The organism is Rubrobacter sp. M3-4, from assembly GCF_059772285.1.
Genome location: NZ_JCBAJP010000006.1, coordinates 112,019 through 166,433 on the forward strand (window position 1 = coordinate 112,019; position 54,415 = coordinate 166,433).

Sequence of the window (54,415 nt, forward strand, 5' to 3'; positions counted from 1 at the left end):
CGACTTTATCCCGAAGCTCCCCCCGATGTCCTGCGGCACGACGAACCTCACCCGGTTCTCCGGGATGCCCAAAGCCGCCGAGACGACCCGGTGCATGATGAACGGCCCGTGGAAGTTCGCCCAGATCGTCATCGCATCCTCCGCCGGGTCGTAGTCGGCTATGACCCCGTAGGTCTCTATGGGCGTCGAGCTGTAACGCGGGAAGCGGAAACTCTCCTCCACCACGAGATCCGCCTCTGAAAACGCCCGCTCTGGATCCCCGAACTCGAAGCTGCGGTGGTTGCCCACGTTCGAGCCGACCCGCTCGTGCAGCAGCGGCGCCCCTTCCTCCATCGCCTCCTCCACGTCCACGACCGCGGGCAGCTCCTCGTACTCGACCTCGACGAGCTCCGCCGCATCCTCGGCCAGGTAGCGGTCCTCCGCCACCACCACCGCCACCGGCTCTCCCACGTAACGCACCTTGTCCACCGCCGCCGGGTAGTACTCGACCGGTACGTCCACCGCCAGCGGGAAAGGACGCGAGAGCCTCCTCACGTCCTCCCCCGTGATCACGCCCACCACCCCCGGCGCCCGCCGCGCCTCCCCCGCATCCACCGAGACTATCCGCGCGTGCGCCTGCGTGCTGCGTACCACCGCAGCATGCGCCACGTTCCCGACCGGCTCTATGTCGTCGATGAAACGCCCCCTGCCCGTGAGCAGCCGACGGTCCTCGACCCGTCCGTGGCTCCGCCCGACGAGTCCACCGGCCCGCTCTTCTCTTCTTACGGTCTCCACTCCCCACCTCTTTTCTTTATACGAAACACCTTTACTGTTTTTCAGCATAGCGCCGCACCGAGGTCTGTTCAACCCGCTTGACGCGTATGTAACGCGCCTTCTATACTGGTTTTTCAGAAACTTCGTTTTCTTGGGAGGAGAGTGACGAGAGCGCGCGGGCACGAGAGGGCTCAGATCCTGAAGTCGCTTGAGACGGGGCTTAGGGTTCTGGGGTGCTTTGAGGGAGCGAAGTCTGAGTGGGGCGTCACCGAGCTCGCGGGAGAGCTCGGGGTGAGCAAAGCCAGCGTCTACCGGGTGCTCGCGACGCTGGAGCGGCACGGGTACGTGCTACAGGACGAAGGGAGCGGACGTTACCGGCTCGGCAGCCGCCTCATCCGGCTCGGGCGGCTGGCGGCGAACCACTTCAGCCTACCCGAGCGTGCGCTGCCGTTGATGCGAGAGCTGCGGGACGAGACCGGCGAGGAGGTTCATCTGGCCGTCCTCGACGGGAGGGAGGCGGTCTACATCGCGAAGGTGAACGGGCTGAGGCCGGTGCAGGTCGTCTCGGAGATAGGTGATCGCTGTCCGGCGCACTGCGTCTCGACGGGCAAGGTTTTGCTGGCACACGCCGACCCGGCGCTGGTGGAGGGCATGATCTCCGAGGGGCTCGTCTGCTACACCGACAGGACGCACGCCACGGCCGGCTCCCTGCTCGAGGAGCTGGAGAAGATACGCGGGCAGGGTTACGCGGTCAACTGGGGCGAGTGGAGGGAAGACGTGAGGGGGGTGGCGGCGCCCGTCGTGAACGCGGACGGGAGCGTCGTCGCCTCGATCGGCATCTGCGGGCCGGCCTTTCGTCTCGACGAAGGTTTCATACAGAAGAGCATCCCCGCCGTCGTGGGCGCTGCATCCCGGCTCTCCGGTCAGCTGGGAGCGCCGGAAGAACGCTAACGCTCCGGGTGACGCAGGACGAGGTTGACCGCCCTCATGCTCATCACCGCCTCGCCCCGCCGGTCGAGAACCTCGATCAGCGAGCGAACGATCCCCCGATCAGGTTTAGAGCGCGAACGTCGGGTCTCGAGCACGCTCACCCGCACCGAGAGCTCGTCTCCGGGGCGTACCGGCTTGATCCAGCGCAATTCGTCCACGCCGGGAGAACCCAGGCTGGAGACGCTGGAGAGGTAGCGCTCGGCGTAGAGGCGCATCATCAGTGAGACGGTGTACCAGCCGCTCACGATCAGACCACCGAAAACCGTCTCCTTCGCGGCCTCGAGGTCGGTGTGGAAGGGTTGCGGGTCGAACCGCCGGGCGAAGTCGATGGCCTCGTCCTCCTCCACCCTGACCGTTCCGAGCTCGTGCACGGAGCCCGCGACGTAGTCCTCGAAGTACCGCTCTCCTCCAGGCTCGGTGAAAGCAGAGTTCCCCATGATCCCCCTCGTATAGCGCCTCCCTCCGAAGGAGGCAAGAGAGAAGGCCCGGGACGTCCCGGGCCTTCACGACCATTCCGCTGCGGCTCTAGCCTAGCAGGTGAAGGACCCTCCGCACCCGCAGGAGCCCTGGACGTTGGGGTTGTTCACGGTGAAGCCCGCGCCCATCAGCCCGTCGACGTAGTCGAACTCGCTGCCCATGATGTAGGGGACGCTCATCGCGTCGACGAGAACCCGGACGCCCTTGGTCTCGAAGACCTCGTCGTCCTCCTGGACCTCGTCGTCGAAGTAGATGTTGTACTGGAAGCCGCTGCAGCCGCCGGGACGCACGCCGATACGGAGCGCAAGGTCCTCCTCGCCCTCCTGGGCCATGAGGGCTTTGACCTTCTCGGCCGCCGCGTCGGTGATCGTAAGGATGGTTTCCTGCTTCTGCTCCATCGGCACCTCCAGGGGAATGTGCTGTAGCGGGCTCTGGTTTTACCTGCGCACGCTGATTATTACACCGCTTGCGGGACATATCAACGTCCGAGGGCGCGCCGCAGCGCCTCCTTCGCCCGTCGCAGCCGGGCCGGGAGCGTCTTCTTCAAGAGGCCGCCGAGACGCCGTCTCGCGCTCCCCCCCGCCCCGTAAACGAGCGAGGTGGGGTTGAAGAACCCCACCACCCGCCTCCAGCGGGGCATCTCTTCGAAGGCCCGCAGGGCCCGGCGGTAGGCCCGGGCGATCTCGTGCCGGTCCGCCCCGGCTCCCCCTCCGTAGAGGTACCCGGAGTAGAGGGCAGCGAACTCCTCGAACGGCTCCTCGTCGAGGGAGGCCTCGGCGGCGAGCAGCCGCAACCGCTCGGTGGGCGTGAGAGAGGGCGAGGTCGCGCCCCGGGCCCTCCCCGGCGGGAGCACGTCCTCGAGCCTGCCGACGAGATCCCTGTAGAGGGCCTCCGGGGTCCCTCCGCGCACCAGCGCCCGCTTGGAGAGGGGCGAAGCGGCGAGCAGAGCCACCAGGATGGCCGGGAGGATCTCCCAGGGCAGAGAACCGGCCTCCTGCCCTCCGGAGCGGCGCTGGCTGCGCCGACGGTGGGGTGTACTGCTACGGGCCTGCGGCTTCTTGCCCTTCGAGCTTTCCTGCGAGGGACCGTTGTAGGCCTCGTGCAGCTGCCGCCGGTAGCCCGGGGAGTTGGGGATCTGATCCTGCACCGAAGAGAGGCTGGGATGAGGAGCGGGAGCGTTCTTGTCCATCGTGGTGGTCACGGTAAAGCCCGGCGTCGGATCGAAGGGGTACCAGCCGACGCCCGGGAAGTAGACCTCTACCCAGGTGTGCATGTTCTCCCCCCTGACGAGGTACTCGCCCGGACGGATCATCTGTCCGGTCGTCGCCCCGTAGACGTTGCGCGTGGGCACGCCGAGCTTGCGGCAGATCAGCGCCATCGTGCTCGAGAACTGGGTGCAGAATCCCTCTCTGCGGGAGAGGAACTCCTGCAGCTCCTCTCCGGCTTTGTAGTTGACGTCCAGGTTGTACGTGAAGCCGCCATCGTACTTGAGGTAGCTGTAGACCGCGCGCGCCTTGTCGTAAGGGGTACGCGGGCCATAGCGGCGCAGGATCTCCTTCTCCACCCTGACGAGGTTTCCAGGCAGGCCGTCCGGAAGCTGGAGATACTTCTCCCGCACGAGGCGGGGATAATCCGTCCCGGCCAGCCGGAGCTGCGAGGCCGTCGGCTGGGGCACCTTCGAGAGCACCCTGTAGTACGTGCCCTTCTGCAGGGTGTTCTCCACGTACCACGAGCCGTCGGCGCGCCGCCTGGCCCCGGGAACCGAGGTCTCGACTATTTCGTACCCCCCGAAGACCAGGTTCGTCTGGGCGTCGAGGATCTCGAAGCCCTGATAGACGTCCTCTGTCTGAACCCCCGGGGCGACGTCCGGACCGGTCCTCTCGCCGGAACCGATCGTGTTCGTCCACCTGAACCCGTCGAAGTGGTCCAGCGTCCCACCGCGCCAGAACAGCGGCCGGGTGCTGCGGACCTTCATCAACCGCGCCTCACGTCCGGCGGAGAGATAGTTCCCGACGTCGGCCTGGGCGGAGAGCCGCGAGGTCTGCCGGAGGCTCGTGCCGAGCTTGGTCCAGTCGACGAGCCCCGGACGTATCAGGCGGCCGAGGAGCGGAAGACGCGGGATCGCCAGCACGAGCCCCGCGACGGCCAGCGCCGCAACGAACTCCCCCCGTCCCAGCTCGTCCCCGCCGGAGTCTCCGCGCGCACGTCCGGGGCTCCCTGCGGTGACCAGCAGCACCGCGCACACCAGGAACGCCGCGAAGTAGGGACCGATGCCGTCTTCGAAGCTCACCGTGCTCACGACGCCTATGGAGAGCCCGAGCAGCACCATGGAGAGGACCGGGCTCCCGCCCCGGAGGGTGGTGGCGGTGGCCGTGGCGCCGAGCAGTACCACCAGCGGCAGGAAGATCACGAAAAGCCCCGGAGCGAGATCATAGGGAACCTTCTCCAGGTACATCGTCCCCGCCGCCGCGTACAGGTCACGGGCGACCTCGATCCCGAGCGCCTTCCACCCCGAAGGGGTGACCGGCGGGAAGCCGTAGACGGAGACCAGAGTGTAGAACGTACCGGCCACGACCGTCAGCGGAATCCACCTGCGGCGCACCGAGGCCGCCAGCGCCCCGGTGAGCGCCGCGCCGACCAGGAGCAAGAACGCGCTGCCGGTCAGCCCGAGCAGACCGCCCCCGGCCTCCCGGATCCGGCCGGTGAACAGCACGCTGAAGGAGGCTCCGGTGGCCGCACAGGCCGCGTAGAGCGGCACGATGAGCCTCGGGCTCCTAACCACCGACGCGCCTCCTCCCCACCCTGTAGAACCCGGGCGCCCCCTCCTCCCGGCGCAACACGAACACCACGGCCCCCGCGGCCTCGAGCGAGGCCAGCCAGGCTTCGAACTCCTCCACCCGATCTAGAGCCCTGACACCGCCGGAACGCGGGTAGGCATGAGGGTTGAGGGCGACGACCGCGACGTAGGTACCCGACGCCCTCAGACGGCTCACGCAGGACGCGAGCCCTTCGTCCCGGGTGCGCGAGACGACGACGATCCCGTCACCCGCGTCCCGACGCCCGGCGGCGAGGACGTCCGAGATGGGCTCCGAGCCGTCGGCCTCCACGGTCGCCAGCAGCCTCATGTGTTGTTCGTAGGAGGCATCGAAACTCGTAGAAGCAACCCCGCCGTCGTTGCACACGAGCCTGAAGGGAGAGCCCGCCTCGCGCAGAGCGGCCGCCACCGAGGCCGCCGCGGAGACAGCATCCTCCACCTCACGCCCCGTAACCCGCAACCCCCTCCGCCGCAGGTCCAGAGCCACCGTGTAGCGGGCCGGGGCGAGATCCGAGAACTCCCTCACGTAGAGCTCCCCGGTTCTGGCCAGGCTCTTCCACGAGACGTGACGCAGCTCGTCGCCGGGCCGGTACTCTCTGAGCCCGGCGAACTCCTCCCCCCGGCTCGTCCTGCGTTCCGGGCCCCCGCCCTCGTCACCCTCGAGGAGCTCGGCCGGCACCGGCCAGACCCTCGGGTAGACCACGACCTCCCCGCGCGCCGCGAACCTCCAGTCGAACCGGAACATCCCGTAAGGGTCCTCCGAGACAACCTCCGCCGGTCCCAGCGAGTACACCCCGCGGCGCGCGAAGGTCACCTCCACGTCCAGCGCCCCACCCTCCCATCCGAGGCTCCTCCTCTCCGGCAGCCGGTCTCTCACCTCAACCACCGCCCCCCCGTGACGCCGCATCCCCAGGACCACGATCCCGAAACGCACCGGACGTTCGGCTACGATCCCCCCCTCGGGCGGTATCTCGCGCCGGTAGCGAAGGCCGCTGCCCCCCACGAGCCCGGCGACCAGCCCCACGAGCAGCAGGGCGAAGAGGACGTAGGCGAGCTGGAAGAGCTGGGTGGTCCCGAAGGCGATGGCGAGCCCCAGTACGACCCCGCCGGCGAGGATCGCCTGCCAGCCCCGGGACGTCGGGCGTACGGAGGGTCTCGCCCGCTCCCTCGGCACCCGGCTATACCGCCTCCGTCACCGGCACAGAGCGGAGCACGTCCTCGATTATGGACCGGGTGACGCTCTCCGGCCCACCGTGTCCGTTCATCCGGGAAGAGGCGGGGATGATCCTGTGGCCCAGCACGCTCTGGGCCATCTCCTTCACGTCGTCCGGGATGCAATAGGAGCGCCCGAGGCAGGCGGCCCGGGCCCGGGCCGCCGCGAGCAGCATCCTGCTCGCCCTCGGGGAAGCGCCGAGATAGGCAGCCTCGTGCTCGCGGGTCGCCGAGGTCACGGAGACCACGTAGCGCAGCACGGCCTCGCTCGCGTGCACCGCCTCGACCATGCGCCGCATCTGCAAGACCTCCTCCGGCCCCACCACCGCCTCCACCTCCATCACCGGATCTCCGGAGAGCCGGAGCATCCTGCGTTCGGCCTCCTCGTCGGGGTAGCCGAGCTCCATCTTCACCATGAAGCGGTCGAGCTCCGCGTGCGGCAGGGGGTAGGTACCCTCGTGCTCGATCGGGTTCTGGGTCGCAAGGACACCGAACGGTTCCGGTAGCCTCCGGGTCTCCCCGTCCACGGTCACCGCCCCCTCCTCCATCGCCTCCAAAAGAGCGCTCTGGGTCTTGGGTGAGGCCCGGTTTATCTCGTCGGCGAGCAGGATGTTGGAGAACACCGGACCGGCGAGGAAATCGAAGTTCCCCGTACCCTGGTTGTAGACGTTGAGACCCGTCACGTCGGTGGGAAGGAGATCCGGTGTGAACTGTATCCGCCTGAAGGTGCCCCGGATCGCCCGGGCCAGCGATTTGGCCAGAAGCGTCTTGCCTACGCCCGGCACGTCCTCGATCAGGACGTGCCCTCCGGCCAGGAGCGCCGCGACGGCGAGCTCTATGCTTGATCGCTTGCCGCTGACGGCGCGTTCGACGCTATCTACTATCCGTTCTACCCTCCCGGCAAGCCCCTCGTAGTCCAAGAAAACCCCGCCACGATATCTAGGGACGACACGGGAGTGATTATACAGCACCCACCGGTCACACCCGGTGCGAACGAACCTCTCAGACGGCGCTCTCTTCGGAGAGACGCTCCCCGTAGAACTGCTCCACGTAGCGACGCTGCACGCTGTTGAGCTCCCGGGAATACCACACCATGACCACGTAACGCGGCTCCTTGGGGGTGCTCTTGGGGTACATCCCGCACTCCATCGGGAGCTTGTTGCCTTTCCTGGCGTTGCATTTGGTGCAGGCGGTGACCACGTTGTCCCAGGTGTTGCCCCCGCCGCGCGAGAGGGGCTTGACGTGGTCTCTGGTCAGCCGCTCCCCGCGGCCCAGCTCCTTCCTGTGCCGGCCGCAGTACTGGCACCGGTAGCCGTCACGCGCGAAGAGGACGGCGTTGGTGACGTGCTTGCGCAGGCGGCGCGGGATCTCGACGAACTTCACGAGGCGTATCACCAGCGGGTAGGGATACTCGCTCTTCTCCGAACGGAACTTGCGCTCCAGCGACGCCTCGACTATCTCGGCCTTCTCCGAGACCACGAGGATGATGGCCCTCTTGACGGGCACGAGGGCCAGCGGCTCGTAGCTCGCGTTCAGGGTCAGGCACCGCGCCACGAATAGAATTCTAGCATAACGGGGTACGCCGGGATATCGGCGACTTCAGCGCCCGATAGGCTTCGTCTCAGGCGCGGCGAGCACAGCCTCGAGGATCGGTGCGGCGGACCACCTCAACGGATCGGTGACCGGAAGGCCGGTCTCGTCCGAGAGAGCACCGATCGCTTCTTTCGCCTCTCTCTCGGAGAGAGCGGAGGTATTGGCGCTTATGGCGACGACGGGGGCGGGCTTGACCAGCGCGGCGACCTCCTCGTAGAGCCGCGCCGCGCGCGAGACCTCCGGCCGCGGGACGCCGGGCACGATATCCTCCCCCGAGAAGTCGGCGCAGAGGATCAGGCAATCCGGGCACGAGCCGTGCAGAAGCCCTAAAGTGACCCCCGAGTAGGCCGGGTGCGCGAGCGAACCCTGTCCTTCGACCAGGATCAGGTCGGGCCCGCTCCTCGCGGCCTCGAGCACGAGCTGCTCGGCGGCGCCGGCGATGAAGTCCGCGACGACCGCGTCGACGCAGATCCCCCACCCGGAGACGACGATCCCCGTCTGCCCCGTCGCGGCGAACTCGGCCTTCACCCCGGCCTCCTTCGCGGCCCGCTCGACCTCGAGCGTCGCGGTCATCTTGCCGACCGCGGCATCGGTGCCCACGGTGAGCGCGACCTTCGGCTCGACCGAGAAGCCCTCACCGGAGAAGAGCGGGATGTCTTTCGGGGGCTCGCGCACGTCCCAGACCTTTGCCCCGGGGAGCTCCGGTCCGAGGCGCTGGTGCAGCCCGCTGACGATCTCCACCCCGGCGGCAGCGGCCTCCTTCAGGCTCTCCATCCACTCCTCAGGCAGCCTCCCCCCCGCCGGGGCGAGCCCGACGAGGACCGAGGTCGGAGAGAGCTCGAGCGCCTCGCGGATCGAAGCGACTATCGGGGCGTCGCGCCGGGCGTCGGGCAGCACCTCGAGCACCCGCCTCCCGGCCAGAGCGGAGTCGACGACGCAGACGACCTCGTCCGAACCGTAGCGCAAGAGACCGTGGGCGGTCTTCGCGTGTCGGTCGGTGAAGCAGCCCTCGGCGAAGAGGGCGTAGCGGCGCTCTCTGCGTCCCCGCCGCAGCCTCATCGGAACTCCACCCCGAGCCCCGGGGCATCCGGAACGAGCAGACGCCCCCGCTCGAATACGAGCCCCTCGAAGGGGTCGTCGGCGAGGAGCATCGGCCCGTCGAGGTCCACGTAGTCCACGAGCCCCGAGAACTGGGCCGCCGCGGATATGCCGAGCGAGGTCTCGACCATGCAACCGACCATCACCCGCATGCCGCAGGCGCGGGCGGTGTGGATCATCTCCAGCGCCCTGCGGATGCCGCCGCACTTGGCGAGCTTGACGTTGACCCCCGAGACACACCCGACGAGAGGCGGGACGTCGGCGGCGACGAGAGCGCTCTCGTCCGCGATCACGGGGACCGGAGAGGCCGCCCGGGTCACCTCTTCGAGGGCCTCCCTGCCCTCCGAGGCGGCGACCGGCTGCTCGATCATGGCCACCCCGATCTCCCTTAGCTCCCGCACGGCTTCAACGGCCTCCTCCGGCGCGAACGCCTCGTTGGCGTCCGCCCAGATCTCCGCCTCCGTCTCCCCGGAGAGGGCCCGCAGCGTCTCGATGTCCCGCCAGCCGCCGAGCTTCACCTTGAAGATCGGGTACCCCGCCCGGGAGCGGGCCCTGGAGAGCGTGGTCTCCCGGTCAGCTATCGCGAGGGTGTAGGCGCTCGCCGGACGCGGCCGGGAGAGCCCCAGGAGTTTCCAGACCGGGATCCCCAGACGCTTCGCCGCCAGGTCGTGCAGCGCGGCGTCCAGGGCGGCGAGCGCGCTCGCGGAGAGGTCTTCGTTGAGCCGGAGCGTTCCCTCTATGTCCCAGGGATCCTCTATACGCACGGACTCCAGGGCGGCGCGGTCCGTATCAGGGTCCTGGCCGTAGTAGCCGGTCGAGGCAGCCTCGCCGAGGCCCATCAACCCGTCCTCCTCTACCTGCACCACGGCCCGCCGGAAGGTGTCCGAGGAGCCGCGGGCGATCGCGAAGGTCTCGCTGGTGTGGACGGTCAGTATTCGAGCGGATATCTTCAGCGGGCTCGTACCAGATCTCCTCTCCGGATGCTCCCGAACACCTCGCCATTTTAGCCCCTGCGAAGCGGTCTATTCCAGGGGAAGGAGCGATGAAGCACGCCCCGGCACGGTTTATACTCTTGTTTGCAACGATCGTATTAGCGCGGAGCCATCCGGACAGGAGAAGGGTGCGTTTGGTTGAGAAGAAGGCAGAGATCCTCGTGGTGGAGGACGATCGGGTCATCCTCGACACCCTCGCTTACAACCTATCGCGGGCCGGCTACTCCGTAAACAAGGCGACGACCGGGGCCGAGGCGCTCAAGCTGGCCAGAAGCCGCCGGCCGGATCTGATCCTGCTCGACATCATGCTGCCCGGAGAGTCGGGGACGAACGTCTGCCGCCGGATCCGGGAGGAGGACGAAGAGGTGGTCATCGTGATGGTCACCGCCAAGGACGCCGAGCGGGACAAGGTCAAGGGCTTCGAGGTCGGAGCCGACGACTACGTCACCAAGCCCTTCGGCATGAAAGAGCTCCTGGCGCGGATAAACGCGCACCTCAAGCGCAGCGGCGTCATCGGCAACCGGGGAAAGGTCATCGAAGCCGGCGACCTCCGCCTCGACACCAAGAACTTCGTGGCCACGGTCGCCGGCGAGCCGGTCTCGCTCAGGCTCAAGGAATTCGAGCTCCTCGCGGCCCTCGCGGCGCACCCCGGTGAGCTCAAGAGCCGGGAGGAGCTGGCCAAGGAGGTCTGGGGACACGCCGGGGTGGGCTCCTCGCGCACGATAGACGTACACATCCGGCGGGTGCGGGCAGCTCTCGCCGCACGATCTTCCTACGAGTACATACACACCGCAAGGGGGCTCGGTTACCGCTTCGAGGCCCGGCCCCGGCAGGAGAGCGCGCAGGAGGCGAACGGGAAGAGCTAGGAGCGAATGCTCAAAGACGACCCGAGAGAAGAAGACCTCGAGGTAAGCGCGAGAGAGCTCAGGCGGATCAACAAGATCCGGCGTGACTTCGTCGCGAACGTCTCCCACGAGCTCAAGACCCCCGCGACGAGCCTCAAGCTCCTCGCCGAAAGCCTGGTGGAGATAATAGACGAAGATCCGGAGCAGGCCCGCTACTTCGCCCTGCAGCTCAAGAGCGAGACCGATCGCCTCAGCCGCCTCATAAACGATCTCCTCGACCTGACGCGCCTGGAGAGCGAGGAGAAGGTCACGGACCCGGAGCCGGTCGACCTCCGCGGGGTTTTGATGAGCGTGCTCTCGCGGATGCGTCCGGCGGCACGCCGGAAGAACATCACGCTGCGCTGGCGCAGGGCGGGGGGCACCGACTACACCGTCATGGGAGACGAGACCCAGCTCGGCTCGATGTTCGCCAACCTGGTGGACAACGCCATAAAGTACACCCCGGAGGGCGGTAGCGTGGAGGTCTCGGCCGAGGCGGACGAGGACTCGGTATGGGTGCGGGTCTCGGATACGGGCATCGGCATCCCGGAGAAGAAGCTCCCGCGCATCTTCGAGCGGTTCTACCGGGTGGACAAGGCACGCTCCAAGGAGACGGGCGGCACGGGGCTCGGGCTCTCCATCGTGCGGCACGTGGCCGAGAACCACGGCGGGAAAGTCACCGTCGAGAGCACCGAGGGTGAGGGCACGACGTTCACCGTCCACCTGCCGCGCGGCAACCGCTCCCACTAAAGGGTTCCACCACCAGATCCGATAACCAACCAGGATGGTCCTCGACGACCGGTGAGGTGAGTTGACGAGAACAGAGGAGAGCTTCCGCAACCTGAGCGATGCCTCCTTCGAGGGGCTGGTCATCACGCACGGCGACACCATCGTCGAGACGAACCGCGCCTTCGACGAGATGCTCGGCTACGCCCCCGGTGAGGTCGTGGGCATGTCGGCCTCAGATTTCGTCGCCCCGGAGTCGCGCTCCACCGTGCTCGAGCACCGCTCGAAAGCCTCCACCGAACCTTACGAAGCCAGGCTCAGACGCAAGGACGGTACGACGTTTACGGCCGAGATAAGAGGGAAAACAGCCCTCTACCGGGGACGGAAGGTGCGGGTGACCGCAGTCCGGGACATCACCGAGCGGATCCGGGCGGAGGAGGAACTCGGGCGGCAGGCCAGGCTTCTGGACCTCGCGCGGGACGCCATATTCATAATAAGCCTGGAGGGCAGGATCTCCTACTGGAACCACGGAGCCGAGGAGACCTACGGCTACGACCGCAGGGAAGCCGTGGGGAAAATCTCCCACGAGCTGCTCAGGACCCGCTTCCCGCAGCCCCGGGAGGAGATAAAAAAGAAGCTCCTGCGGGAGGGGTACTGGGAGGGAGAGCTCGTCCATACCGCACGCGACGGCACACAGAGGATCGTGGCGAGCCGGTGGACGCTGGAGGACGGAGACCCGCCGCGCGTGCTGGAGATAAACAACGACATAACCGAGCGCAAGAAGGCGGAGAAAGCGCTGCGCGAGCGGGAAGCCTTGCTCGCCGAGGCGCAGCGCCTCGGCAACTTCGGTAGCTGGGAACTCGACCTGGAGACCGGGAGGCTACGCTGGTCGGACCAACTCTTCAGGATACACGGCTACGCGCCCCAGGAGTTCGTTCCCACGGTCGAGAAGCTGATGCAGTCCATCCACCCCGAGGACCGGCGCCTCCTGCAGGAGGCCATGGAACGGGGCGCGAAGGAAGGCAAGGCCGGCGACCTCGTCCTGCGCGTCGTCCGACCGGACGGGAGCGTGCGGGTCACCTCGTCGAAGTCCGAGATAGCCTTCGACGAGGACGGCAAACCCGTGCGGGTGATAGGCACGGTACAGGACATAACCGAGCGCAAGCAGGCCGAGGACGCGCTCCGGGAGGCCGAGGCCCGCTATCGGGCCCTGGTCGAGCAGATGCCCGCCATCACCTACACGAACCCGCTCAAGCCCGGTGGACCGAGCACCTACATAAGCCCGCAGATAGAGAAGATACTCGGCTACTCCGTCGAGGAGTGCAAGGAGGATCCGTCCCTGCTCGATCGGGCGCTGCACCCGGACGACCGTGAACGGGTGGAGGCCGCCGAGGCCCACGCCGAGGCCACCGGTGAACCAATGAGTCTGGAGTACAGGATGCGCACCCGGGACGGCCGGGAGGTGTGGGTACAGGACGAGCTCGTCCTGGTCAGAGACGAGGAAGGAAGACCGCTCTTCTGGCAGGGCATCCTGCTCGACATCACCGAGCGCAAACGAGCCGAGGAGAAGCTCCGGAAGAGCGAGGAGCGCTACCGTTCGATCCTGGAGCAGATACACGACGTATACCTGGAGACGGACCTCAAAGGCAACTTCACCTTCTTCAACCACGCCCTCGTCGAAGCGCTCGGCTACACCGAGGAGGAGCTCCGGGGGATGAACTACCTCCAGTGCACGGTGAAAAGGTGCGTCCCCAGGCTCCGCAAAGCCTTCGAGGAGGTCTACCGCACGGGCATCCCGGCCCGCAACCTCGGCTGGGAGATCATAAGGAAAGACGGCCAGAGGAGATACGTCGAGTCGACCACCTCGCTCATAACGGACGAGCAGGGACGCAAGGTCGGCTTCCGGGGGATCATCCGCGACGTCACCGAGCGCAAGCAGAACGAGCGGGAGCTCGAAGAAGCCCGCCGCGCTGCAGAAGAGGCCAGCCGGGCAAAGAGCGAATTCCTGGCGAACATGTCGCACGAGATCCGCACACCGATGAACGGCGTGATCGGGATGGCCGAGCTCCTGCTGGATACCGACCTCACCCCCGAGCAACGCGACTACGCGGAGACGATCCGCTCCTCCGGAGAGACGCTGCTCGCCGTGATCAACGACATCCTCGACTTCTCGAAGCTCGAATCCGGCAAGGTGCAGCTAGAGACGCTCGACTTCGACCTCTACGAGACCGTCGAGGAGGTGACGGCCCTGTTCGCCACGCTCGCCCACCGAAAGGACATAGAGCTCGCCGGCTTCGTCGAGCCCGACGTCCCGGCTCGGCTGCGCGGCGACCCTTTCCGGTTGCGTCAGATCCTGACGAACCTGATCAGCAACGCCGTGAAGTTCACCGAGGAAGGGGAGGTCTTCGTGCGGGCGAGCCTCGCCCGGGAGTCCCCCGAGAGGGTGCGGGTGCGTTTCGAGGTGAAGGACACCGGTATCGGGATGAGCCAGGAGGAGATCTCGAAGCTCTTCCAGCCCTTCACCCAGGCGGACTCCTCGACGACCCGTCGCTACGGGGGCACGGGGCTGGGGCTGACGATCTCGCGACGCTTCGTCGAGATGATGGGTGGCAGGATCGGGGTGGAGAGCGAGCCTGGAAAGGGCAGCACCTTCTGGTTCGAAGTCCCACTCGAGAGGGCCGAGGAGTCCGGGCAGCAGCGGGCGATCCCAGGAGACCTGCGCAGCGCACGGGTCCTCATCGTGGACGACAACGCCACCAACCGGACCATCCTGCTCAAGCAGACCGCCGCCTGGGGGCTGGAGAACGCCAGCGCGGCAGACGGCCGGCAGGCGCTCGCCATGCTCGGCGACGCCGCGGCGGCGGGAAGACCATACGACCTGGCGATCCTCGACATGCAGATGCCGGGCATGGACGGGCTCGAGCTCGCCCGCAGGATAAAATCTGAACCGTCCCTCTCATCGACCCGTCTGGTGCTCCTCACCTCGCTGGTACAGGCGGGGATCGGGGCGGAGGCAGAGAAACGCGGGATAGAGGCCTACCTCACCAAGCCGGTGCGCCAGTCTCAGCTCTACGACGCGCTGGCCACGGCCCTCGGCACCAGGGAGGAGAGCACGAAACGGGAGCGAAAAGAGAGGCCCGCCGTCAGGAGAAGACAACTCCCCCCCGTCCTAGTCGTCGAGGACAACCTGGTCAACCAGAAGGTGGCGCGGAGGATGCTGGAGAGGCTCGGGTACGACGTCGAGGTCGCCTCCGATGGCCGGCAGGCGCTCGAGGCCGTCTGTGGGAACCGCTACGCCGCCGTCCTCATGGACTGCCAGATGCCCGTCATGGACGGCTACGAGGCGTCCCGGGAGATCCGGCGCCGCGAGCAGGAGGGGGAACGCTTCAACGAGAGCGGGCACCTGCCGATCATCGCGCTGACCGCGGGCGCGCTCGCAACCGACCGCGAGAAGGCGCTCGCCGCCGGAATGGACGACTACATCCCCAAGCCAGTAAAGCCCGATGAGCTGCAAGAGGCACTCGAACGCTGGCTCCCGGACGAAGGAGGACCCCCGCTCGACCCCGCCACCCTCGAAAACCTGCGCGAGCTGGCCGGCGAGGAGGACCCCGACCTCGTTTCGGAGCTGGTCGAGATGTATCTGGAGGACGCCCCGCGCAGGATCGAGGAGATCCGACGCGCCCTGCACGCCGGCGACGCCCACGCCCTGGCACAGGCCGCCCACACCCTAAAGGGCAGCTCCGGCAACATGGGCGCCACACGCGTGCAGGAGCTCGCCGCCGGGCTGCAGGAGGCCGGCGACTCCGGCGATCTCTCGGGCGCAGAGGAGAAGCTCGCCTCCCTCGAACGGGCGTTCGATCGGGCGAAGGAGGCGCTCCTCGCGCTCGTGCGGTAGGGGCTCATCCTTCCGCGGTCCATATAGAATAGTTTCAGAGAGCGTTGCACAGACGAGAGCGGAGGCAGCATGCCCGAACCGATAGACCTCTACTACTGGCCGACCCCGAACGGACACAAGATCACCATATTCATGGAGGAGACCGGCCTCCCGTACAACATCGTCCCGGTGGACATCACCGCCGGCGACCAGTTCCGGGAGGAGTTCCTCAGGATAAGCCCGAACAACAAGATGCCCGCCATAGTCGATCCGGAGGGCCCGGATGGTAAGCCCATGAGCCTCGCCGAGTCGGGGGCCATCCTGATCTACCTGGCCGAGAAGACCGGAAGGCTCCTCCCCTCCGCCCCGCGCACCCGCTACACCACCCTGCAGTGGCTGATGTTCCAGATGGGGCACGTCGGCCCGATGCTCGGCCAGGCGCATCACTTCCGCAAGTACGCCCCGGAGAGGGTCCCCTACGCCATAGAGCGCTACACCAACGAGGCCGCCCGGCTCTACGGGGTGATGGACCGACGCCTCTCCGAGGCCGGGTACTTCGCCGGGGACGAGTACACGATCGCGGACATCGCGATCTACCCCTGGCTGATCTCCCACGAAGACCAGGGTCAGAGGATGGAGGACTACCCGAACCTCGCCCGCTGGTTCGAGAAGGTCGGCTCGCGTGAGGCGGTCCGGCGGGCGCTCGAGGTGGGTAAAGACCTGAGGAAACCCCTGGAAGAGCTCGACGAGGAGCGGCGCAACCGGCTCTTCGGCATCAAGAGGGGCTAGTATGGCGGCGAAGGAACGGGGCTTCACCGCGGAGCTCTGGCGTTCGATCAAGGACATCTACGCCGCCATCCTCGCCCACCCGTTCATCGGAGGGCTCACCGACGGGACCCTCACCGAGGAGCGCTTCCGCCACTACGTGATACAGGACGCCCTCTACCTGCGCGACTACGCCCGCGCCCTCGCCCTCGCCGGGGTGCGCTCCCCCGACGAGGACGCCCTGGTGATGTTCGGCGAGCACGCGACCGGCGCGATAACCGTCGAGCGGAGCCTGCACGAAGGGTTCTTCCGGGATCTCGGCGTCTCCGAAAAAGAGCTCGACGAGACACCCCTCTCCCCCACGAACCTCGCCTACACGAGCTACCTGCTGCGCGTCGCCTCGCTCGGCGACTACCCCGAGGTCCTCGGTGCGATCCTGCCCTGCTACTGGATCTACGCCGAAGTCGGAGGCTCCCTGCTCGAGAGGGGCTCGCCGAACCGGCTCTACCGCCGCTGGATCGAGACCTACGGCGGGGAGGACTTCGGGGAGCTGGTCGCGGCCGTGCTCGACCTGACCGATCGCGTCTGCGAGGGGCTGAGCCCGGAGCGGCTGGCGGCGGTCAGAGAGGCCTTCGTGACGACCAGCCGCTACGAGTGGATGTTCTGGGATGCGGCCTGGCGGCTCGAGGGCTGGCCGGTGTAGGGGCTAGCCCTTCTCCACCCACTCTCCCCGCTCGTTCTTCTCGTACTTCTGCTCCACGGCGCTCCAGGCCACCCGGTGCGCCCGGCTCTCCTCGCCGTATTGCTCCTCGGCCGAGTTGAACGCCTCCTTGTAGATCTCCTGCGCGTGCTTCGGGAGGTTGCTCCTCACGCTCTCGGGCAGGTCCGTGATCCTCTCGTAGGGCATCTTCCGTCTCCTCCTCGCCTGCAGGGACACCATCTCTTCTACCCGCGAAGAAGAGATCCAATCCTACCCGAAGTGGTCCCACCCGGAGAGCCCCTCCACGGGCTCCCCTCTCCTGATGAAGCTCACCCCCTCCTCGACGACCTCCCCGACCACGCTCACCGGCACCTCCGAGGCGGAGGAGAGTTCCTCCAGCACCCGTTCCGGCGCGGCGATGAGAAGCTCGTAATCCTCACCCCCCGTCGCAGCGAGAACCTCCGGGTCGCGCCCGAACGATTCGGCCAGCTCGCGCACGTCCCCCGAGACGGGGAGCCTCTCCAGCTCCACCCGGCACCCGACCCCGCTCCTCCGGCAGACGTGCCGCACGTCGGAGGCGAGCCCGTCGGAGAGGTCTATCATCGCGTGCGCCCCGAGGCGGGAGGCGAGCCGGCCGGCTTCGACCCGTGGCTCTGGCCTGAGGTGGCGCCGCACGAGCCGCTCCGGCTCCCTCTTCCCGCCCTCGAGCGCGAGGAACCCCGCCGCGGAGGCCCCGAGCTCCCCGGTCACCGCGAGAAGGTCTCCGGGGCGCGCCCCGGAGCGCAACACCGGCGGGTCCGGAAGCTCCCCCACCACCGCCACGTCCACCGTGAGCGCATCGGCCGCAGTCGTATCGCCGCCCAAAGGGTAGACCCCGAACTTCTCGCAGGCGGCGAGCACGCCCTCCATGCAGCCGAGCACCACCCCGGAGTCCGGCGCCCCGCCGGAGACGAGGATGAAGCGCGGCTCCCCGCCCATCGCCGCCACGTCCGAGACGTTGACCGCGACCGCCTTGTAGCCGACGTCCTCCGGGGCGGCCCACCCCTTGAAGTGGTGCCCGAAGACGAGCATGTCGGAGGCGAGCGCCCAGCGAGACCCCCCGAGACGCACCACCGCGCAGTCGTCCCCGAGCGGGACCTCGACCTCCCCGGGCCGCGCGCCGAGCCGGGCGGCGATGCTCTCTATGAGCTCGAACTCGTTCATCCCCGCTCCCGCAGGAGGTGCCGCACGGCCCACCAGAGCGCATCGGACTCCCGCTCCGTGTACCAGGTGCGCAGAGAACGCCACTCCTCTTCGGTGACCCAGCGGCAGGCGTCATGCGCGCCGGCCTCCGGGGTGATCTCCCCGCCGGGGTGACGGGCCAGAAACCCGACCCCCGCGTAGAGTTCCGGATCGTCCGGGGAGCGCCAGGGCTCGACCCGCGCCCACCACGGCAGCTCGGGCTCGGCGCGGATGCCGGTCTCCTCGTGGAGCTCGCGGCGGGCGCAGGCTACGAAGTCCTCCCCCGGCTCGAGCGCCCCGCCGGGGTTCTCCCAGAGACCCACCGGAGGCTTCCTGCGCCGCAGCAGGAGCGCCCGCGGCTCTTCTCCCGAGAGATCGACGAGCACCGCCCCGGCGCCCAGATGCGCGCTCACCACCCCTTCGACGGTCTCCCGCGGCGGCGGAGGGGCGGGGGAGGGCTCCCCCGGCAGCGCCCGGAGGATCTCCGGGACCCTCAGGATGTCCTCGCGCGACCACCAGCTCGGGACATCGAGCCACTCCTCGACGGTGAACCACCGGGCGCCGGAGTGTTCGGGCGTGATCCGTGGTTCCTCCTCCCCGACCCGGCCGGCGTAGGTGACGCTCGCGAGCGGCTCGCCGTCCGCGCGGGTCCCGACCCACGTCGCGAGCATCATCTGCGGGGCGACGAGGAGCCCCGTCTCCTCGTAGACCTCGCGCACCGCCCCCTGCTCGAAGGTCTCGCCGGGTTGGAGCCTCCCGGCCGGCGGCTCCCAGGTCCCGGTGGCCGGGCGCAGTAACAGGAGCACCCGACCGTCGCGGCGGACCGGCAGGATCCCGGCGGCCAGGTTCGCCCGCACCATCATGGGAGGAGCGAGCGCAGCTCGCGGGCGGCCGCCTCGGGATCTTCGGCGTCCATCAGGGCCCGGACGACTGCGAAGCCGGGCGCACCGGCCTCCGCTACCTCGGGCGCGGTCTCGAGCGTCACACCGCCGATGGCGAACCAGGGCACCGGAAGCCCCTCGCCGGCGAGCCTCCTCACGAGCTCCAGCCCGGCGACCTCGCCCTCCGGCTTGGTCGGGGTGGCGTAGACCGCACCGACCCCCAGGTAGTCCGCGCCCTCCTCGACGGCCTCCCTGGCTTCCTCGAGGCTCCCGGCCGAGCGCCCGACGATCGCCGCCTCCCCGAGCACGCGGCGGGCCTCGGAGATCGGGGCGTCCTCCTGCCCCAGGTGCACCCCGTGCGCGCCGCTCTCGCGGGCGAGCTCCACGTCGTCGTTGACCGTGAAGATCGCCCCGGCCCGCTCGCAGAGCTCCTTCAGCTCGAGCGCGAGCGGGAGGAGCTCCTCCCGGGAGGCCTCCTTGTCCCGAAGCTGCACGATGTCCACCCCGCCGCGCAGGGCGGCCCCGACCCGCTCGACGAGATCCTCGCGCGGCGCGGTCACGAGCAGAAGACGCGCGGATCCGAGCCTCTCCTTCATCACCCCACCTCCTCCGGAAACCAGGCGACGACCTCCAGGTATCTGGCGAAGTGCAAAAGCGGCTCCCCGGAAGGCTCCTCGAGCCCCACCTGGGAGGTCATCTCCAACCGGTCCACGTCGATCTCGGCGGGCTGCAGCGGCCAGGGGCGGTGCCGGATCGCGGCGCGCATCAGCCTCCCGCCCCTCCCCGCGGAGTACAGCAGGTAGCGGCCGGTGAGAAAGTCCTCGAGCGAGCCGGGGGTGGCCTCGAAGACCGACCCCCTCGGGCGGTAGCGCCCGGCGAAGCGCGCAGGAGGTGCCCCCCGGTGGGTGCGGACGCTCTCGTAGCGGACCCACCCGCCCTCCGGGTGGCAGGACATGCGGGCGTCGAAGTACGGCAGGCCGTAGAAGGTTCTCGCCAGGCGTACGGCGAGCCGGCTCGCCGCGTCCAGGCTGAAGAACCACACCCCAGCTTCTCCGTCCGCACCGACGACGTAGGTGCGCAAATTGATCTCCGGGAAGTCGGAGATATGTTCCACGGCCGGCAACGGGCGCGGACGCACCCCGCTCATCCGGAAAGGAACCACCCCGAGCCAGGCACTCCCCCCGAAGGTATCCACCGCGAGGGAGCCGGGGATCATGGGACGCAGCACCTCCTCCGGCACCGGCCAGTGCATGAACAGCAGGTCGTGCCAGCGCATCGAGAGCGCCCACGGACCACGCGGGACCACCGGGGCACGCACCACCGCCCGGGCGCTCAAGCCGAAACCTCCTCCACGCGCAGCCTGCCCTCCAGACCCTCCGGATTCCCCGCGAGCGAAGCTATCGCGTCGAGCAGGCGCGGCTCGAAGGTGCCGGGCCCGTCGGCGAGCGGCGCGGCGGCCTCCCCCGCGAGCCCGAAGAAAGCCAGCGCCCCCGCGACCGTCTCCACATCTCCCCCACCCGCGGCGGCGAAGCACCCGATGACCGCGGTCGAGGCGCAGCCGCTCCCCACGACCCGCCCCATCAAGGGGTGCCCGTTCGAGACGGCGAGCATCCGTCCCCCGTCGCTCACGTAGTCGGTGGGGCCGGTCGCGGCCACCGTCGTGCCGAGCGCGCGGGCGGCCCCGCGGACGGCCTCCTTCGCGTCCCCGGAGAGGCTCTCGACCCCGCGAACCTCGGCCTCGAGCCCGGCGAGGGTCGCTATCTCCCCGGCGTTGCCGCAGACGGCGACAATCTCCACCTCTGAGAGGAGCCTGTGCGCCATCCGGGAGCGGAATGAGGTCGCCCCGGCACCCACCGGATCGAAGACGACCGGCACCCCGCGCCGGTTGGCCTCCTTCCCCGCCCGGAGCATCGCCTCTATCCACTGCGGATCGAGCGTGCCCATGTTGATTACGAGCGCGCTGGCGGAGGCGACCATCTCCTCGACCTCCTCCACGGCATGCGCCATCACCGGCAGCGCCCCGGTGCAAAGGGTCACGTTCGCGACCAGGTTGACCGTGACGTAGTTGGTCAGGTGGTGGACGAGGGGCTTCTCGTCCCCGATCCTGCGCAGGACCTCCTCCGCTCTCATCCCTCCCCCTCCATGAGCGGCCCGAGCACGTTCACCGGTCCCGCCCCGCGGCCTATCCCCGTGAGACCGTACTCGACGGCCTCGGAGGCGATGGCGCGTGCCCTCCGGGCCGCCTTCTCGAGGCCGAAGCCGCGCGCGAGGAAGGCGGCCAGGGCCGAGGAGTGGGTGCAGCCGGAGCCGTGGGTCGCCCCACTCTCGTGCACCGGGCCTTCTATCTCCACGAAATGCTCGCCGTCGTAGAGCAGGTCCGCACCGGAAGCGCGGTGCCCGCCGGTGATGATCACCGCCCCCGGCCCCAGCTCCGCGAGGTCGCGTGCGCACCCGTGGACCTCCTCCGGGTCTTTCTTCCGCCCGGCGAGGACGAACGCCTCGTCGAGGTTCGGGGTGATGACGTCGGCGAGGGGCAGGAGCTCCTCGCGGTAGGCGTCCACGGCCTCCGGTTCGAGCAGCGTGGCCCCGCTCTCGGCGACCATCACCGGATCCACGACGACGTTCTTGAGCCCCAGCCGCCGGATCGCCCCCGCCACGGCCGAGACGATCTCGGCGTTGAAGAGCATCCCGGTCTTCACCGCGTCCGCCCCGATGTCCGAGACGACCGCCTCGATCTGCTCGATCACCACCTGCGTCGGCAGCGCGAATATGTTGCTCACCCCGACGGTGTTCTGAGCCGTGATCGCGACTATCGCGGTGGTTCCGTGCACCCCGCAGCGGGCGAAGGCCTTGATGTCCGCCTGGATGCCCGCCCCACCTCCGGAGTCGCTCCCGGCTATGCTGAGCGCGGTCTTCATCTCTCCTCCCTAAGCATGCCTCGACAACTCCAGCTGCCGCCGCGAGGGCCGCGCTGCCCCGAGCGCCCGCAGCAGCACGACCACGACGGCGAGCGTGATCAGGAGACTCGGCACCAAATACCCGGCGTTGTACGCGGCGGAGTAGAGGTATGGGTTCCAGCCCTTAGGGGCGTAGGAGGCGAAGAAGGCGACCCCGCTTATGAAGTGGCAGACGAAGCGCCCGGCCACCGCCGCCACCGTGCCGAGCACCGCCCCGCGCGGGGTGGGCCGGAAGAGCCCGGCGAGCCCCATCGCGGCGAAGGGGAGCGGGTAGTCGAAGAGCACCTGCACCGGGTTGAGGACGTAGGGGTCCAGGATCAGGTCGAGGATGCCGTACGCCGCGCCCGCAACCGCCCCGACGCCGGGGCCCTGACGCAGCGCGAGCAGGACCAGCGGGATCATCTCGAAAGAGATCGAACCGCCCTCCGGCATCCTGAAGAGTTTCACCAGCCCCAGCACGAACGCGAGCGCCACCGCCAGCGCCGCCTCGGTGAGCACCCTCGTGTCCCTGAACCCGCTCACGGCCCTCCTCTCACGGGGTGCGCCAGGCTTCTCTCCCTGCGCCGGCATTACCCGGATCAGGTTCGACGGGTCGGCGCGTCCGCGCCCTCTCAGCCTCGCGGCTCCCCGGTACTCGTTCCTCGTGCTACTCTACCCCACCACCGTGCACCCCACAACCTCCGGCGACCCACGAGATCCCGAGGACGGTGGCGGCGTCGGTTATCTCACCGGCGGCGATCTTCTCCAGCGCCTCGCCGAGCGGCACCACTACGGAGCGCAAAAACTCCGTGGGCTCGGGAGCCGGCCCCCTCTCGTCCGGCAGCGCCCGGCAGCGGAAGAGGTGGCAGACCTCGTCGGTGCGCCCGGTGCTCGTGTGCACGGAGACGAGGCGCTCCAGCCTCTCGGCCCGGTATCCCGTCTCCTCGAAAAGCTCCCGCCGGGCAGCCTCCCCGGGATCCTCCCCGGCGTCCACCGCTCCGCTCGGCAGCTCCAGCGTGAACCGACCGAGCGGCTGCCGCCACTGACGCACGAGCACCACGCCGCCGTCGTCCGTGAGCGGCACCACCGAGGCGAACCCGCCGCTCTCGAGCACGCAGTAGTCTATCGTCGCTCCGTCGGGCAGCCTCACCTCGTCCACCCGCAGGGCACACCAGCGGTTGCGGTAGACGTAGCGGCTCGCGAGCGTGCTCCAGCTCCCATCGGTCATACGGAGGGAGAGTATAGACGAAGACCCCGCCCGGAACGGGCGGGGTCTCGCGGTGACGTACTCTCCGGCCTGCCGGCTCAGCCGGGCTCCTGGCCGGAGAAGTCGTACTCCTGGGCCTTGGTTATGTAGCTCTGCATGTCCTCGGGGACCTCGTCCTCCGGGAAGATCGCCTCGACCGGGCACTCCGGCTCGCACGCCCCGCAGTCGATGCACTCCTCCGGGTTGATCAGGAACTGATCCCCACCGTCGTAGATGCAGTCGACCGGACAGACCTCGACACAGCTCTGGTTCTTCTCGCCGATGCACGGCTCCGTGATCACGTAGGCCAAACCACTTCCTCCTCTTGGAGAGCCTCCCGTTTCTTCTGTGCTTTCGGCTTTATATCAACCCCGGAAGGGAGCAGAAACCCGGCGTTGATCGCCATCATCGGAGGTCATGATGCCGGTCATGACTTCGTGTGACCCAGATCAAATCAGGTCCGGGCGCGCAGCTCCGCGGGTTTGAGGATGGTTATGGACTTGCTGTCCAGCTCCAGGATGCCTTCGGAGGCGAGGCGGGAGAGGGTCCTGGAGAGCGCCTCGCGGGAGATGCCGGTCGCCTCGGCCATCTCCTGCCGGGAGAGGGAGGGTGAGAACACGACGCCCCTCCTGGTCACCCGCCCCTCCTCGGCGGCGAGGTCGAGCAGCATGCGCGCGACCCGCTGGGGGGCGCTGTGGAAGACGAGGTCCCCGACGAGGTCTTCGAGCTCCCGGCTGCGGGCTGCGAGCACGCGGGAGAGGCGCACCGCCCCGGCTGGGAAGCGCTCCATTATCTCCAGGAGATCCTCCCGGAAGACGCCGTAGAGCACGCAGTCGGTGAGGGCTGTGGCCCCATGGCTCTGGGGCTGCCCCTCGAGCGCGGAGGCGAGCCCCAGGATCGCGCCGTCGCCGAAGACGCCGAGGATCTGGTCGCGGTTTTTGGGCCCGCCGGAGGAGCGATAGATCTTGACCCGCCCTTCGCGCATGAAGTACACCGCCCCAGAGGGCTCTCCCTCCCGGTAGAGGGCGGTTCCGGCCGCTATCTCGAGGACGGCCGCCGAGATGGCGAGCGCCTGGAAGAACTCCTCGCCGAGCCCCTCGAAGACCTCGAACTCCTGCAGCCCTTCGAGCTTGGAGAGGTGCTCTACCGCCCGGCATCTGGCCCCGGGCAGCCGCGCCCAGGATGGCGGTGCGTTCTCACCGTACAAGTCTGGCCCTTCCTGTCTCGACCCGCGCTCCCATCTTCCCCATTTATACGCCAAGTGGCGGCTCTCTGCAGAGAGAACATGCCGATGGAGTGGCTTACGGCGTTCGAGGCGCAGGGTTTTCCCGGCGCGCTTTTCGGATAAGCTTACCTGGCAACTCGTCTTGAACAGCCCTGGGAAGGAGGCTGATCGCAGGATGCTCGAAGGAAAGGTAGCCATCGTAACCGGCGCCAGCAGGGGGCTCGGGCGCGCGCTCGCGCTGGCTTTCGCCCGGGAGGGGGCGAGTCTCGTGCTCAACTCCCGCGGTGAGGAGGGTCTGCGCACCGTCGCCGAAGAGGCCGGCAGGTTCGGCGCCGGGGTGGAATCCGTCGCGGCGGACGTCTCCACCGCCGAGGGGGCGCGTCGGCTCGTGGACGCGGCAATCGGGCGTTTCGGTAGGATAGACGTGCTCGTCAACAACGCCGGCATCCTCGGTCCGCGGGTACGTATAGAGGACTACCCGGAAGAGGAGTGGCGACGGGTGCTCGACGTCAACCTGACCGGGCCGTTCCTGCTGTGCAAGGCCGCGATCCCGCACCTCTCCGAAGGGGCTTCGATCATCAACGTGGTGAGCGGGGTGAGCATCGAGGGACGGCCCGAGTGGGGGGCCTACTCGGTGAGCAAGTTCGGCCTCGAAGGGCTCACCCAGATCCTCGCCGGGGAGCTCGCGGACAGGGGAGTGCGCGTCAACTCCGTGGACCCCGGAGGGATGCGCACGGAGATGCGCGCCGCGGCCTACCCGGAGGAGGACCCGATGACCCTCATCACCCCGGAGGAGAACACCGCCGTCTTCCTCTATCTGGCCTCCGAGGAATCCGCCGGGACAACCGGTCAGCGCTTCAAGGCACAGCAGTTCGCGAGGCGGGGTTAGGAGGTGCTCCCCGCCCCCTCCTTCACCGAGACGAGCTTCCCCCGCACGATCAGACGGTGCGAGTAATCCGGGAGCGTACAGGTCTGCAGGGTGACTATGTTTCTACCCGGTATGGCCCGTGTGACGCCCAGGTCCGTCGGCGAGACGGTGAACTCTCTGTAGACCCTGTAAGTGTAGCGGGTGCCGCTCGAGTCGGTCAGGTAGATCCTGTCACCCTTCTTCAGGCTCCCGAGGTCGTAGAAGGCGAGCAGGCTCTTGGTTCCCACGTAACCGAGGCGGTGTCCGGCGATGTAGACGTTCGCGGTCTTCTGCCAGGGGAAACCCGTGCCCTTGAGGTGGATGGCGACGTGGTTGTTGAGGGCCTTCACGTCGTCGCTCGGCACCGTAGGCACCACGGCGTCCTTCACCCGGCTCATCGCGGGGATCGTCAGGCGCAGCGTATCGTTCTTCGGCACCCGGGCGATCTTCGGTACTCGCCCGCCCTGCGAAGGCTCCACGCGGGGGATGTTGAACCCGCCCGGGTTGGCCCCGTTGGTATCGGTGGTCCTGCTCCCGAGGAAGAAGAACCCGATGAGCGCGAGCCCGGCCGCCACCATGACGAGGCTCACCACCAGCGAGAGCAGGGTCCTGATACGTGATCTCGCTTTACGCTTCAGAGCCTGGAACACCCCTTCTCAGCCGGCCCACCGCAGAGATTCTAGCACCGGCCGTCCATCAGGGTTCGGTGGGCAGATCCTCCCTCTCGCCCCACTCGTTCCACGAGCCGTCGTAGTTGGAGAGGTTTCTGTAGCCGAGCCGGTGCAGAACGAAGAGCGGTACGGTCGCCGCGACCCCGCCGTTGCAGTAGGCGACGACCTCCGCGTCTTTCTCCTCGGGGACCCCGGCTCTCCGCACCCGCTCCCGCAGCTCCTCCTGCGACAGGAAGGTGCCGCTCCCGGGGTCGAAGAGGCTCTCGGAGTGCAGGTTGCGCGCACCGGGGATGTGTCCTCCGCGCCTCCCCCGGCGCACCGCACCCGTGTACTGTCCCTCGTCGCGGGCGTCGAGGATGAAGGCCCTCCCACCCCGGCTCGCCTCCAGCACCTCCTCCGCGCTCCTGCGCCACTCCGGCCTCGGACGCGGGACGAACCTGGCGGGCTCGACCCGGGGCACCTCGCCCGTGACCGGGCGTCCCTCGGAGACCCACTTCCTCCACCCGCCGTCGAGTACCGCCACCGCATCGTGCCCGTAGTAGACGAGCGCCCACCAGAGTCGGGTGGCGAACTGCCCCCCGGTGTGGTCGTAGGCCACCACACGCGTATCCTCCCCGACGCCGAGCGAGGACATCAGGTCCGCGAAACGCTCCGGAGGGGCGATCTGCACCGGCACGGGATCGTCCGGGTCCGTGATATCGGCCGTCCAGTCGACGTAGAGGGAGCCGGGGATGTGCGCCTCCTCGTACTCCTCGTGCGCCGGGAGGTACTCGGCCCGCTGACGTCCACCGCCGAGGTCGGTCTTCTTCACGTAACCCCGGACGTCCAGAACCCGCAGGTCGTGCTCCTCCAGGTGCTCCGCGAGCCAGGCGGTCGAGACCAGGCTGTCGAAATCCTCCATCACGCTACCCCTCGTCCAGGATGCCGTGCTCGCGGACGAAGCGCTCGGCCAGTTCCCAGGCCCGCTCCTTGTCGTCCTGGGCGAGCCGGCCCTCTATCACCTCGCCCTCGAGGTAGTTTTTTATCGGTTTGATCCAGGGCCCGGGCCCCCGCCCGAAGTGCTCCATAAGCTCGTTGCCGTCGAGCGGGCTCTTGAGCTTCTCTATCTCGTCCTTCCTGCGCACCTCGTCCACCCGCTCGCGCAGCGAGCGCCAGGACTCCTTGGCGATGCGCCGCCGGCGCGGGGCGCTGCCGGTGATGTCCGCCCGCGCCAGGCGCAGGAGCATGTCCACGTTGGTCAGCTCCTTCTCACCCCGTGCCAGATGGGTGTCGCGGATGAAACGCCTGACGGCCGAGTCGGTCCAGGGGTCACGCCCGGCGGCGTAGCTCATCGGGCGCATGTGGTTCGCCACGAGGTGCGCCACCGCGTCGACGTCGTCCTTCGGGTAGGCCAGGCGCCGCATCGCCCTCCGGGCTATCCCGGCCCCGACGTTCTCGTGGCCGTAGAAGTGGATCTTCCTCGGCACCGTCCTGCCGCCGCAGCGCTCGCACTCGCCCTCGGCGGCATCCTTCTTCGTGCTCCTCGCACCGCAGTAGGTGCAGCGGTGCTCGTAGACGAGCGTGCGCGGCTTGCCGATGTCGTGAAAGAACGCCGCCTTGCGCAGGATGGGGTCGCGATCGACATTCTTGAGCACGATCAGGGTGTGCTCGAAGACGTCCTTGTGGTGGAATTCGGCCTCCTGCTCGACGTCCACGGTCTCCATGAACTCTGGCACCACGTAGGGCATGAGATGAAGCCTCACCAGCGTCCTCACCCCGAGGTCCGGGTTTCTGGAGAGCAGGATCTTCTCGAACTCCTCCCGAATGCGTTCTTTCGAGATGCTCTCGAGCCACGAGGCGTTCTCGCGGATCGCCTCCTCCAGTTCCGGGGTCATCTCGAAGGGCTTCTCGGGCGTGGTCAGGGTCGCCTGGAAGCGCACGGCACGCATCATCCGCAGAGGGTCCTCGCGCATCCTCTCCATGACCTCCCCGACCGGGCGGATGATCCCGCGCTCGAGATCTTCCCTGCCGCCGAACGGGTCGAAGATCTCACCGGTGAGCGTCGAGGCCGCTACCGCGTTCATGGTGAAGTCCCGCCGCGAGAGGTCGTCCTCGAGGCTCTCACCGAAGGAGACGTCCGGGTGACGGTCGCCGGCGGTGTACGACTCGCTGCGGTAGGTCGTCACCTCCACCTCGTAGCCGTCCACCGTCCCGCCTATGGTCCCGAAGCGCTCCCCGACGGTCCACAGCGACCGGGCGAGCGGCTTCAGGAGACGCTTTATCTCCTGCGGGCGCGCACCGGTCGTGGCATCGACCTCCCGCACCTCCTCGCCCGTGAGCCCCTCGCGCACGAACCCTCCCACGAGGAAGAGCTCGTGACCGGCAGCGCGGAACCTCTCACCCAGCCGGGCGAGGGGTTCGGGTATGTCCAGCCTCTTAGTGTCGGTCAACGTCATAGATGTGAGCCCGTGAGATTGTAGTACGCCCGCTGGATGCGTCCAGAGGAGGCGGCTAGTTGCGGGAGATAGCCTCCTCGCGCGAGGGGTAGACCTCGAAGTAATCTCCGAAGCCCGTGACCTCGAAGATACGCTCGACGGCCTTCGAGGGAGAGGCGAGCCGCAGCCCGACCCCCTTCTCCTTCAGACTGTCGTTCACCCGCATGAAGGTGGAGAGCGCCGTGGAGTCCATGAACTCCACCCCGCTTATGTCGAGGACGATGGCGCGCACGCCGCCGTTGGCCCCGCGCTCGATGGCGTACTCGAGCTTCGGCGCCGTGTGCAGGTCGACCTCGCCCCGCACCGCGATGACGGAGTACTCTGCGGCGTGTTCGTCCAGCGTCACCTCGAAGTCCATACCGGTTTCTCGGCCTCTCTACTCTCCGACACTCCAAAACCCGCAGAAGACATTATATTAATTATCGATCCGCACGGACGCCGGGGTATGCTGCTTTTTCTGGTAACATTTGGTATCGATGGATGGAATCAAGACAGCCGAGCGGGTTGCGGTCTTCGTAGACGGGGCCAACCTCTACCACTCTATAAAGAACTACTACAGCGGCATCCTGGACTACGGCCGGCTGCTGGAGGCGGCCACCGCCGGCAGGAAGCTGGTGCGGGCGACCTTCTATCTGGTCGAGAAGCAGGACGCGGAGGACGGGGGCTCCTCCTCGGCGCGCTCCTTCGTCTACAACCTCAACCGTTTCGGCTACAAGGTGCGATCGAAGCCTCTGATCCTGCACGAGTCGTTCAGCCCGGAGGGCGAGAGGAGCGTCTCCCACAAAGGGGACTGGGACATCGGCATAGTGGTGGACATGGTGAGGCTGGCGGACTACGCCGACACCTACGTGCTGGTCTCCGGCGACGGTGACTACCTGGAGGCGGTCGAGTACCTCCAGAGCGAACGGGGCATCCGGGTGGAGATCATAAGCGCCACCCAGTGCACCTCGCAGGCGCTCCTCGACGCCTGCGACCGACACACCGACCTGGGGGAGATACCGAACCTCTTCCGGGAGAAGACCATCCCCCAATCCGAACGGGCGTAGAGAGGCGCCGGAGCCACCCCTGATACACTATCGGGCTACGGGCCGCCACGCGGTCTCTCATCCTGCAGGTTCCGATCACCGAGCCGTGAAACCACAGCGAGGAGCACGACGGAGATGATCGAGACGAAAAACACCAGAGAATCCGGGATCATGACGGAAGAGCGCACGCGGCGCGGGCTTCTGGTGCGCATGGGCGGCGAGTTCTACACCAAATCCTCGCGCACCCGCCGCAGGCTCCTGCGGGCGCTCGTCTCGAACATCCGGGCGGCGCTGGCCGAGCGCGGCGTCGCGGCGCGCGTGGAGGCGGAGTGGAGCCGGGTGAGGGTCTACGCCGACGACATACACGAGGCCCGGCGGACGCTGGCGCGCGTCTACGGCGTCTACTCGGTCGCGGAGGTTCTCGAGGTCCCCTACGCCTCGCTCGAAGATCTCGTGGCGAAGGTGACGCCGATGTTCCGCGAGAGGGTGGCCGGCCGGAAGTTCGCCGTGAGGGCGCGCAGGCGCCGGGCGCCGTTCACCTCCCAGGACGTCGGACGCGAGCTCGGTGCGGCGCTGCTCCCGTTCTCGGCCGGCGTGAACCTCGACGAACCGGAGGTCGAGGTTCGCCTGGAGGTCGCGCGGGAGAGGGCGTTCGTGATAGACGAGGAGACGCCGGGCCCGGGTGGTTTCCCGCTCGGCACGGGCGGGAGGGCGCTGGCGCTGTTCTCCGGCGGGTTCGACTCCCCCGTCGCGACCTGGCGGGTGATGCGTCGCGGGATCAGGGTGGCCCTCGTGGTCTACGACCTGGGCGGCTGCGGCCAGGTGGATCAGGCGCTCGCCGTGGCGAAGGAGCTCGCGCTCGGGTGGTCGCCGGGGCGTGAGATGTGGGCCAACGTCGTAGACTTCGCGCCCGTGGTCTCGGCGCTGGTGCGCCGCGTCGACCCCAGGCTGCGCCAGATCCTGCTCAAGCGCGCGATGTACCGGGCGGGGGAGATCCTGGCCCGGGAGCTGGGCTCCGAGGCGCTCGTGACAGGAGAGTCCCTGGGGCAGGTCTCCACCCAGACGCTGAGGAACCTGGCGGTCGCGGAGCAGGCCGTCGAGATACCCGTCCTCAGGCCGCTCGTCGGCTCGGACAAGCAGGAGACGATGGACGAGGCCCGGCGTATCGGCACCCACGACGTCTCCGCCGCGGTCAAGGAGCACTGCTCCATCGCGACCGGACCGGTCGAGACGCGGGCGAACCCGGAAGAGGTGCTGGCCGCGGAGGGCGCGCTCGGGCAGGAGGTGGACGATGCCTGGCTCCGCCGGGCGGTCGAGAACCGACGCGTGGTGCGGATCAAGCGCTGGGAGCCTTCCGCAGAGGATCCGGACTACGTGGTGAAGGAGGTCCCGGAGGGAGCCCTGGTGGTCGACGTGCGCGAGCCGGAGGAGGGAGAGCCGGTGGGAGATCTCAGGCTCCCCTTCTCCCGCGCGCTGGAGGAGCTGGACGGGCTCGACCCCTCGCGCGAGTACCTGCTCGTGTGCGCCAGCGGCCGCCGCTCAGAACTTCTGGCGCGCGAGCTGATCGAACGCGGCTACCGGGCCTACAGCCTGGAGGGTGGGGTGGACCGGCTGCGCCAGCCGGCCTCTTCCTGAACCTTCCCTAGGAAGGGGGCTCCCCGATGACACGGACCTCCTGCTCGAGCTCTATGCCGAGCCTCTCGCGCACCGTCTCGCGCACGAGCTCGATGAGCCGCAGGGCGTCCTCGGAAGAGCCCCCACCGTGGTTGACCAGGTAGTTGGCGTGTACGGGCGAGACCTCTATCTGGCCTATGCGCGTCCCCTTGAGCCCGGCTGCCTCGATGACCCGGCCCGGGAAGTCGCCCGGCGGCCGTTTGAACGTCGAGCCGCAACTCGGTTTGTTTGGCGAGCCGTTCATCCGCTGGGTTCTGAAGCTCTTTATCCTCTCGCGCAGCTCCTCCGGGTCGCCCTCGCGCAGCCTGTAGCGGGCGCGCAGCACGGCCCAGTCGGGGTGTTCGTGCAGGATGCTGTGCCGGTAGGAAAGGTCGAGCTCGCGGGCATCCATCCGCACCACACCCTCGCCCGGCCGGTAGACCTCCGCCCACTCCAGCACGTCCTTCGTCTCACCCCCGTAGGCTCCGGCATTCATGAAGACCGCCCCGCCCACGGTGCCGGGGATGCCGGTCGCGAACTCCAGCCCCGCGAGACCCCTCGCGGCCGTCGTGTTCGCCAGCGCCGGGTAGAGGACCCCGGCCTCGGCGACGACCCCGTCCCCGTCGACCTCGACGCGGCCGAGCGACTTGGCGAGCCTGAGGACGAGCCCCCGGACGCCGCCGTCGCGCACCAGGACGTTCGTGCCGCCGCCGAGGACCGTCACCGGGATGCCGTGTTCGCGCGCCCTTTCGAGCGCTTCGAGAAACTCCTCGACGCTGCGCGGCTCGAGGAGGGCATCGGCCGGTCCGCCTATTTTCCAGGCGGTGTACCGTCTCAGGGGTTCGTCGAGCTTGGCCGCGGGGAAAAGCCGTTGTAAAGTTCCGCTATGCACGGAAGGAATATTAGATCACGCGATGAAAGACTGCATGTTTAGAGTCAGGATCAAGAGGAGCCCCGACACATGAAGGCGATGGCGCTGGCCGCCGGTAAAGGCACCCGGCTGTTCCCGCTCACGGGTGAGACCCCCAAACCGATGGCCCCGGTCGTGGACCGCCCGATAATAGAGCACATCTTCGACCTTTTGGCCCGGCACGGCATCGAGGAGGTCTACGCGAACGTACACTACCTGGCGGACGAGCTGCTCAGGGCCTACGGCGAGCACTCGCGCATAAACGGCATGGAGATACACCTCTCGCGCGAGGAGAGGCTGCTCGGGACGGCGGGGGGTGTGAAGCGCCTCGAGGACCACTTCGAGGAGACCTTCGTCGTGATCTCCGGGGACGCCCTCACAGACATAGACCTCGGGGAGCTCGTCGCCTTCCACCGCGAGAAGGGGGCGCTCGCCACCATCGCGCTCAGGCGCGTCTTCGACACCTCGGAGTTCGGCGTCGTGGAGGTCGACGAGGAGGGCAACATACTGGGCTTCCAGGAGAAGCCGAAGCCCGAAGAGGCGATAAGCACGCTGGCCAACACCGGCATCTACGTCTTCGAGCCCGAGGTGCTGGACTACATCCCCGAGGATACCTTCTACGACTTCGCGAAAGACGTCTTCCCCAAGCTGCTCGAGGCCGAAGAGAGGTTCGTCGGCTACCAGGGCAACTTCTACTGGTCGGACATCGGGACGCTGCAGGCCTACCGGGAGGCTCAGTACGACGTGCTCTCGGGCAAGGTGCGGGTGAACATCCCGGGCAGGAAGATAAACGGCACCCTCTGGGTCGGGGAGGATGCCCAGATCCACCCGACGGCGAAGCTCGAGGGCTACGTGGTCGTGGGCAAGGACGCCGTGATCGGACGCGGCGTCACCCTCTCCGGGGACGTGACAGTGGGGTCGGACTGCTGGATCCGCCCGAACGCGACGATAAAGAGCAGCATACTTCTCCCGGGCTCGAGCGTGGGAGAGGGAGCATACCTCGAGGACTGCATCGTCGGGTACGGCTACGACGTGCGCGCGGGCGAGACGATCCGGGGGGGCGCTCTGATCCGGGCGGCCCGCTAACCGGAGAGGAGTTCCATCACCTCCTCGTCCTCCACCGGGTCGAAGCGCTCGTAGTAGTATCCCACCGCCCCCATATCCTGGACCACCTGAGGACAGACGATCTCGTCCACCATGCCCCTGAGCCTCAGGTACCCCTGATCGCTCGCCACCGGCACCGCGAAGACGATCTTCCTGGGGTTTCTCTCCCGGAGAGAAGCAGCCGCCGCTGCCGCCGTACTCCCGGTCGCGAGCCCGTCGTCGACCAGGATGCACACCCTCCCCTCGACGGGAACGGGCTCTCTCTCCCCCCGATAGCGCCTCAGCCTCTCCTCCAGGGTACGCCTCTGACTCTTCACCTCGCTCTCCACATACTCTTCGGGAACCCGCAGGCGCTCGATGAGGTCTCTGTCGAGCAGCACCTTCCCCCCCTCCGAGACGGCTCCTATCGCGAGCTCCGGCTGCATCGGGGCGCCGAGCTTGCGTACCGCGACCATGTCCAGCGGCACCCCCAGCCGACGGGAGATCTCCGCCGCCACCACGATCCCGCCCCGCGGAAGCCCGAGGACCAGCACGTCCTCGCGCCCGGAGTATTCCGCCGCCAGAGCCTCCGCGAGCCTCTGGCCAGCCTCTGCCCGGTCGCGGAACCTGATCACCTGAATCCTCCTCAGGAGGGAGGCGGTTTGATGAAGCGGTAGCCGAAGCCGCGAACGGTCTCTATGAGCTTCGGTTTGTTCGGGTTGTCCCCGAGCTTGGTTCTGAGCCTCTGGATGTAGACGTTGACCGTGCGCTCGTCTATGTATTCATCCTCGCCCCACACCTGGCGCAGCAAAGCATCGCGCGGGAAGACCCTCCCCGGGCTCTGCGCCAGCGTGTGCAGCAGCTTGAACTCCCTGGGGGAGAGCAGGATCTCCCTGCCCCCCTTGCGCACCTCCACCCGCTCGGGGTCGATCTCGAGATCTCCGACCCGTACCCGGCCGGAGATATCCGAGATGCTGCTCGCCAGCTCCCGCTTGCGGAAGATCTGCTTGACGCGCGCCACCAGCTCCCTCGGGTTCACCGGGGAGCGCATGTAGTAGTCCGCGCCGAGTTCTATCCCGACGATGCGCTCCATCGTGTCCTCGTCCCGCAGCAGGGCCACCGTCGAGACCCCGGGCTTCTGGACCGCGGAGATCACACGAAAGCCCCGCTCGTCGGGGAGCCGGTTGTCCACGACCGCAACGTCGAAACTCTGGCTCTCCGCCAGCTGCCGTGCCTGCGCCCCACTCCCGGCCGGAAGCACCTTCCATCCTTCCCCGGCAAGGGCCCGGCGCAGCCGCAGCCTCTCCTCGTCATCGCCGATGACCAACAAAACCGAGGCGTCCAAGATACTAGAGCCGCCCTCTCATTCGTCCATCCTCCAATCTCTCCCCCAAGTATACCCACAACCCCCTCCCCGAAGAAACACCCACCTTGAGCAATGGCGGGTTCGCGGTTATCATTTGGAGCGTGCGCTCGTAGCTCAGCTGGATAGAGCGTCTGACTACGAATCAGAAGGTCGCAGGTTCGAGTCCTGCCGAGCGCGCCCCCAAAAGTCCTGCAAACCGCAGGAAGATAGGAGAGCCCCGGTTCTACGCCGGGGCTCTAGTACACCGACCGCTACACCAACACGGTTATCCGAGCGCAGCATCCATCGCCTCCGCGACGGCGTCCTGCACGCCCCGGGAGCATACGGAGCGCACCCCAGGAAAAGAGATGCTTCGGGTCGTGGTGATCCCCCACGTACCGGCAGGTCGCGGCTCCCTCCGGATCCCGGCGCATGTAAACTCTACACGGGGTCTCTCGAGCCAGGAAAGGAGCCAGCAGGGTGTCATCCGCGAGCGAAGGAAGCTGGGGACCGGGGGGCATCTACTACCTGCTCTCGGCACTCGGCGGGGCGGGACTCGCCGGGATCGGGGCGGCGGGCATGTTGCGTCCCGGCTACATGGCGCGGTGGTTCGGGCTCCCTCCCGACCGCCCCGAGGATGGGGGGTTCGTGCGGGTGGCCGCGGCGAGGGACCTGGGGCTGGGACTCTCCGCGCTCACGATGCTGAAGCTCGGGATGCGCCGGCCACTGGGCATACTCTGGGTTACCGGGGCGGTGATACCAGCGCTCGACGCCACACTGGTCCTGCTGGAGGGTGGAAAACCCTGGCAGGTTGCGCAGCACGCGGCTTCCAGCATGATCCTGCTGGCGCTCGGATCGGAGATGCTTCGCCAGCAAGACGACTGAACGCCACCCACCGTCAGGCCGCCTGCTCATCATCCGCACCTCCTGCCCGGGGATGACGCTCCCGGAGATGTCCTGCGATAGGTCTCCCCGGCCAGCCAGGCCGAAACGAGGCTGACGGTCGAAACGACGGCAACCAGGAGATCGATGGACCAGGGACTGTCCCCGGACCAGGCGAGCAGCGCCGCCACGAGGGGGCAGGCTCGCTGGCGACAACCCCCGAAAATCCATTTCCATCGTAACCCGCCGTGAAATCCGGTTGTCTCTGCGGTGAAAGATACCCCCTGGTGGTCTTGCGCCCCGGGGAAGCCCTGGCGCACAATCCTCCCCGTGTTCATAAGGCGAACAGGCAAGGAGGGGAGGACAACCCGGGAAGAGAAAAGCCGGGGTATGAGCCGCGTCGTGGTGACGCTCGGGGCGCTCTCGGCCTTCGGCCCGCTCTCCATCGACATGTACCTGCCGGCGCTTCCCTCGATGACACGCTCGCTCGGCAGCACCGCCTCGCTCACCCAGCTCACGCTCACGGCGTGCCTGGCCGGGCTGGCGCTGGGGCAGATGTACGCGGGGCCCGCGAGCGACGCGCTGGGGCGCAAGCGACCTCTCCTCCTCGGGGTCGCACTCTACGCCGCCGCCTCGGTGCTGTGTCTGGTGGCGCCTTCGGTGTACTTGCTGATAGCCATGAGGTTCGTGCAGGGAATCGGTGGGGCCGCGGGCATCGTGATCGCCCGCGCCATGGTGCGGGATCTGAGGTCCGGGGTGGCGGCGGCGAGGATGTTCTCGACGATGATGCTCATCAACGGGCTCGCCCCCATACTCGCCCCTCTGATCGGAGGACAGATACTGAGGTTCGCCGGCTGGCGGGTGGTATTCGCCCTGCTCGCCGCCATAGGGCTCGCGTTGTTCGTTGCGGCGAGCCGCCTGCCGGAGACGCTGCCGGCTGCAAGGCGTCGGCCGGGAAGTATCGGAGGAGAGACGGGGCGGGCACTGCGGGTCCTGGTCTCCGACCGGGCGTTCGTCGGGCGGGCCATGGGGTGTGGGCTCGGGTTCGCCGCGATGTTCGCCTACATCTCCGGGTCTCCGTTCGTCCTGCAGGATATCTACGGGGTTTCTCCCCAGACCTTCAGCCTGCTCTTCGGCATCAACGCTCTCGGTCTCGCGCTGGCCAACCAGCTCAACGGCCTGGTCGTCGGGAAGCTGTCGCCGGAGTGGTTGCTGATCCGGGGGCTCTCCGCAACTGCGGCTGGAGGTGTCGGGCTGCTCGCGGTGGTGGCTTCCGGGAAGCTGGGCATGGCGGCCGTGCTCGCATGCCTCTTCGTGGTCGTCTCGAGCCTCGGGTTCGTGATGCCCAACGCCACGGCGCTCGCCCTCACGAACCACCCGCAGGAAGCGGGAACGGCCTCCGCCCTGCTCGGGGTCTTCCAGTTCGCTGTGGGGGCGCTGGTGGCACCCCTCGTGGGGATCGGAGGCGCCCACACGGCGCTGCCCATGGGGATCATCATAGCCCTGCTCGGGACGATGGCGCTGCTTTCGCAGCGGATCGTACCCGCCGCCCGGCGAAGAGGAACCTGAAGAGCATCGGCCCCGCGTCTATCTGGCCGTCACGGTGTAGGTAACGACGGAGCTGAAGGTGCCGGGAGCATCCGTCCACAAAATTGCCACTGCAACCTGGTGCCTCACCCGCACGAATGCTCCAAGCGCTGTCCGATCACCTCCCCTCTCCTCATCCAAAAACAAGGGCTACCAGGGACCATCTCGAGTGTCCCAGGTAGCCGGTTGCACCACTGGCTCCCTCCGCCCCAGGTGCCCACATACGGGAAGCGGAGCTCGACGCCTCTACCCCTGAGCTGAGGTTCCACCGATCGTGGTGGTCTCAACGTATTCGGTTTTCGATCGTCGCATTATAGGTTAAAGGTCAGGGAATGCAGCTGGCCAAGTGGCTAAAATGGGGCCTCTTCATATTCGAGCACGCTCCCCCTCTCCATCCGGTTTCTTCACCACGACGTGCTCCATGAAGCGGGCGTTGGGAACGATGTAGAGGGAGCCGTCCCGGGCGTCGCGCACGGTGGTAGTGGCGAATCCTATGCTTTCGACCGTCCCCGAGACGGAATCCAGGCTTATCTGGTCCCCTTCGGAGATCCTCTCGGAGATGTAGCGGCTCGCGGCTATGTTGCGCGAGAGATCCCTCAACCCGAGCCCGAAGGCCAGCGAAGCGGTGAGCCCCACGCTCCCGAGGGCGACGACGGCTATGGCTATGAGGATGGAGACGTTTATACCGAGCATCGCTGCGGCCAGGATCGCGGCGACCGTCACCACCCCCACACGCACTATCGTGGAGAGCCCCCCGGTACGTCTCACCCCCGCGCTGGCGAGCCCCCGGCTGGTGAGCTCGGCAAGGAGCCCGGAAGCCGAGGTGCCGAGGAAGAGGATCAAAACAGCAGCGAGCGCCTTCGGCGCATACAGAAGCAGCTTGTTCAGCGTGGTGGCAAGGAAGTCCAGCCCGAGCGGACCGAGGGCGGCCAGGACGGCTATGAGGATTATCGCGTAGAAGATGATCAGGGCCACGAGCTGGGTGGGAGTGCGGTTTATGGCTCCCTCGCGCATGATCGAGGTTATCCCGACCCGCTCGCAGGCGTCGTCGAAGCGCAGCCTCTCGAGCACCACCCGCGAGCCACCTCTCGCCAGGATGGCGAGTACGACCCCGGCCACGAGGATCGCCAGCGCCCCGAGGACGTGTGGTATGTAGGAAAGAAGGGTGGATCCCGCCTCGCTCAAAGCCTTTTACCTCCTCGTCTCGTTCAAGAGAGCCCAAGATAATAGACAAGTGCCCGGCCGTAGGTTCCCAGGAGCCCGTCCGCCAGCTCGAAGGCCGCCTTGAGGTAGATCCTCATGGCCACCTGGGAGCGGATGCGCATCTCGAGATCCCGGGGAGGATCTATCTCCTGGGATGCAGCGGCGGAGAGCAGCACGAACAGCCTCTCGTAGCGTTCCAGCTCGCGCCTGAGCCGCTCGGAGCCTTCGATCGCCCGCTCGACCTTCCTCGCCTCTTCCTCGGAGAGCTCTCCGGCGAGATACGCGGGGATCATCTCGTGGACCTCTCCTTCGTTCATGAGGTCAGGATCTCCTTGAGCTTCGCCCGGCCTCGAAAGGCCCACACCCGCGCCGTACCCTCCGCCACGTCGAGAACCTGCGAGATCTCGGCGTAGGAGAGCCCTTCGAGATCCCTCAGTACGACGGCCGCTCGATGGTTGTCCTCGAGGTGATAGAGCGCCCGGTGCAACTGCTCGAGCCGCTCTGAGCTCACCGCGCTCTGCTCCGGGCCGGGCTCCGGGTCCGCCCCCAGCAACCTCTCGGGGGGAAGCTCCCGCGCGCTCTCCCTGCGGTTCTTCTTGCTCATGTTCAGGCTGACGTTCACCGCGACGCGCAGCAGCCAGGTGCGGAACGCGCTGCGTCCCTCGAAACTCTCCAGTCTCTCGTACGCCCGGATGAAAGCCTCCTGGGTTGCGTCCTTCGCGTCCTCGCGGTCGCCAAGAATCCGGTAGCAGACCCGGTAGACGGAGCCCTCGTGGCGCCTGAGCAGCCGGGTGAAGGCCTTCCTGTCCCCGGAGAGCGTCCGCGCCACGAGCGCGGCGTCGCTCAATTTTGTATCACCGGTATTCGACAGCTTTCACCCTTCTCGCGTTACCGGAGAACATCTCTCCCGACCGGTCGGCGTATGTTGACACACGTCTGACATTGTGTCTTCTGTGAAAGTGCACAAATACCTGTTCGTCCCGACGCTCAGCCCGAGCCGTCTTCCCTGCCGCGTTCTCCGTGGCAGGGGCGTCTCCCGCGCCGTACCTCGCCGGAACGCTCCAGGAAATCCTCCCAGGCCGCACGCTCTATCTCCCCGGGATCCGCACCCAGCGCGGAGAACCTGCCGGCGATCTCTCCATCTTCCCGGACGAGGAGGAAGATGTCGGGATCGCTCATGTCCAACCTGTAGCCGTGTGGCAGGTCCAAGCAAAACACCTCTTCCCGCAAAGCGCCTACAACACACATCCCTGGATCGAACCCCGCACGGGATGGCCCATCTGGGATAGACAGCGCTCATATACGGCTTATTACGGTCACATGAGGGCCTGGATCAGGGCCCCGACCGCTCACACGAAAAAATTTTCCTCCGGCTGTAACGTCCCGGCGGAACGCTCTGTCGAATCGGACAGAAGGCGCAAAACGAAACCAGGGAGGTGAGAAGCTCTTTTGGGCATCATATCGTGGATAGTGCTGGGGCTCATAGCCGGCGCCATAGCGAAGTGGATCATGCCGGGAAGAGACCCGGGTGGGATCGTGGTCACGATCGTCATCGGCATCGTCGGGGCGATCATAGGAGGGGCCATCGTCGGAGCGCTCGGAGGTCCGGGGGTGAGCGGGGTCAACGTGGCCTCGGTCATCGTCTCGGTCATAGGCGCGGTGATACTGCTCGTGATCTACCGGCTGGTGGCGGGCAGCAGGGGTTATTCCGGCGGCCGCCGGAGGTAGGGGCGTCCTTCCACCAATGCGAGCATGTCCACAAGAGGTGTAGGGATCATGAAGTTACTAAAATGAATAGTTGGGTATATAACGCTCTATCTTCTAAAGCATGACGACACGTAGATCGAGCGAGAAAGGCACGAGATGAGCGGACGAGACAGGGCCGAAGGGCTCGCAGACAAAGCAAAAGGCAAGCTCAAGGAGAAGAAGGAGGACGTGAAGGAGAAGTTCGGAAAGTAGCGCCGTCCGAGAGACGGGAGCAAAGTCGGGGCAGAGAAAAGGAAGACGAAAAGGAGGAACGATGACCGAGCAGCGAGAGAAGAACAGGGAGCAGCAGCAGGGCGGTAGCCTGCAGAGCGGCAGGGGCACGACCCGCATCGAGGACAACGTGGTGGCGAGGGTAGCCGGCATAGCCGCTCAGGAGATAGAGGGCGTCAAGATGGGCGGGGGTGGCGCCGCCGGGGCCGTGGGCAACCTGATCGGGAGCGTCTCCGGGTCGGGTGGCCAGACCCGTGGGGTCTCCGTCGAGGTGGGTCGGGAGGAAGCCGCGGTCGACCTCGTGATGACGACCGAGTACGGCAAGCCGATACCGCAGCTGGCGGAGGCGGTCAGAAGGAACGTCATAAGCCGCATCGAGAGCCTCGTGGGCCTCAGGGTGAAGGAGGTCAACATAGAGGTGGCGGACATCTACTTCCCGCAGGAGGAGCAGGAGGAAGCAGACGAGGAGAGCCGCCAGATAGAGCAGGGCAGAAGCGGCCGGGTGCAGTAGTCCGGGTGTCCGAGACAGGCAAAAACGACGACCGGCGGCGAGAGCTTCGGGTAGAAGACGAGGCTCTCCGCGTGGCGAGGGCGGCTTCGGATGCCGCCCTCGCCACGGAGGGCGTGGTTCGTCTCGGCCAGGGTCTGTACGCCGAAGCCGCGACGTACGGGGCCGGGGAGAAAGTCGTCGGCGTGATGGTCGATAAGGAGCGGGTGGAGGTGCACGTGGTGGTCGGCTACCCACCGCCCAGGTCTCTGCCGGAGCTCGCCGGCGAAGTGCGCGAGAGGGTGGCCCGCGAGGTGGGGAGCCGCACGGTGAACGTCGTCATAGACGATGTCGAGGAGGCTTCCGAGAGATGAGAATCTTCAACCGCATCCTCATGGCGCTCGTCTTCGCCGCTCTGACCGCGGCCGGGGCCTTCCTCTTCGTTTACTCCTTCGGGTTGTTCGGGTACAGCCTCTCCGGGCTGCCGCTCCGGGGAAACCTCTCCGGCACCGCCTTCTACTCGGGTCTCGAGGCCTTCGTTCGGGACGTGGACGGACAGAGCCTCACGGTGCTCGAGACGGTCGTGCTCGTGGTCATCGCCCTGATCGGGCTGGCTCTGCTCATCGCGGAGCTCAAGCCTCCGAGGCCGCGTTACCTGAGCGTGGGCGACGGCCTCTACACCACCCGCTCCACACTCGAAGAGGAGATCCTGCAGTGCGTCGACGAGGACCGGCGGATCCTGGAATCCTCCGCCAGGGTGAAGCCCCTGCGTAGGGGGAGAGCCAGGATCAGGGTCGAAGCCAGGATGCGCAGGGGCGAAGGCGATCGTTCAGAAGTCCAGAGGGCGTTGGCGCAGGCCGTGCACGAGAGGATCAGAGACCTCGGATACCCGCAGAAGATCGCGAAGAAGGTCAGGGTGGACGTCGGGGAGACCGATCCCCGTAGCGTGAGAAGGAGGGTGAGGTAGGGCGGTGAACATCTTCAACCGGCTGGTCATGATCATCTTCGCCCTCATATTGATAGCAGTCCCCGTGCTGCTCATCCTGATCGGCTACGGGGTGATCCCGCCGGCGCGGGTCGACTCCTACTTCGACTATCGGGCGGCGCTGCGCGCTTTGGGAGGGTTCTCCGTCTCCACCATAAGGAGTTCGCGCACGGTCTTCGGGATAGGCGGGATAATAGCCGCCGTCGTCTTCTTCATCCTGTTCCTGCGCGAGCTCATACCGGGCGTGAACCGTCCCGACGACGTCGTGATCGACGAGTCCCCCGGCAGGGAGGTGCGCATCCAGCCGCGCGCGCTGAAAGCCATGGCCGAGGGAGCGGCCCTCGAGGCCGGAGCCCTCTCTGCCGACGTCGTGCTGCGCGGCGAGGGAGACCGTAACAGGGTGCGCTGCACCATAGAAGCCCCCACGGACACGGACCTCTCCTCCCTAGCGCAGAAGGTAAGAGAGTACATCACGAAGGAGTTCGAGAAGCAAAACGTGCCTCCGGGTGAGGTCGAGGTGATCGTCAGCAGGACGCTCCAGACCTCCGGACGGCGCTCCATCGAGTAACGCACCTGAAAACCCGGAACTCAAAAGAAAGGAGAACGGCAGTTGAGAGCTTTCAGCTACAGAGAATGGGGAGCGATAATCGGTGTCGGGCTGGTGCTGGTAGGCACCACGCTCGGGGTCGGGATCACGGTCGTGGCCATAGTGCTCGGCATAATAGGTTATCTGGTGGGCAGGTTCCTGGAAGGTGAGCTCGACGTGGAGGGACTCCAGGAGAGAGTGCGCGGACGCGGCAACCGCCTCTGAGAGCACCCGGCCGGGAGCCCGGCCTCATGCGACCGGCGCCGCCTTTCTCCTCACCAGCTCTCGCGCGGCTCGCAGCGCCGGGCGGACGGCCGGGCGGGCGGGGGGAGCGAGCTCTACGCAACAGGTGTGCCCGCCGCGGGGCTCCAGAGCGCGCAAGACCTCAGAGAGCGGCAACCTGCCCCGGCCCGGTGGAAGGTGTAGATCCCCGCGCCCCAGGGCCCAGCGCTCCGAGACGAGGGGTTCGGCGTGGTAATCAGGCACCCCGAAGTTGTCGTGCAGGTGGACGTGGTGCACCATAGGCGCGGCGGCCCGGCACTCCCCCACCAGGTCGAACCCGTAAGCACTCGCGGCGATGGCCGCGTGCCCGACGTCCAGACACATGCGAACCGCCGGGTGATCGAGGACGGCCAGCTGGGCCGCGAGCGCAGACGGGCGCACGGCGTAGGCATACAGATCCCCCCTCAGCAACGAAGGCTCCGGATAGGTGTTCTCGACCGCTATGGTGACCCGGAGGCTCTGGGCGAGATCTCCGGCTTCGGCGAGCGCGCGCCGCTCGCCTTCGAGCTGTTCGTCGAGGCTTACGCCACCGTCGCGCGCGTTCCTGCGCAACCCGGCGTGACACACCACGACCCGGGCTCCGATCTCGGAGGCGAACCTCACGCTGGACTTCAGAACCTCGAGGTGCAGCTCACGCTCCACCGGGTCGGAAGACATGAGGTTGATCCTGTGCGGAGCGTGAACGGTGTACGACGGCCCCGTCTCGAGGAGCACCCGGCGCACCTCCTCCACCCTGGTCTCTTCCAGACGCCCACCGAGAATGACCCCGAGCAGGTGTGGTGCGACCTCGATGAAGTCCGGCTCGGCCTCCCAGAGCTCACTCACGGCTCCGGAGAGTTCCTCGCACCCCACCATGAAGCAACCCTCGAGGTTTATCCCCACGAGCATCATAGATCCTCCGCTCCTTCTCCTCTCGCGTGACCGCGCCGAGTATAGGCCGGAGCCGGAGACACCGGGTGAAACCCGGGTTAAAAGAGGGATAACTCGTCTTTAAACCTCGTCCTTCTCCTTCAAACCGGCGAGCACGCTCTCCGCGATGTCCCCCAGAGCTTCCAGCTGCTCCTCGGTCAGAGCCTCCACCACATAACGTCTCACCACCAGCTCGTAGCGCTCCCTGGCCCGCCGGGCGAGGCTCCGCCCGACCTCCGTCACCCGAACCACCGCCCCCCGCCTGTCCTCCGGACATTCCTCCCGTACGACGAGCCCCCGCCGCTCCATCCTGCGGAGCTGGTGGGAGAGCCGGCTCTTCTCCCACTCGAGCCCACAGCGCAGGGCGAGCGCCCTCACAGGCTCCTCCCCCGCCTCGACCAACGCCTCGAGTATCTCGAACTCGGCCTCCGAAAGCCCGGCCCCCCGAGCGAGCTCCCGCCCGATCCTCTCGCCCAACCGCACACTCATCCTCCGGTAGCTCTCCCAGAGAGCCGCCTGCTCCCGCGTGATCCCACCTTCCATCTTCCGGATTATAGTTGACTGATCAACCATAATGATAAAATGGTTGATCAGTCAACCTTGAAAGAGAGGTGGTGTGGACTACGCTCACACGGTCGAGATCGGGGTCTGTCTGAGGCCGGGCGAGGCTGCGCCCGGCATCGCGCAGAAGGCCGAGGGGTTCGGATATGACCTCGTGATGCTGCGGGACGACCCGGACCATCCGGGTGGCATCGAGGTGTGGACGCTCTCGGCCTGGGTCGGAGCCCGGACCGGCCGGGTACGCATCATGGCGGGGGTGAAGGATCTCGCGTTCAGGGTGCCGGCGGTGTTGGGGCGGGCTGCAGCGAGCCTGGACTTACTCTCCTCGGGGAGGGTACGCCTCGTGCTCGGGTCTGACGTTTCCGAGGGGGCGTTCGGCGAGGCCCTGGACGTGGTACGCGGCATGCTCGACGCGCCGGAGGGGCCGCTGCGCTACGGAGGGGAGCACTACGGCCTGTATGGTGCGCGCGGCGGGCCCGCACCCGAGCGTGACGTGCCGGTCTGGGTCGAGGGAGACGAGCCCTGGTTGCTCCGGCTCGCGGGATCGAAGGCAGAAGGTTGGGTATCCGGCATCCGAGACGCGGGAGAGCTTCGCGCCGCGAACGAGATCCTCGACGGTGCGGCGCGCGAGGCGGGGCGTGATCCGCGGGAGATCCGGCGGGCGATCGTGATCCCGGATCACTCCGGAACTCCGGACGAGTGGGTCGGGGAGCTGTCGCCGCTCGTGGAAGAAGGCGGCGTGCGAACCCTGCTGCTCGAGACCGGGGACAGCTCCGCCATGGAAAGGTTCGCCTCCAGGGTTGCGCCGGTGCTGCGTGAGGTCACGGCGAAAAGACCGTCCGGCATCCCTCCGAGACCCCCGAGGCGGCGAGCTGCGGTGCGTGCCCGGCGCAGGGCCGGCATAGATTACGAGCGCATCCCCCCTTCGCTCGCGGAGAGCACGGTGGAGCCGGGAGACCCGGGCTACAAGAGGGTGCGGTCCACCTACCTGCGCGGCGGATCCCCGGGTCTCGTCCTGCGTCCGGAGAACACCGGAGGGGTGGTCGAGGCACTCTCCTTCGCTCGCGAGCACCCGCACGTACCGCTCTCCATCCGCAGCGGGGGGCACGGGATCAGCGGGCGTTCGACCAACGATGGCGGCATCGTCATAGACCTCTCCCGGATGAACGCCACAGAGGTTTCGGACGCAGCGCGCCGAAGGGTGAAACTGGGGCCGGGAGCACGGTGGATGGACGTCGCTTCCGCCCTCGCTCCGCACGGATTGGCGCTGAGCTCCGGGGACTACGGCGGGGTCGGCGTGGGTGGGCTCGCCACGGCGGGGGGCATCGGGTGGTTCTGCCGGGAGCACGGGCTGACCATAGACCGGCTGAGAGCCGTCGAGATGGTACTCGCCGACGGTTCGGTGGTGCACGCGAGCGAGGAGGAGAACCGGGATCTTTTCTGGGCCGTGCGCGGCGCCGGGGCCAACTTCGGCATCGCGACCTCGTTCGAGCTCGAAGTCTGCGAGGTGGGCGAGGTCGGATGGGCGCAGTTCGTCGTGGACGCCGGCGACGCCGCCGGCCTGCTGGAGAGGTGGGGCGCGGTGGTCGAGGCGTCTCCGCGCGACCTCACGAGCTTTCTCATCATCAGCCCATCCCGCCGCAGGCCGCCTGTGGGCTACGTGCTCGCCGTGGTCGACTCCGACGAGCCGCAGGCCATCCTGGACCGCCTGGAACCGCTGGCCGGCGTCGCGCCGGTCTACGACCAGAACGTCGTCATCACGCCCTACGCGGACATCATGGCGAACGCCCGGGGCAGCTACCACGACGCGCGGGGCGAACCGAGCGCGCGTTCGGGGCGAGCCAGCCGGCCCTGAACGCCGTATGGGACGGCGGAGTCTACCGCCATCTCTCGGGACTCTACCTCAGCTTCGAGACCGACCTACGCCCAGAACGCCTCGCCGACGCCTTCCCCCCGCGGACGCTGGCGCGCCTGCGCAGGCTGAAAGCCCTCTACGATCCCGACAACGTCTTCCGGGACAACTTCAACCTCGCCCCGGCGGGCACCTCCCACCGGCGGGAAATCCCAAGGAGCACGATATGACGGACTACGGGCACGAACCTCTCTTCGGTGCGTTCATAACACCGGCGGCCGACCCCGCCGACCACGCGGTCGAGCTCGCACAGGCGGCGGAGCGGGCGGGGTTGGATCTGGTGACGTTCCAGGATCATCCATACCAGCCGGCCTTCCTCGATACCTGGACGTTGATCTCCTACGCCGCAGCACGCACCACCAGGATCCACCTCAGCGGCAACGTCCTCAACCTGCCCCTCAGACACCCGGTACTGCTCGCCCGCAGCGCCGCGAGCCTGGACCTGCTGAGCGGAGGTCGCATCGAGCTGGGACTCGGAGCGGGTTCGTTCTGGGATGCCATAGAGGCCATGGGCGGTCCCCGGCGCACGCCGGGGCAGGCGGTCGAGGCGCTGGAGGAGGCCATCGGCATCGTACGCGCGGTCTGGGACACCTCCACGCGCGGCGGGATCTACTTCGAAGGCGAACACTACCGGATAAAGGGCGCCAAGCGCGGCCCGTCTCCCGCGCACCACATCGGGATATGGATCGGGGCCTACGGACCCAGGATGCTGCGGCTCACCGGGCGCGCGGCGGACGGATGGCTCCCCTCGCTGCCCTACCTGAAAGGCGGGTTCTCCGACCTCGAAGAGATGAACGCGCGCATCGACGAAGGTGCAGCCGCGGCTGGACGCGATCCCTCCGAGGTACGCCGGCTGATCAACCTCGCAGGCAGGTTCACGTCCGGCGGAGGCCGCTCTCCCCTCACCGGGCCACCGCGACAGTGGGCCGAAGAGCTGGCACGGCTCACGCTGGATTACGGTATGAGCGGCTTCATCCTGATGGCCGACGACGCCTATTCGATGGAACTCTTCGGCTCCGAAGTGGCCCCGGCCGTACGCGAGATGGTCGCCGCCGGCCGTAAAGGCCGGTAGATGGCGAAGACCGGGGTGGGCCTGCCTGGACTCGAACCAGGGACCTCTTCCTTATCAGAGAAGCGCTCTAACCGGCTGAGCTACAGGCCCGAAGATCGGCGCAACTAATGTACAACACCCCGGCTCACCTGACAAGCCGATTGAAGAGAAGGGGGCCCGGAAGTAAAATCTGCTCGATGTTGGGTGTAAGACCAAGGCTTCGCAGCTTGAGAGGAGCATAGCCAGTGAGCGCCGACGGCTTCACCAGGATGTCCATCTACGGCATAAACATGGACCTTTTCAGCTCCACTCCGATCGTCATCCTCAAGGTCGAGAACGACAACCGCTACCTTCCGATCTGGATCGGGCAGGACATAGCCCGCGCAATCCTCATGAAGCTCCAGAACCAGGAGTTCCCGCGCCCGCTCACCCACGACCTGACGGTCAACCTCGTGAAAGAGCTCGGGGCCCGGATGGAGCGCGTCACGGTCACCAAGCTCGAGGACTCGACCTTCTACGCCACGATCACGCTCGAGATCGACGGTCGGACCGTCGAGGTAGACTCCAGACCGTCGGACGCCATAGCCCTCGCCGTACGCTCGGGGGCCGAGATCTTCGCGGCCGACGAGGTGATAGAGGAGGCGGCTGTGGTCTTCGAGGAGTCGATGGAGGAGACCGCAGAAGAGGAGATCGTGGACAAGTTCAAGGAGTGGGTCGAGCGGGTCTCCCCGGAAGACTTCAGGGAGAAGTAGGCTCGAGGTCTGCGATCCTCTGCACGAGACCGGCCTCCTCCCAGGGCCACTTTCCTTCTCGCTCCGCGCCGCCGAACGGCGGCGCGCTCCGCAACATCGCCCCGAGAGAAGCGGTCGCGAACCTGCCTGCGCAGAGCACCTGCCCCTCGTCCGCGGCGGCGAGATGACGCCGGTGCACCAGATGGCCCTCTTCCTCTCTCAGCCCCCCCACGCTCCACGAGGCGACGGGCACCAGCTCCGGCAGATCCTCCCGCAGGGCTCTGCGCAGGGCCCAGAGCCTTAGCGCGGCGCGCCCCCCAGCGAAGGCGGTGGCGGCTCCGACCGCCGCGAGCAGGTCGTACGTCTCCTCCCCGTCCGCGGGAGCGGCGGGCAGGTCCTCGCGCCCGTCGAAGACGCCGCTCCTCACACGGCTCAGTATCCGCCCGCGATGTGCTTCAACGGCGAGGCATCCGAGGTCCCCGCTCCCGGCGCTCACTACCAGCACGATCTCTCCCCTCTCGATCCCGACTTCTTCGGCCCTTTCGGTGTCGAAGATGTCCCCGACCACCCGGACGTCGACCGCTGCGGGCTCCTCCCAGTCCCGTCCCGCGGCGACGAGAGCGCGCCGGCCCAGTGTGTCAGGGTCCCCTCCAGAACGCCCGAACACCTCGAGATCCTCCTCCTCGATCAACCCCTCCTCGGCGGCGAAGGCGGCCCCCGCCTCGCAGAGCCTCCCCGCGGCGGAGGCGTTCAGCGGCGGCGGGACGACCTCGGAGAGGCGGCGCAGGATCACGGGCACGAGATCCCTGGGCGGCACGTCGAGGCTGTCGGAGCGCACGCCGGTGCGCAGAAGTAGCCCGCAGGAAGGCGCGGAGAAGAGGTCCGGCGCGGCGAAGTGCGCGGCGAGGACCCAGCCGAAACCCTCCCCCGAGTGGACCGCGTAGACGGGGCTCTCGACCCCCTCCAGGGACGCGGCGGGGAGCACCCTCTCGGCCGCCGAATCGTCCGGGGCGTAGAGGACGATCTCGGCCTCCTCCCCGTCCAGCCGCCACTCGAACTCAGAGACCTGCTCGGCCATCTCCCCCTCATCGCGTCCGCGGAGCCTGTCCATGCATCCGAGTGGGCATGATAGCATGCAAGGGGGACGGGATAACGCCCGTTCTTCTCTGCCGATAGTAGAATCTCTTCCCGGACAGCGTTCGGGAAAGGAGGAAAGATGGAGATCTTCGCGGAGCTCTCCGAACACCGCTACGAACAGGTCGTCTTCTGCCACGACAGGCAGACGGGGCTGCGGGCGATCATAGCCATACACGACACGACGCTCGGACCCGCGCTCGGCGGCTGCCGGATGTACCCCTACGCGAGCGAGGACGAGGCGCTGGTAGACGTACTGCGACTAGCCAGGGGGATGACCTACAAGGCCGCCGCGAGCGGCCTCAACCTCGGGGGCGGGAAGTCCGTGATCATCGGTGATCCCCACACCGACAAGTCCGAGGCGCTCTTCCGCTCCTTCGGGCGCTACATCGAGACGCTCGGCGGCCGCTACATCGTCGCAGAGGACGTGGGCACATCGACCGAGGACATGGCGCACATCCGGGTCGAGACCTCGCACGTGGTCGGCGCGGACGTGACCCACGGCGGCTCGGGCGACCCCTCGCCGTTCACCGCGCTCGGCGTGCTGCAGGGGATGCGCGCCTGCGCCGAGGAGGTCTTCGGATCGTCCTCGCTCGAAGGGCTGACGGTCGCCGTGCAGGGCCTCGGGCACGTGGGCTACAACCTCTGCCGGCTGCTGCACGAGGAGGGCGCGAACCTCATCGTCACCGACGTGGAGGACGCGGCCGTGGAGCGTGCGATCTCCGAGTTCTCCGCCAAGCCGGTGGAGCCGGACGAGATCCTCTCGGTCCCCTGCGACATCCTCGCCCCCTGCGCGCTCGGCGCAGTGATCAACGACGAGACGCTCCCACGCCTCCGCTGCCGCATCGTCGCCGGGAGCGCGAACAACGTCCTCCTCGAGCCGCGTCACGGGGAGGAGCTGGCCGGGCGGGGCATCCTCTACGCCCCCGACTACGTCATAAACGCCGGCGGCCTGATAAACGTCGCCGACGAGCTCGAAGGCTACAACCGGGCCCGGGCGACCCAGCGCGTGAAGCGCATCTACGACTCGATGAAGAGCATAATCGCCATCTCCAGGCGCGACGGGGTCCCCACGCACGTGGCCGCCGACACCCTGGCCCTGGAGCGCATCCAGGCGATAAGCTCGATAGAGCGCCTGCACACCGGACACCCCTACGGGGAGAGGCCGCGCCAGCGCGAGGTTCTCTGAGGATTCCCTAGCCGCCGAAGCGCCCCTCGAGCTCCCTCACCTCGGGGAGCCCGATGAACTCGACGAACCCGGAGAACGAGGGGGACTCCCCGGAGAGCGCCCCGGGGGTCCCCCTCTCCCGGATCTCCCGCAGGACCCGCCTCATCTCCCGGGTCGCACCGAGCAGGGTGCTTACGGGGAAGATGACGAGCGAGTAGCCCATCTCCTCCAGGCGTTCCGCGGATACCGGCGGGGTCTTGCCCCCTTCGACCCAGTTGAAGAGCAGCGGCGTCCCGGCGAGCTCCCGTGCGACGGTCTCAGCCTCCTCCTCGCTCTCGACCGCCTCAACGAACAGCACGTCGGCCCCAGCCTCCCGGTAGGCGCGGGTACGTTCAATCGCCCTCCCGAGCCCCTCGACGGCCCGCGCGTCGGTACGCGCGATGATGACGAAGTCCTGATCCTCCCTCGCGTAGATTGCGGCCCGGACTTTCTGTACCATCTCCTCCACCGGGACGACCTGCTTGCCGGAGAGATGCCCGCACTTCTTGGGGAAGACCTGATCCTCGATGTGGATCGCGGCAACGCCTGCGGCCTCGTAGCTTTTGACCGCCCGGATGACGTTCAGCGGGTTCCCGTACCCGGTGTCCGCGTCGGCGATCAGCGGGATGTCCACGGCCTGCGCGATCCTGCGGGCGTTCTCGACCATCTCGCTCATCGTGAGGAGCCCCACGTCCGGCATCCCGCCGAGCGCGGCCGCGCTCCCGAACCCCGTCATGTAGACCGCGGGGAACCCCGCCTCCTCGACGAGCCGGGCGCCGAGCGCGTCGTACACCCCCGGCGCCGCCACCAACCCGCCGCCCTCGAGCAGCTCGCGCAGCCTCCGCCTCCTGTCGTTCCCGCCTCCACGGAGAACGCCCACAGCAAAACCTCCTCTCGAAAGCACTCCCTCCGTTCACGAACCGCGTTTTTCAGAGGTGCAGCGTCTTCTCTTTACCCTCCCAGCGGACCACGAGCTCGAGCGGCGTGCTGGATGAGGCCTCTATCCGCGGCTCCTCCAGGGGCGAGGAGCGGGCCCTGCACAGCAGATCAAGCGTGCCCCGCGCCCCGAACGGGTAGCGCAGTACGCCGTGCTCTTCGAGCAGCCGCACGTCCCAGAGGAGACGACCCGCGGGGGCGTCGGGGTGCAGCCCGAGCACCTGCTCCAGCAGCACCGCCACCGGCCCGATCCCGCTCCAGCCGACGAAGTCGTCGCGGGCCGGGTTTCCAGGCTCCTCGCGCTCCGGGGCGTAGTTCTCCCAGAGGGTCCCGGTGCGCTCGAAGACGCGGGTGACGTTCTCGAGGTGGTTGCGTCCGATCTCGTGCGCGAGATCCCAACGGCCCACCCTCTCGAGCCCGCGCAGCAGCATGTAGTTCGTCGGAGGCCAGACCCCGCCGAGCCAGTACCCGCCGTCCGCGCGGTACTCCGGGTGGTCCGCGGAGAGCGAGGGCACCCGGTGCGGCCTCGAGAACTCTCCCGGGTTCTCCAGGTGTCCGACGAACCGCTCCAGCCTCTCTTCGGGCACCGCCCCGGCCAGAAGCGCCCAGTACGCCCCCACGCTCTTCATCCCGGAGAGCGAACCGTCCGGCAGCGCGTCGTGGTAGAAGGCGCTGCGCTCGTCCCAGAGCCTCTCGTTCGCATAGCGGACGAGGCGCTCCCTCTCGGCCGGCAGATCCGGGGCTTCACGACCGAGGATACGGGCCATCTCCGTCAGGATGCCGGCGGCGAAGGCCTGCTGCAGGCAGGCGTCGGCCCAGACCAGGTGTCCGTGGGTGAAGAGCCGCTCCTCGCGCGTGCCGGCGAAGCGCGGCTGGTTGTCCATCCCGGAGCCGAGCCCCGAGGTCCAGTGGGAGCCGTCGCGCCAGGTGCGGAAGCGCCGCGTCCAGCGGTGGTAGGCGAGCAGGGCCGGGAAGACGCGCGCGAGCCTCTCTGCGTCTCCCGTGTCGCGGTAGTACTCCCACTCGGCCCACGGCAGCACGTTCGGCCCGGTGCTGGTTGGGTCGAAACGTTCGAAGCGGTCCTCGCCGGTGTGGGTGTCGATCTCGCGGCAGATGAACCCGTCGGGGTGCTGTTTCGCGTAGAGGTTGTCCAGGGTGCGCTGGAATCCGAAGGCGCGCCTCCCGTAGCGGCAGAAGAGCACGATGAACGCCGAGTCCCACATGAAGAGGCACTCGTTGAACGCCGTGTCCACGAAGCTCGAGACGAACCCGCTCGCCGGCTCGGGGGTACGCAGGTTGGAGAAGGCGAGCTCCCACGCCCGCCGGTAGCAGGCGAGGATCTCCGCCCTCCCCTCCCAAACGGGTTCGGGCAGGGCGGAGCGCACCTCCTCGAAGGCAGGGACGGGCTCCGGGTCCGGCCCGACCCCGCGGAAGGGATTCTCCTCCACGAGCGGCTCTTCGAGGTGGGTGTCGAAGCGAGGCGTCACCACAGGGATGATCTCACGGGAATGCTCCGGTTGCAAAGGGGCTTAGCCGGTGTTCACGTGCACCTGCGCGTAGAGCCGCCGGAAGGCGAGCGGGTTCATCCCCTCGTAGCGGCGGAAGATCCTGCGGAAGTACCTCGCATCCTTGAAGCCGCACTCGCGGGCGATCTCCTCGACGTTGTGGTCGCTCTCGATGAGCATCCGGCGGGCGTGACGCATCCTTCGCCAGTGGATCGCCTCCGTCATCGTCTGGCCGTAGACGGCCCGGTAGGCCCGGCCTAGATAGTCCGGGTTGTAGCCGAGCTCTCGCGCCACCGTCGAGGTGGAGAGCGCCGGGTCGTGGAAGTGGGTGCGGATGTAGGAATCGGCCCGGCAGGCGAGGAGCGTGGCGTTCCCATCGGTGGTCCGGGTTGATGGACCGGCCCCGGAGACCTCGCAGAGCATCAGCATCAGGAGCAGGGCGGCCCGCACGGAATCCAACCACCGCGACTCCTGGTCGTCGAGGAAGCGCCGGAAGAGCTCCGCGAGGTGGTTCGGACGTCCGACCGTGGCGTGCTGGGGCACCTCCAGCCCTCCATCACCCACTCCCGCCTCGCAGACCTCGAAGTGTATCCAGTAGAAGGAAGAGATCCGGGGGGTAGGGCGCGGCCCCGTAGTGCCGCCTCCCGGGCCAGAGGACGAGCGACTGTCCCGCCCCTACCTCGAAGAGCCGCTCCTCCTCGAATATGGAGAGCGCCCCCTCGCGCACGAAGATGAGCTCGTAAGAGCTAAGCACCCGGTCCGGGTGCACCCCGCGTCCGCGCGAGACGAAGAGCCCCGCGTTCTGCGCCCGCACCGGTAGCCCCGATCCCAGCCTGAGCCTCTGCACCTCTCCCACCAGGTCGTAATCGTACCCTTTTTCTACACTATCCTCACGTTGACCCCGGCCGCCGACGTGAGAAGGTTGGGTGTGCCGGGAAGGGTGGCGCACAGCAGAAACCAACGCCTCGGGCGATCAAAAACGTTCGATCCGCACGTATACTTGGGGCCGAAGAGAGGAGGAGGAGATGAGCGAAGGCAAGAGGGCGGACATCTGCACGGTCGGGGTGGACTTCGGGACCGAATCGGGCCGGGCGGTGGTGGTGCGCACCTCCGACGGGGAGGAGCTGGCGAGCGCGGTCTGCGCCTACCCGCACGGGGTGATGGACCGGGAGCTGCCCGACGGCAGGGAGCTCCCCCCGGAGTGGGCGCTGCAGGACCCGGAGGATTACATCGAGGTACTCAGGCGGGCGGTTCCCGAGGCCGTGCGCGAGAGCGGGGTGGACCCGGCGTCCATCGTCGGAGTCGGGATAGACTTCACCTCCTGCACGATCCTGCCGGTGAAGGAAGATGGTACGCCGCTGTGCACGCTGCCGGAGTGGAGGGACGAGCCTCACGCCTGGGTCAAGCTCTGGAAGCACCACGCCTCCCAGCCGCAGGCGGACGAGGTCAACGAGCTCGCCCGGAAGACCGGCCAGAGCTGGCTCGCCCGCTACGGCGGCAAGATCTCCTCGGAGTGGTTCTTCCCCAAGGTGTTGCAGATCCTGGAGGAGGCCCCGGAGGTCTACCGGGAGGCCGATCGGATCATCGAGGCGGCCGACTGGATCGTCTGGCGGTTGTGCGGGGTCGAGACGCGCAATACCTGCACGGCCGGGTACAAGGCGATCTACCAGGACGGGCGCTTCCCGGACGACGAGTTCTTCGGCGGGTTGCACCCCGGGCTTGCGGGCGTGGTGGACGAGAAGATGAAGCGCGAGCTCTCGCCGCTCGGGTCGCGGGCCGGGGGGCTCACGGCGGAGGCCGCGGGGTGGACCGGGCTCAGGGAGGGCACCGCGGTCGCCGTCGGCAACGTCGACGCCCACGTCTGCGCCCCCGCCGCGGGCGTCGTAGAGCCGGGGAAGATGGTGATCATCGCCGGAACGAGCAACTGCCACCTGGTCCTCGGCGATCGTCTCGCCGAGGTGCCGGGGATGTGCGGGGTGGTCGAGGACGGCATAGTCCCCGGATACTACGGCTACGAGGCCGGG

Annotated in this window: 62 protein-coding genes, 2 tRNA genes and 2 riboswitches (2 of these 66 cut by a window edge); of the genes, 25 read left to right on the top strand and 39 right to left on the bottom strand. The window is 67.6% G+C overall.

Annotation, left to right across the window (positions count from 1 at the left end; genetic code table 11):
- Nucleotides 1-774: the start of a xanthine dehydrogenase family protein molybdopterin-binding subunit gene (locus AC6EKW_RS08745; RefSeq protein WP_498514191.1), read on the bottom strand. 1,665 nt of this gene lie to the left of the window's left edge; the window shows 774 of its 2,439 coding nt (coding positions 1-774); it begins with the start codon at nucleotides 772-774; the stop codon falls past the left edge of the window.
- Between the two features lie 141 nt (nucleotides 775-915).
- Between AC6EKW_RS08745 and AC6EKW_RS08750 the strand changes: the two genes are divergently transcribed.
- Nucleotides 916-1,704, top strand: a complete 789-nt coding sequence (locus tag AC6EKW_RS08750; RefSeq protein WP_498514192.1) for an IclR family transcriptional regulator — start codon at nucleotides 916-918, stop codon at nucleotides 1,702-1,704.
- Here the strand turns inward: AC6EKW_RS08750 and AC6EKW_RS08755 are convergent.
- From AC6EKW_RS08755 to AC6EKW_RS08790, 8 genes are all read right to left on the bottom strand, one after another.
- The gene (locus AC6EKW_RS08755; protein WP_498514193.1) at nucleotides 1,701-2,180 is read right to left on the bottom strand and encodes a MaoC family dehydratase; all 480 of its coding nucleotides are present in this window, start codon (nucleotides 2,178-2,180) and stop codon (nucleotides 1,701-1,703) included. The genes AC6EKW_RS08750 and AC6EKW_RS08755 overlap by 4 nt on opposite strands.
- Nucleotides 2,181-2,273: 93 nt before the next feature.
- Complete coding sequence (erpA, locus tag AC6EKW_RS08760) at nucleotides 2,274-2,618, bottom strand: iron-sulfur cluster insertion protein ErpA (protein ID WP_273847589.1); 345 nt, start codon at nucleotides 2,616-2,618, stop codon at nucleotides 2,274-2,276.
- 80 nt (nucleotides 2,619-2,698) lie between these two features.
- Nucleotides 2,699-5,002, bottom strand: coding sequence for a transglutaminase TgpA family protein (locus tag AC6EKW_RS08765; protein ID WP_498514194.1), 2,304 nt, complete (start codon nucleotides 5,000-5,002; stop codon nucleotides 2,699-2,701).
- Nucleotides 4,995-6,209, bottom strand: coding sequence for a DUF58 domain-containing protein (locus AC6EKW_RS08770; protein ID WP_498514195.1), 1,215 nt, complete (start codon nucleotides 6,207-6,209; stop codon nucleotides 4,995-4,997). The genes AC6EKW_RS08765 and AC6EKW_RS08770 overlap by 8 nt, the downstream gene beginning before the upstream one ends.
- 4 nt (nucleotides 6,210-6,213) lie before the next feature.
- Nucleotides 6,214-7,167, bottom strand: coding sequence for an AAA family ATPase (locus AC6EKW_RS08775; protein ID WP_273886785.1), 954 nt, complete (start codon nucleotides 7,165-7,167; stop codon nucleotides 6,214-6,216).
- 82 nt (nucleotides 7,168-7,249) lie between these two features.
- The gene (locus tag AC6EKW_RS08780) at nucleotides 7,250-7,801 is read right to left on the bottom strand and encodes an HNH endonuclease (protein ID WP_273886784.1); all 552 of its coding nucleotides are present in this window, start codon (nucleotides 7,799-7,801) and stop codon (nucleotides 7,250-7,252) included.
- Between the two features lie 45 nt (nucleotides 7,802-7,846).
- Nucleotides 7,847-8,899 carry an N-acetyltransferase DgcN family protein gene (locus AC6EKW_RS08785; protein WP_498514196.1) on the bottom strand — a complete coding sequence of 351 codons (1,053 nt, stop codon included), beginning with the start codon at nucleotides 8,897-8,899 and terminating at the stop codon, nucleotides 7,847-7,849.
- Entirely contained in the window at nucleotides 8,896-9,891 is a 996-nt protein-coding gene (locus tag AC6EKW_RS08790; protein ID WP_498514248.1) for a dipeptide epimerase, read from the bottom strand. Before AC6EKW_RS08790 ends, AC6EKW_RS08785 begins: the two co-directional genes overlap by 4 nt.
- 173 nt (nucleotides 9,892-10,064) lie before the next feature.
- On the opposite strand from AC6EKW_RS08790, the gene AC6EKW_RS08795 reads away from it, so the two are divergent.
- The 5 genes from AC6EKW_RS08795 to tenA all read left to right on the top strand — a co-directional run bounded on the left by AC6EKW_RS08795 (nucleotide 10,065) and on the right by tenA (nucleotide 16,882).
- On the top strand, nucleotides 10,065-10,796 hold the full coding sequence (locus tag AC6EKW_RS08795; RefSeq protein ID WP_498514197.1) for a response regulator transcription factor: 732 nt from the start codon (nucleotides 10,065-10,067) through the stop codon (nucleotides 10,794-10,796).
- Between the two features lie 6 nt (nucleotides 10,797-10,802).
- Nucleotides 10,803-11,564: a sensor histidine kinase gene (locus AC6EKW_RS08800; protein ID WP_273886781.1), complete on the top strand. Its 762-nt coding sequence runs from the start codon at nucleotides 10,803-10,805 to the stop codon at nucleotides 11,562-11,564.
- Nucleotides 11,565-11,625: 61 nt separating this feature from the next.
- Nucleotides 11,626-15,435, top strand: a complete 3,810-nt coding sequence (locus AC6EKW_RS08805) for a PAS domain S-box protein (protein WP_498514198.1) — start codon at nucleotides 11,626-11,628, stop codon at nucleotides 15,433-15,435.
- 69 nt (nucleotides 15,436-15,504) lie between these two features.
- Nucleotides 15,505-16,203, top strand: a complete 699-nt coding sequence (locus AC6EKW_RS08810) for a glutathione binding-like protein (protein ID WP_498514199.1) — start codon at nucleotides 15,505-15,507, stop codon at nucleotides 16,201-16,203.
- Between the two features lies 1 nt (nucleotide 16,204).
- On the top strand, nucleotides 16,205-16,882 hold the full coding sequence (gene tenA, locus AC6EKW_RS08815) for a thiaminase II (protein WP_498514200.1): 678 nt from the start codon (nucleotides 16,205-16,207) through the stop codon (nucleotides 16,880-16,882).
- 3 nt (nucleotides 16,883-16,885) lie between these two features.
- Here the strand turns inward: tenA and AC6EKW_RS08820 are convergent, their stop codons facing one another.
- From AC6EKW_RS08820 to AC6EKW_RS08870, 11 genes are all read right to left on the bottom strand, one after another.
- Complete coding sequence (locus AC6EKW_RS08820; RefSeq protein WP_273844161.1) at nucleotides 16,886-17,086, bottom strand: ChaB family protein; 201 nt, start codon at nucleotides 17,084-17,086, stop codon at nucleotides 16,886-16,888.
- A gap of 63 nt (nucleotides 17,087-17,149) precedes the next feature.
- Nucleotides 17,150-18,082 (bottom strand): thiamine-phosphate kinase, encoded by a 933-nt coding sequence (gene thiL, locus AC6EKW_RS08825; RefSeq protein ID WP_498514201.1) that lies wholly within the window; start codon nucleotides 18,080-18,082, stop codon nucleotides 17,150-17,152.
- Entirely contained in the window at nucleotides 18,079-18,963 is an 885-nt protein-coding gene (locus tag AC6EKW_RS08830) for an NUDIX hydrolase (RefSeq protein ID WP_498514202.1), read from the bottom strand. The genes thiL and AC6EKW_RS08830 overlap by 4 nt, the downstream gene beginning before the upstream one ends.
- A complete protein-coding gene (gene thiE, locus AC6EKW_RS08835; protein WP_498514203.1) occupies nucleotides 18,960-19,577 on the bottom strand; it encodes a thiamine phosphate synthase in 618 nt (205 codons plus the stop codon). Before thiE ends, AC6EKW_RS08830 begins: the two co-directional genes overlap by 4 nt.
- The gene (locus AC6EKW_RS08840; protein WP_498514204.1) at nucleotides 19,577-20,317 is read right to left on the bottom strand and encodes a YqjF family protein; all 741 of its coding nucleotides are present in this window, start codon (nucleotides 20,315-20,317) and stop codon (nucleotides 19,577-19,579) included. The genes thiE and AC6EKW_RS08840 overlap by 1 nt, the downstream gene beginning before the upstream one ends.
- The gene (thiM, locus tag AC6EKW_RS08845) at nucleotides 20,314-21,111 is read right to left on the bottom strand and encodes a hydroxyethylthiazole kinase (RefSeq protein WP_498514205.1); all 798 of its coding nucleotides are present in this window, start codon (nucleotides 21,109-21,111) and stop codon (nucleotides 20,314-20,316) included. The genes AC6EKW_RS08840 and thiM overlap by 4 nt, the downstream gene beginning before the upstream one ends.
- Nucleotides 21,108-21,899: a bifunctional hydroxymethylpyrimidine kinase/phosphomethylpyrimidine kinase gene (gene thiD / locus AC6EKW_RS08850; protein ID WP_498514206.1), complete on the bottom strand. Its 792-nt coding sequence runs from the start codon at nucleotides 21,897-21,899 to the stop codon at nucleotides 21,108-21,110. Before thiD ends, thiM begins: the two co-directional genes overlap by 4 nt.
- Nucleotides 21,900-21,908: 9 nt before the next feature.
- Nucleotides 21,909-22,460 (bottom strand): energy-coupled thiamine transporter ThiT, encoded by a 552-nt coding sequence (gene thiT / locus AC6EKW_RS08855; RefSeq protein ID WP_498514207.1) that lies wholly within the window; start codon nucleotides 22,458-22,460, stop codon nucleotides 21,909-21,911.
- 16 nt (nucleotides 22,461-22,476) lie between these two features.
- A riboswitch (TPP riboswitch) is annotated at nucleotides 22,477-22,578 on the bottom strand.
- A 6-nt stretch (nucleotides 22,579-22,584) separates the two neighbouring features.
- Nucleotides 22,585-23,145 (bottom strand): NUDIX hydrolase, encoded by a 561-nt coding sequence (locus AC6EKW_RS08860; protein ID WP_498514208.1) that lies wholly within the window; start codon nucleotides 23,143-23,145, stop codon nucleotides 22,585-22,587.
- 77 nt (nucleotides 23,146-23,222) lie between these two features.
- Complete coding sequence (locus AC6EKW_RS08865; protein WP_337959008.1) at nucleotides 23,223-23,474, bottom strand: ferredoxin family protein; 252 nt, start codon at nucleotides 23,472-23,474, stop codon at nucleotides 23,223-23,225.
- A gap of 143 nt (nucleotides 23,475-23,617) precedes the next feature.
- Nucleotides 23,618-24,370: a Crp/Fnr family transcriptional regulator gene (locus AC6EKW_RS08870; RefSeq protein ID WP_273844143.1), complete on the bottom strand. Its 753-nt coding sequence runs from the start codon at nucleotides 24,368-24,370 to the stop codon at nucleotides 23,618-23,620.
- Nucleotides 24,371-24,563: 193 nt separating this feature from the next.
- Between AC6EKW_RS08870 and AC6EKW_RS08875 the strand changes: the two genes are divergently transcribed.
- The gene (locus tag AC6EKW_RS08875) at nucleotides 24,564-25,277 is read left to right on the top strand and encodes an SDR family NAD(P)-dependent oxidoreductase (protein ID WP_498514209.1); all 714 of its coding nucleotides are present in this window, start codon (nucleotides 24,564-24,566) and stop codon (nucleotides 25,275-25,277) included.
- Here AC6EKW_RS08875 and AC6EKW_RS08880 read toward each other — a convergent pair.
- From AC6EKW_RS08880 to AC6EKW_RS08895, 4 genes are all read right to left on the bottom strand, one after another.
- Nucleotides 25,274-25,945 carry a class E sortase gene (locus AC6EKW_RS08880; RefSeq protein WP_273886767.1) on the bottom strand — a complete coding sequence of 224 codons (672 nt, stop codon included), beginning with the start codon at nucleotides 25,943-25,945 and terminating at the stop codon, nucleotides 25,274-25,276. The two genes, AC6EKW_RS08875 and AC6EKW_RS08880, sit on opposite strands and share 4 nt — an antisense overlap.
- 46 nt (nucleotides 25,946-25,991) lie before the next feature.
- On the bottom strand, nucleotides 25,992-26,867 hold the full coding sequence (locus AC6EKW_RS08885; RefSeq protein WP_273886802.1) for a sulfurtransferase: 876 nt from the start codon (nucleotides 26,865-26,867) through the stop codon (nucleotides 25,992-25,994).
- 4 nt (nucleotides 26,868-26,871) lie between these two features.
- Nucleotides 26,872-28,395, bottom strand: coding sequence for a tRNA nucleotidyltransferase/poly(A) polymerase-related protein (locus AC6EKW_RS08890; protein WP_273886766.1), 1,524 nt, complete (start codon nucleotides 28,393-28,395; stop codon nucleotides 26,872-26,874).
- A gap of 61 nt (nucleotides 28,396-28,456) precedes the next feature.
- On the bottom strand, nucleotides 28,457-28,798 hold the full coding sequence (locus AC6EKW_RS08895) for an STAS domain-containing protein (RefSeq protein WP_273886765.1): 342 nt from the start codon (nucleotides 28,796-28,798) through the stop codon (nucleotides 28,457-28,459).
- 118 nt (nucleotides 28,799-28,916) lie between these two features.
- Here AC6EKW_RS08895 and AC6EKW_RS08900 point away from each other — a divergent pair, with 118 nt between their 5' ends.
- Entirely contained in the window at nucleotides 28,917-29,486 is a 570-nt protein-coding gene (locus AC6EKW_RS08900; RefSeq protein WP_273886764.1) for a LabA-like NYN domain-containing protein, read from the top strand.
- Between the two features lie 114 nt (nucleotides 29,487-29,600).
- Entirely contained in the window at nucleotides 29,601-31,100 is a 1,500-nt protein-coding gene (locus AC6EKW_RS08905) for a tRNA sulfurtransferase (RefSeq protein WP_498514210.1), read from the top strand.
- Nucleotides 31,101-31,107: 7 nt separating this feature from the next.
- Here AC6EKW_RS08905 and murB read toward each other — a convergent pair whose 3' ends face one another.
- Entirely contained in the window at nucleotides 31,108-32,010 is a 903-nt protein-coding gene (gene murB / locus AC6EKW_RS08910; RefSeq protein WP_498514211.1) for a UDP-N-acetylmuramate dehydrogenase, read from the bottom strand.
- Between the two features lie 69 nt (nucleotides 32,011-32,079).
- Here murB and AC6EKW_RS08915 point away from each other — a divergent pair, with 69 nt between their 5' ends.
- Nucleotides 32,080-33,114, top strand: a complete 1,035-nt coding sequence (locus AC6EKW_RS08915) for a nucleotidyltransferase family protein (RefSeq protein WP_273886761.1) — start codon at nucleotides 32,080-32,082, stop codon at nucleotides 33,112-33,114.
- Here AC6EKW_RS08915 and AC6EKW_RS08920 read toward each other — a convergent pair.
- Nucleotides 33,111-33,746, bottom strand: a complete 636-nt coding sequence (locus AC6EKW_RS08920; protein ID WP_498514212.1) for a phosphoribosyltransferase — start codon at nucleotides 33,744-33,746, stop codon at nucleotides 33,111-33,113. The genes AC6EKW_RS08915 and AC6EKW_RS08920 overlap by 4 nt on opposite strands.
- Before the next feature lie 11 nt (nucleotides 33,747-33,757).
- Nucleotides 33,758-34,456: a response regulator transcription factor gene (locus AC6EKW_RS08925; RefSeq protein WP_273886759.1), complete on the bottom strand. Its 699-nt coding sequence runs from the start codon at nucleotides 34,454-34,456 to the stop codon at nucleotides 33,758-33,760.
- Nucleotides 34,457-34,580: 124 nt separating this feature from the next.
- Here AC6EKW_RS08925 and AC6EKW_RS08930 point away from each other — a divergent pair.
- The 3 genes from AC6EKW_RS08930 (at nucleotide 34,581) to AC6EKW_RS08940 (ending at nucleotide 36,907) form a co-directional block, all read left to right on the top strand.
- Nucleotides 34,581-34,654 (top strand) — tRNA-Arg (locus AC6EKW_RS08930).
- 282 nt (nucleotides 34,655-34,936) lie between these two features.
- Nucleotides 34,937-35,341, top strand: a complete 405-nt coding sequence (locus tag AC6EKW_RS08935; protein ID WP_498514213.1) for a DUF4267 domain-containing protein — start codon at nucleotides 34,937-34,939, stop codon at nucleotides 35,339-35,341.
- A gap of 387 nt (nucleotides 35,342-35,728) precedes the next feature.
- On the top strand, nucleotides 35,729-36,907 hold the full coding sequence (locus tag AC6EKW_RS08940; RefSeq protein ID WP_273886757.1) for a multidrug effflux MFS transporter: 1,179 nt from the start codon (nucleotides 35,729-35,731) through the stop codon (nucleotides 36,905-36,907).
- A gap of 191 nt (nucleotides 36,908-37,098) precedes the next feature.
- A riboswitch (cyclic di-GMP riboswitch) is annotated at nucleotides 37,099-37,182 on the bottom strand.
- Between the two features lie 109 nt (nucleotides 37,183-37,291).
- On the opposite strand, the gene AC6EKW_RS08945 is transcribed toward AC6EKW_RS08940, so the two are convergent.
- The 4 genes from AC6EKW_RS08945 to AC6EKW_RS08960 all read right to left on the bottom strand — a co-directional run bounded on the left by AC6EKW_RS08945 (nucleotide 37,292) and on the right by AC6EKW_RS08960 (nucleotide 39,337).
- A complete protein-coding gene (locus tag AC6EKW_RS08945; protein ID WP_273886756.1) occupies nucleotides 37,292-38,110 on the bottom strand; it encodes a mechanosensitive ion channel family protein in 819 nt (272 codons plus the stop codon).
- A gap of 23 nt (nucleotides 38,111-38,133) precedes the next feature.
- Nucleotides 38,134-38,445 (bottom strand): anti-sigma factor family protein, encoded by a 312-nt coding sequence (locus AC6EKW_RS08950; protein WP_273886755.1) that lies wholly within the window; start codon nucleotides 38,443-38,445, stop codon nucleotides 38,134-38,136.
- On the bottom strand, nucleotides 38,442-38,975 hold the full coding sequence (locus AC6EKW_RS08955) for an RNA polymerase sigma factor (RefSeq protein WP_273886754.1): 534 nt from the start codon (nucleotides 38,973-38,975) through the stop codon (nucleotides 38,442-38,444). The genes AC6EKW_RS08950 and AC6EKW_RS08955 overlap by 4 nt, the downstream gene beginning before the upstream one ends.
- 140 nt (nucleotides 38,976-39,115) lie before the next feature.
- Nucleotides 39,116-39,337, bottom strand: a complete 222-nt coding sequence (locus tag AC6EKW_RS08960) for a hypothetical protein (RefSeq protein WP_273886753.1) — start codon at nucleotides 39,335-39,337, stop codon at nucleotides 39,116-39,118.
- A gap of 240 nt (nucleotides 39,338-39,577) precedes the next feature.
- On the opposite strand from AC6EKW_RS08960, the gene AC6EKW_RS08965 reads away from it, so the two are divergent.
- From AC6EKW_RS08965 to AC6EKW_RS08990, 6 genes are all read left to right on the top strand, one after another.
- Nucleotides 39,578-39,856: a GlsB/YeaQ/YmgE family stress response membrane protein gene (locus AC6EKW_RS08965; protein ID WP_273886752.1), complete on the top strand. Its 279-nt coding sequence runs from the start codon at nucleotides 39,578-39,580 to the stop codon at nucleotides 39,854-39,856.
- 292 nt (nucleotides 39,857-40,148) lie between these two features.
- Entirely contained in the window at nucleotides 40,149-40,616 is a 468-nt protein-coding gene (locus AC6EKW_RS08970) for an Asp23/Gls24 family envelope stress response protein (protein WP_273886751.1), read from the top strand.
- Between the two features lie 5 nt (nucleotides 40,617-40,621).
- Nucleotides 40,622-40,966, top strand: a complete 345-nt coding sequence (locus AC6EKW_RS08975) for a hypothetical protein (protein ID WP_498514214.1) — start codon at nucleotides 40,622-40,624, stop codon at nucleotides 40,964-40,966.
- Nucleotides 40,963-41,559: an Asp23/Gls24 family envelope stress response protein gene (locus tag AC6EKW_RS08980; RefSeq protein ID WP_498514215.1), complete on the top strand. Its 597-nt coding sequence runs from the start codon at nucleotides 40,963-40,965 to the stop codon at nucleotides 41,557-41,559. Before AC6EKW_RS08975 ends, AC6EKW_RS08980 begins: the two co-directional genes overlap by 4 nt.
- Before the next feature lie 4 nt (nucleotides 41,560-41,563).
- Nucleotides 41,564-42,145, top strand: a complete 582-nt coding sequence (locus AC6EKW_RS08985; RefSeq protein WP_273886748.1) for an Asp23/Gls24 family envelope stress response protein — start codon at nucleotides 41,564-41,566, stop codon at nucleotides 42,143-42,145.
- Between the two features lie 42 nt (nucleotides 42,146-42,187).
- Nucleotides 42,188-42,388 (top strand): hypothetical protein, encoded by a 201-nt coding sequence (locus AC6EKW_RS08990; protein ID WP_273886747.1) that lies wholly within the window; start codon nucleotides 42,188-42,190, stop codon nucleotides 42,386-42,388.
- A gap of 24 nt (nucleotides 42,389-42,412) precedes the next feature.
- Here AC6EKW_RS08990 and AC6EKW_RS08995 read toward each other — a convergent pair whose 3' ends face one another.
- Nucleotides 42,413-43,336 carry a sugar phosphate isomerase/epimerase family protein gene (locus tag AC6EKW_RS08995; protein ID WP_273886746.1) on the bottom strand — a complete coding sequence of 308 codons (924 nt, stop codon included), beginning with the start codon at nucleotides 43,334-43,336 and terminating at the stop codon, nucleotides 42,413-42,415.
- Nucleotides 43,337-43,435: 99 nt separating this feature from the next.
- Entirely contained in the window at nucleotides 43,436-43,843 is a 408-nt protein-coding gene (locus tag AC6EKW_RS09000; RefSeq protein WP_273886745.1) for a MarR family winged helix-turn-helix transcriptional regulator, read from the bottom strand.
- A 127-nt stretch (nucleotides 43,844-43,970) separates the two neighbouring features.
- Here AC6EKW_RS09000 and AC6EKW_RS09005 point away from each other — a divergent pair, with 127 nt between their 5' ends.
- The 3 genes from AC6EKW_RS09005 (at nucleotide 43,971) to AC6EKW_RS09015 (ending at nucleotide 46,899) form a co-directional block, all read left to right on the top strand.
- On the top strand, nucleotides 43,971-45,770 hold the full coding sequence (locus tag AC6EKW_RS09005; protein ID WP_498514216.1) for an LLM class flavin-dependent oxidoreductase: 1,800 nt from the start codon (nucleotides 43,971-43,973) through the stop codon (nucleotides 45,768-45,770).
- A gap of 125 nt (nucleotides 45,771-45,895) precedes the next feature.
- Nucleotides 45,896-45,997 carry a hypothetical protein gene (locus AC6EKW_RS09010; protein ID WP_498514249.1) on the top strand — a complete coding sequence of 34 codons (102 nt, stop codon included), beginning with the start codon at nucleotides 45,896-45,898 and terminating at the stop codon, nucleotides 45,995-45,997.
- On the top strand, nucleotides 45,994-46,899 hold the full coding sequence (locus AC6EKW_RS09015; protein ID WP_498514217.1) for an LLM class flavin-dependent oxidoreductase: 906 nt from the start codon (nucleotides 45,994-45,996) through the stop codon (nucleotides 46,897-46,899). Before AC6EKW_RS09010 ends, AC6EKW_RS09015 begins: the two co-directional genes overlap by 4 nt.
- 16 nt (nucleotides 46,900-46,915) lie before the next feature.
- On the opposite strand, the gene AC6EKW_RS09020 is transcribed toward AC6EKW_RS09015, so the two are convergent.
- A tRNA-Ile gene (locus tag AC6EKW_RS09020) sits at nucleotides 46,916-46,989 on the bottom strand.
- Nucleotides 46,990-47,123: 134 nt separating this feature from the next.
- On the opposite strand from AC6EKW_RS09020, the gene AC6EKW_RS09025 reads away from it, so the two are divergent.
- Nucleotides 47,124-47,630: a bifunctional nuclease family protein gene (locus AC6EKW_RS09025; protein ID WP_273886738.1), complete on the top strand. Its 507-nt coding sequence runs from the start codon at nucleotides 47,124-47,126 to the stop codon at nucleotides 47,628-47,630.
- On the opposite strand, the gene AC6EKW_RS09030 is transcribed toward AC6EKW_RS09025, so the two are convergent.
- Nucleotides 47,617-48,720 carry a hypothetical protein gene (locus AC6EKW_RS09030; protein WP_498514218.1) on the bottom strand — a complete coding sequence of 368 codons (1,104 nt, stop codon included), beginning with the start codon at nucleotides 48,718-48,720 and terminating at the stop codon, nucleotides 47,617-47,619. The two genes, AC6EKW_RS09025 and AC6EKW_RS09030, sit on opposite strands and share 14 nt — an antisense overlap.
- A gap of 105 nt (nucleotides 48,721-48,825) precedes the next feature.
- On the opposite strand from AC6EKW_RS09030, the gene AC6EKW_RS09035 reads away from it, so the two are divergent.
- A complete protein-coding gene (locus AC6EKW_RS09035; RefSeq protein WP_498514219.1) occupies nucleotides 48,826-49,932 on the top strand; it encodes a Glu/Leu/Phe/Val family dehydrogenase in 1,107 nt (368 codons plus the stop codon).
- Nucleotides 49,933-49,939: 7 nt separating this feature from the next.
- Here AC6EKW_RS09035 and AC6EKW_RS09040 read toward each other — a convergent pair whose 3' ends face one another.
- Genes AC6EKW_RS09040 through AC6EKW_RS09055 form a run of 4 tightly spaced genes read right to left on the bottom strand, consistent with a single transcriptional unit; the run spans nucleotide 49,940 to nucleotide 53,238 of the window.
- On the bottom strand, nucleotides 49,940-50,830 hold the full coding sequence (locus tag AC6EKW_RS09040) for an isocitrate lyase/PEP mutase family protein (RefSeq protein ID WP_498514220.1): 891 nt from the start codon (nucleotides 50,828-50,830) through the stop codon (nucleotides 49,940-49,942).
- A 49-nt stretch (nucleotides 50,831-50,879) separates the two neighbouring features.
- Nucleotides 50,880-52,376: an MGH1-like glycoside hydrolase domain-containing protein gene (locus AC6EKW_RS09045; protein WP_498514221.1), complete on the bottom strand. Its 1,497-nt coding sequence runs from the start codon at nucleotides 52,374-52,376 to the stop codon at nucleotides 50,880-50,882.
- 39 nt (nucleotides 52,377-52,415) lie between these two features.
- On the bottom strand, nucleotides 52,416-52,955 hold the full coding sequence (locus AC6EKW_RS09050) for a helix-turn-helix transcriptional regulator (RefSeq protein ID WP_498514222.1): 540 nt from the start codon (nucleotides 52,953-52,955) through the stop codon (nucleotides 52,416-52,418).
- Nucleotides 52,948-53,238, bottom strand: a complete 291-nt coding sequence (locus AC6EKW_RS09055; RefSeq protein ID WP_498514223.1) for a hypothetical protein — start codon at nucleotides 53,236-53,238, stop codon at nucleotides 52,948-52,950. Before AC6EKW_RS09055 ends, AC6EKW_RS09050 begins: the two co-directional genes overlap by 8 nt.
- A gap of 178 nt (nucleotides 53,239-53,416) precedes the next feature.
- On the opposite strand from AC6EKW_RS09055, the gene araB reads away from it, so the two are divergent.
- Nucleotides 53,417-54,415, top strand: the 5' portion of a protein-coding gene (gene araB / locus AC6EKW_RS09060) for a ribulokinase (protein ID WP_498514224.1). 696 nt of this gene lie beyond the right edge of the window; only the first 999 of its 1,695 coding nucleotides appear in the window; the start codon lies at nucleotides 53,417-53,419; its stop codon lies off the right edge, out of view.

What these genes read in the sequence shown, in the direction of transcription:
- AC6EKW_RS08755 (WP_498514193.1), bottom strand. Translation starts at nt 2,180, where the DNA reads ATGGGGAACTCTGCTTTCACCGAGCCTGGAGGAGAGCGGTACTTCGAG.
- erpA (WP_273847589.1), bottom strand. Translation starts at nt 2,618, where the DNA reads ATGGAGCAGAAGCAGGAAACCATCCTTACGATCACCGACGCGGCGGCC.
- AC6EKW_RS08785 (WP_498514196.1), bottom strand. Translation starts at nt 8,899, where the DNA reads ATGAGGCTGCGGCGGGGACGCAGAGAGCGCCGCTACGCCCTCTTCGCC.
- AC6EKW_RS08800 (WP_273886781.1), top strand. Translation starts at nt 10,803, where the DNA reads ATGCTCAAAGACGACCCGAGAGAAGAAGACCTCGAGGTAAGCGCGAGA.
- AC6EKW_RS08810 (WP_498514199.1), top strand. Translation starts at nt 15,505, where the DNA reads ATGCCCGAACCGATAGACCTCTACTACTGGCCGACCCCGAACGGACAC.
- tenA (WP_498514200.1), top strand. Translation starts at nt 16,205, where the DNA reads ATGGCGGCGAAGGAACGGGGCTTCACCGCGGAGCTCTGGCGTTCGATC.
- AC6EKW_RS08820 (WP_273844161.1), bottom strand. Translation starts at nt 17,086, where the DNA reads ATGCCCTACGAGAGGATCACGGACCTGCCCGAGAGCGTGAGGAGCAAC.
- thiL (WP_498514201.1), bottom strand. Translation starts at nt 18,082, where the DNA reads ATGAACGAGTTCGAGCTCATAGAGAGCATCGCCGCCCGGCTCGGCGCG.
- AC6EKW_RS08830 (WP_498514202.1), bottom strand. Translation starts at nt 18,963, where the DNA reads ATGATGGTGCGGGCGAACCTGGCCGCCGGGATCCTGCCGGTCCGCCGC.
- thiE (WP_498514203.1), bottom strand. Translation starts at nt 19,577, where the DNA reads ATGAAGGAGAGGCTCGGATCCGCGCGTCTTCTGCTCGTGACCGCGCCG.
- thiM (WP_498514205.1), bottom strand. Translation starts at nt 21,111, where the DNA reads ATGAGAGCGGAGGAGGTCCTGCGCAGGATCGGGGACGAGAAGCCCCTC.
- thiD (WP_498514206.1), bottom strand. Translation starts at nt 21,899, where the DNA reads ATGAAGACCGCGCTCAGCATAGCCGGGAGCGACTCCGGAGGTGGGGCG.
- AC6EKW_RS08860 (WP_498514208.1), bottom strand. Translation starts at nt 23,145, where the DNA reads ATGACCGATGGGAGCTGGAGCACGCTCGCGAGCCGCTACGTCTACCGC.
- AC6EKW_RS08875 (WP_498514209.1), top strand. Translation starts at nt 24,564, where the DNA reads ATGCTCGAAGGAAAGGTAGCCATCGTAACCGGCGCCAGCAGGGGGCTC.
- AC6EKW_RS08885 (WP_273886802.1), bottom strand. Translation starts at nt 26,867, where the DNA reads ATGGAGGATTTCGACAGCCTGGTCTCGACCGCCTGGCTCGCGGAGCAC.
- AC6EKW_RS08895 (WP_273886765.1), bottom strand. Translation starts at nt 28,798, where the DNA reads ATGGACTTCGAGGTGACGCTGGACGAACACGCCGCAGAGTACTCCGTC.
- AC6EKW_RS08900 (WP_273886764.1), top strand. Translation starts at nt 28,917, where the DNA reads ATGGATGGAATCAAGACAGCCGAGCGGGTTGCGGTCTTCGTAGACGGG.
- AC6EKW_RS08905 (WP_498514210.1), top strand. Translation starts at nt 29,601, where the DNA reads ATGATCGAGACGAAAAACACCAGAGAATCCGGGATCATGACGGAAGAG.
- AC6EKW_RS08915 (WP_273886761.1), top strand. Translation starts at nt 32,080, where the DNA reads ATGAAGGCGATGGCGCTGGCCGCCGGTAAAGGCACCCGGCTGTTCCCG.
- AC6EKW_RS08940 (WP_273886757.1), top strand. Translation starts at nt 35,729, where the DNA reads ATGAGCCGCGTCGTGGTGACGCTCGGGGCGCTCTCGGCCTTCGGCCCG.
- AC6EKW_RS08950 (WP_273886755.1), bottom strand. Translation starts at nt 38,445, where the DNA reads ATGAACGAAGGAGAGGTCCACGAGATGATCCCCGCGTATCTCGCCGGA.
- AC6EKW_RS08970 (WP_273886751.1), top strand. Translation starts at nt 40,149, where the DNA reads ATGACCGAGCAGCGAGAGAAGAACAGGGAGCAGCAGCAGGGCGGTAGC.
- AC6EKW_RS08980 (WP_498514215.1), top strand. Translation starts at nt 40,963, where the DNA reads ATGAGAATCTTCAACCGCATCCTCATGGCGCTCGTCTTCGCCGCTCTG.
- AC6EKW_RS08995 (WP_273886746.1), bottom strand. Translation starts at nt 43,336, where the DNA reads ATGATGCTCGTGGGGATAAACCTCGAGGGTTGCTTCATGGTGGGGTGC.
- AC6EKW_RS09000 (WP_273886745.1), bottom strand. Translation starts at nt 43,843, where the DNA reads ATGAGTGTGCGGTTGGGCGAGAGGATCGGGCGGGAGCTCGCTCGGGGG.
- AC6EKW_RS09015 (WP_498514217.1), top strand. Translation starts at nt 45,994, where the DNA reads ATGACGGACTACGGGCACGAACCTCTCTTCGGTGCGTTCATAACACCG.
- AC6EKW_RS09030 (WP_498514218.1), bottom strand. Translation starts at nt 48,720, where the DNA reads ATGGACAGGCTCCGCGGACGCGATGAGGGGGAGATGGCCGAGCAGGTC.
- AC6EKW_RS09035 (WP_498514219.1), top strand. Translation starts at nt 48,826, where the DNA reads ATGGAGATCTTCGCGGAGCTCTCCGAACACCGCTACGAACAGGTCGTC.